The organism is Prevotella sp. HJM029 (assembly GCF_000599605.1).
In the GTDB taxonomy this organism is placed as follows: Bacteria; Bacteroidota; Bacteroidia; order Bacteroidales; family Bacteroidaceae; genus Prevotella.
Window position 1 is genome coordinate 1 of record NZ_AZHT01000177.1, and the last position, 57,153, is coordinate 57,153.

Consider the following 57,153-nt stretch of genomic DNA (forward strand, 5'->3'; position numbering starts at 1 on the left):
AAAAAGATTTATTCTTCTAAGAGTGTATGGGTGAGAATTGAGTGGATGGTAGGTTTTGCAGAGGTCTCAATTCTTTATTTATTCAATGAGTCGGTAGGAATCGGAACTGATAGTACAAGTACGATCTTCCTTTCCCACTTCTCTGCGACACAGAACTCAAACTCGTGCAGGAACTCGGCGTATATGGCGAGAAAAAAATGGCTGGACGCACATACATGGGCGTATACCGCACCACCTTTATTACGGATACCGAGGGTACAGTGACCCGCATCATTGGCCCGAAGGAAGTGAAAGTGAGGGCTCACGCCGAGCAAATATTATAGAAAGGCGACTCACATCAACTCTTTGCTTTCCTCATTTCGCAGGCTCAACGAACAGCAACTGCCGATTTTCCAAAGGAAGGAAAGAATTGATGTTGGCAGCAACAAGCAAGCGTGCGCTGGCTTTTCAGGTCGGCGCTGTTTGCTATACGCTCTGTTTCATGTCGCGTGTAATGCGGAAATTCTTATTTCCCGAGCGTGCTTCAACAATGTAAACAGCGCCCGGGAGAAACTCCATGGTGATGTCTTTCGTATAGACAATGTTCATGGCAGCACACCGATTGAATTTCTGATAGGTATAGAATTGAAATGTCACCTTGTGCTTTCCCGCAGCAATAAAACGGCCGTTAATCCATGAAAAGCTTACGCCATGCCCATTATTGATGTCATCAATGCTGAGAATTGACACGCCTTCTACTTGGAACATATGATTGACCGCCTGTAATATTAGCTTGCTACGTTTGGGATGGCAACGAAACCAAACATTCTTTTCATACTTGAAAATCAAGCATATCAGGCACGAAAGCGGAATCATTGCTATCAAAGGCACAACAGGAAATATTCCATACTCAAAAAAATTTGGAAAAAGTTGTTGTAATTCGCGGTCGTAACAAACTGACAAAACAATACTCACGGCGGTGAGCAATGTAGCTGCCAGAATGCCTAACCTAGACCTTACAGGAAGTGTTGTCATGCTGGGAAACGAGGGATAGGCGAATATTTAAAGATAAGGCTGTAGACCAATATCACCAATGCGAATGCTCCTAGTAGCACAAATATATGCTCAACGAATGACTCCATAGTCTAATTTTTAGGAAACGAAAATTGAAAATCCACTCCACCTCACAGCCGACAGGCAAAAGACAAAGCTTTTTTAATAATTCTCTTCTTAAATTCTGATTGCAAAGATACATATTTTCTTTCTTTTCCTGCAAGCTTGAAACCATTTTTTCTCCTACGAAACATCCCACTTTCATGTAAAGACCTTAATTCCGCAGCATTATTCCTTGTGAGGTACTTTTATATATTGAAGTGACATTTTTGGGATTTATCCATTGATATGGGGATTTTCCGGGGTTCTTGGGTCTTGCATAATCATGAAATCCCCCACCCAAACCAATGGGGAAGTATGAAAAGCCACAAAGAAACGATGTAAATTCCACCGAGAGAAGTGATATTCTCGTTTTTAATTGCTACCTTTGTCATGTCAGTTTTTTGCTTACTTGTTATGTTTGCAGCACCAAGATAGGTGAAATTTCTGACATATCAAAGTGTTTTGAGGATATTGTTTCTCAGGCACTTGGATTTCTTAAAAGATTTTATGCTGCGGAATTAAGGGAATTATCAACTCGAAAAAGGAATCTCGGAAGCATATGGATGAAAGGGGGATAAAAAATGAGAATTAATTTATTTCTTTTTATACAATTGTTTTTATCGTCAAGTATTATGACATTTGCTCAAGATCGAATTATACAATTAGATAGTACTATAATATCTTATGACATAGGTAATGAGTGTATATCAATAATTAAGTATACTTTGTATAATAATTCTACACATAATGTATGGGTGTGGCTTTCAAATGATAGTATAAATACATCAAATAAAAAAAAAGTAAGAAGACGTTTCTTTACAAAGGGAGAAGAGCATACTAATCTACTCCAAATAGGGCTTGATGTGAACGCCACTTTTGATAAAGACCTATTTCAGAATCTCATAAAAGTAATAAAAGTAGGTGAATGCTTCAATCTTTTCTTTATAACTAATAATCAAGATAATCTGAAATTATCTTATTCCGATATATTGCCACATATCGTTATATTAGACGAATACTTAGTTTTAAAAGAACTACATCTAAGTAAAAATATCTTTACACCAAGTTTCTTCTATAATAGCTGTTCAATAATAATTCCATTAGAGAAATTCTATCAGTATATAAAAAAGGACCTAACTGAGGAGTAATAAACATAGTAGGAAGAGCGTTATTGTAGCGAAAATGGTTTATAACAAAGACGGGTATACCGTTTACACCAAGCTCGGTAATGTCATGGGAAGCAATGGTTTTTTGATTTTAGACAAAGAACGCTTATGCCTGGAAATGATTATCGAAAATATAATCCCAATTATGTAATATTTAGATTTAACAGAAAAGATGATTAACCTTAACTCCGCAGCATAAATTCTTGTGAGAACTTTGTTTCTCAGGCACTTGGATTTCTTAAAAGATTTTATGCTGCGGAGTTAAGGTATTACTAAAACGCGAGAGGTTTTCGGCCTAATCCAATATCCATTACGTAAAAAAGCGAATTATTGGTAAGTTTTCAAGCACAATTGGTAACAATGGTATGGAAAAGAGGGGGTATTTTTGCAAAGGTAGTAGAAACAGAATTATAGATGGTTTATTTTTTCTGTAGATTTAATCTCAATAGGTATTAGCGACTATTTTTAAGAGTAAAAGGATTAGTAAATGAGGAAGGTGTCCACGTGAGTGGATGCCTTTTTTTGTTGTTGTCGCTGATGGGGCTATCGCTCGGCCACCTTTCTCACTAAGGTGAGTCCATCGCGCAACGGCAAAATCACCTGCTCGGCACGTGGATCGGCCAGCACATGGTCGTTGAACGCACGGATACCCACGGTCTGTGCGTCGTGATCATAGGCGCTATCGACGACATGACCATCCCACAACGTGTTGTCGACAGCCATGAAACCGCCTGTGCGCAGCACGCGCATCGCCATCTCATAGGTTTCGATATAGGTGCGCTTGTCGCCGTCGATGAAGGCAAAATCGAAGGTTATTCCCAACTGAGGTGCCAGCACGTTGGCATCGCCGATGGTGAAGACAACCTGCTGTGCCCAAGGCGATTGCGCTATCCATGGACGGGTGAAATCCTCCATCTCGTCGTTCACTTCAAACGTGTAGAGGCGTCCGTCGGGGGGTAAAGCGGCGGCCATGCAGAGCGCACTGTAACCGCTGAAGGTGCCCACCTCGAGCACCCGCTGTGGCCGAATCATTGCCACGAGCATCTTTAACAGCTGCCCTTGCACATGACCGCTGGCCATGCGCCCATGAATGGTGTGGATGTTGGTGGCGCGATAGAGCCGATAGAGGTAGTCGTTCTCGGGCGAAGTGTGTTGCGCCACATAGGCCTCAAGGGCATCTTCGGGCGGTTGCAGCCCGGGAATGTGGAGGTCGCCATGCCTGCTCATGGCCTATTTTGTCTGCCGTTTGCGGTTCACCAAGGCTTCGACGGCCAAGCCATAGCCCGGCAAACCGAGTCCCACGATGACGCCCTGACACACGCTGCTGAGCATCGACTGGTGGCGAAAGGCCTCGCGTTGATAGATGTTGCTGATGTGCACCTCAATCACCGGTGCCGCAATGGCACGGATGCAGTCGTGCAGGGCGATGCTCGTGTGGCTGTAGCCGCTTGCATTGAGCACCACACCATCGCAGTCAAAGCCCACCGCTTGCAACCGGTTGATGAGCTCGCCCTCGACATTGCTCTGGAAATAATCTATCTGCACGTCGGGGAATTGTGCACGCAGGGTCGACAGATAGCGCTCAAACGAGCTGTCGCCATAGATAGATGGCTCGCGCCGACCTAAGAGGTTGAGGTTGGGACCATTGATAATCTGAATTTTCATTGTTCCGTTTTTTTTCGTTATCTTTGTGCTGCCGCTGGGTAAAAGCCCATGCATTCGTTCAGCAAATATACAACATTAGATGGAAAAGAACAAAAAATCGTCGGCAAATCTATTGAAAGTTTATCAGCGCTACCTGCAGTTGGAGCGCAACTACTCGGGCAACACGCTCGAGGCCTATCTGCATGATGTGGGGCTGTTGTTGGACTATTGTGCGCAGAACGGTTTGGAGTTGCTGCACGTGACGCTGGAAGATTTGCAGCATTTCTCGGCCTCGCTACACGATTTGCAGGTGGGTCCGCGCTCGCAAGCCCGTGTGCTGAGCGGACTGCGGTCGTTCTATCGCTTCCTCATGTTGGACGGATATATTGAAAACGACCCCACCGAATTGTTGGAATCGCCTGTGCAGGCACATCATCTGCCCGAGGTGTTGTCGACACAAGAGGTGGACATGCTCGAGGCAGCCGTCGACCTTTCGAAGAGCGAGGGGCATCGCAACCGCGCCATCATCGAGGTGTTGTTCTCGTGTGGACTGCGTGTTTCAGAATTGGTGAACCTCAAACTCTCCAATCTCTACCTCGACGATGGTTTCATTCGTGTGACGGGAAAGGGTAACAAAGAGCGGTTGGTGCCCATCTCGCCACGTGCCATCCGCGAACTTCGGTTTTGGTTTGACGACCGCAACCGCTTGACCATCAAACCTGGGCAGGAGGATTTTGTGTTTCTCAATCGGCGTGGCCATCAGCTCACCCGCACGATGATTCTCATCATGCTCAAGCGATTGGCCGAGGAGGCGGGCATCCGAAAAACCATCTCGCCCCACACCTTGCGCCACAGTTTTGCCACAGCCTTGTTGCAAGGGGGTGCCGACTTGCGCGCCATTCAAGCCATGTTGGGTCACGAAAGCATTTCAACCACAGAGATTTACACGCATATCGACACGGCAGCCCTGCGCGAGGAGATTTTGAAACACCACCCCCGCAACATCAAATTTGCCGCCGAGCAGGGCGAGAGAGAGGCGTGAGCGGAGTGTGCTGTTTTATATATATAAGGTGTTGCTTGGGCGGTAAGGTTCAAAGCGAATCTTTCTTTTTGAGCGTGAACGAAGTGTATGAAGGTAAACAACAATAATGACAATAGGACAATGAAAATTTCAGTCATGGTGGAATGTGGAAATGATGGCAGCTATTCTTGCTACAGCACGGCGCCCATTGGGGATTATGGCTTGGTGGATGGCGATGGAAAGACGGTTGCACAGGCAAAAGAAGATTTTCTGAAGGCCATTGAAGAATGTCGGAAGGCTTATCCTGACGATGAACGCTATTGCAATCTGACGTTCGAATATCGTTACGATCTGCGCTCGTTTTTCAATGATTTCAGCCATCTCGATGTGTCGGATATTGCCAAGCGTGCGGGGATAAACCTCTCGCTGATGCGGCAATATATGAGTGGGGAAAAGACGGCTGACGAACAAACCTACGAGTGTTTGTTGGCCTGTATCGAACAAATCAAGGCCGAACGGTGTGCTGAATCGAGATAAGGTGCCGCCTTCCGGGTGTGTGGCGTAGCGCTGATGGGAGAGCGTACAAGCCCCAAGGGGGTAACCTCTCTCGTGCCTTTCCGCACGCATGCCCCTGCCATTGATGGGGCAACCCCATGCGGTTCAATGCCTATACATCATCTTGCCGTGCACCATCCCTATGCTGTGGTGTGATGATAAATGGCCATTGATGGGACAATCCCATTGTGATGGCGTTGCATCATCATGATTTACGCATTCACAAAAATGGGGATGATGGGGAAATGGCACGGGGAATTTAAAGAAGTACAACCCCCAAGGGGGTAGCATTCTGTGGTGAACGTCGTCAGACAGGGTAGATTTCGCTGCGCTCATCAACCCTGCCCTCTCGACCGTATAACCCCTTCGGGGTAACCTCTCCCACACCTTTTCGCGCATGTGCTCCTGCCATTGATGGGGCAATCCCACGCGATAGTATGGTCACACCCTATGTTGTGGCGTGGTGATAAATGGCCATGATGCGCACAACCTCTATGCTGTGGCTTGGCAATGAATAGCCATGCGGCACGCAACCCCATCGGAATGGTATGGTCACACTCCATATTGTGGCGTGATGATAAATGGCCATGTTGCACACTATCTTTATGCTGTCGCTTGGCGATGGATGGCCATGTGGCACGCAACCCCATCGGGGTTGTACATTCGATAGCCCGGGGTTGCCGACGATAGGAGGCTACCCCGGGGAGCAAGGTGGGCGGAATGCTACCCCCTTGGGGGTTGTACTTTCTTTCTGTATGCTATCGAATACATCACATGTAACCATCTGTGGCATCGCATCATCATGATTTACGCATCCACGGGAATGGGCATCAATGGGGAAATGGCGCGAGAAATTAAAAAAGTACAACCCCCAAGGGGGTAGCATTCTGTGGTGAACGTCGTCAGACAGGGTAGATTTCGCTGCGCTCATCAACCCTGCCCTGCCGAAAGTATAACCCCTTCGGGGTAACCTCTCCCGCGCCTTTTTGCGCGTGTGCCCCTGCTATTGATGGGGGAATGCCTTGTGATTCAATACCTATATATCATTTTGCCGCGCACCATCTCTATGTCGTGGCTTGGCAATAAATGGCCATTTGTGGGACAATCCCACGCGATGGTGTCGCATTGTAATGGTTACACGTCTGCGGAAACGAACATCAATGGGTAAATGGTGTAGGATAATAAAAAACCATAAAACTGTTAAATATATATAAGATGAGGTGTTTTAGGGGGCACTGTGAATACATCCCTCTCATAAAATATGTAACTTTGCACACCGATTGTTGAGAAAGCGCTTAGAATTCTCAGCAGTTCAGTGGTGTTAATAGCGTTCTCTCTGGCCTGATGACGCGGTTAGTGAATCTGCTGATCAGCAAAGCAAAAGCTGTGGATGGTCTCTTTTAGACTGGAGGCGCCGCGAGGTCTTTGTTATCGAAGGTAATTAACAATGTTTTTTAGTAGTAAAATTTTTATTCAGAAATGAACACTTTAAGTTACAAGACGATTTCCGCAAACAAGGAAACAGCGAAGAAAGAGTGGGTCGTAGTAGACGCTACCGATCAAGTTGTTGGTCGTTTTTGCTCTAAGGTAGCAAAGCTTCTTCGTGGAAAGTACAAACCCAACTTCACTCCAAACGTAGACTGTGGAGACAACGTGATTATTATTAATGCCGACAAGGTGGTATTCACGGGAAAGAAGGAAACCGACAAAGTCTACACCCGCTATACTGGTTACCCTGGTGGTCAGCGTTTCAATACGCCTGCAGAGCTCCGTACACGTGCCAATGGTATCGACAAAATCATTCGTCATGCCGTGAAAGGTATGTTGCCCAAGAACCGTCTTGGTCGGGCTTTAATGGACAATCTTTACGTGTTTGAGGGTGCTGAGCACAACAAAGAAGCTCAGAAGCCCAAAGCAATTGATATTAACCAGTATAAATAATAGAGGATAAGATGGAAGTTTTAAACGCAATTGGTCGCCGCAAGAGCGCTGTCGCTCGTGTTTATCTCACAGAAGGCACCGGTAAAATCACTATCAATAAGAAAGATTTAACAGAATTCTTCCCATCAGCAATTCTGCAATACGTGGTGAAACAGCCCCTGTTGTTGCTCGAAGCCGATGGCAAATATGATATCAAAGCCAACCTCGACGGAGGTGGTTTCACAGGTCAGAGCCAAGCCCTTCGCTTAGCGATTGCTCGTGCTTTGGTTAAGGTTAACGCTGAAGACAAGAAGGCATTGAAAGATGCTGGCTTCTTAACACGCGATAGCCGCGCCGTTGAACGTAAGAAACCTGGTCAGCCCAAGGCTCGCCGTCGCTTCCAGTTCAGCAAGCGTTAAAATGGACTTTTGTTGCCTGAGGCCTGTTGTTGGGCTGGCGCAAGCGGCCTGATGCGCGAAGAATGGGTGCCGAAAGGCAGTCTGCCTCGCGTGGCTTAAGGCAACAAAACGTTCTCGTTTAGTATCTAAACCCTACAGACTCTGTCACCGAAGCAGATTACTATGGGGCTGATTCTGAGCAAATTATGCCCGCAGGGACGCCTTTAAAAAGCGGCGTTGTGGCATTAAGAATTCAAAAGAAAGTAAACAATTAAATTAAAAGCAAGAAAATGTCAAGAACAAATTTTGACCAATTACTCCAAGCAGGTTGCCACTTTGGCCACCTCAAACGCAAGTGGAATCCCGCTATGGCTCCTTATATCTTCATGGAGCGCAACGGCATTCACATCATCGATTTGAACAAAACCGTAGCCAAGATTGACGAGGCTGCCGAGGCTTTGAAAGCCATTGCCAAGGCTGGTAAGAAGATTCTCTTTGTAGCTACTAAGAAACAAGCTAAGGAAATCGTTGCCGAGAAGGCTGCATCTGTCAATATGCCTTACGTGAATGAGCGTTGGGCTGGTGGTACACTGACCAACTTCCCCACCATTCGTAAGGCTGTGAAGAAGATGACCAACATCGATAAGCTCATGAACGATGGCACCTTTGCCAACCTCTCGAAGCGCGAATTGTTGCAAATCACTCGCCAGCGTGCGAAGTTAGAGAAGAACCTTGGTTCGATTTCCGACCTCACCCGTTTGCCAAATGCCCTCTTCGTTGTCGACGTGATGAAAGAGCATATCGCTGTGAAAGAGGCCAATCGCTTGGGCATCCCCGTGTTTGGAATTGTTGATACCAACTCCAATCCTAAGAACATCGACTTTGTTATCCCTGCCAACGACGATGCAAAAGATAGCGTTGAGACCATCTTGAATGCTGTTTGTGGCGCTATTGCCGAGGGTATTGCAGAGCGCAAGGTTGAGAAGGTAGACGAGAAAGCAGCTGCTGAGCAGGCTGAAGTTGCGGGCGAAGGTAAGAAACGCACACGCAGAGCACGCAAAGACGCTGCCGCTCCTGCTGAAGAAGCAAAGGCCGAAGAAGCAGAAAGCACAGAGGCTGCTGCTGAATAAAGGCAACCATAGGGTCTTATGGGAAGAGTAGGAACGCTGCAGATGCTATGCTATTCCAATAAGATCCTGTTATTTTTTTAACATTCATAAAACGAAAGACGATTCATTATGGCAATTTCAATTGACGATATTAAAAAGCTTCGCGCCATGACTGGTGCGGGCTTGGCTGATGTAAAGAAAGCTTTAACCGAGGCCGATGGCGATTTCGACAAAGCAAAAGACATCCTTCGCGAGCGTGGTTTGGCCATTGCTGCTAAGCGTTCCGACCGCGAAACCTCTAATGGTTGCGTGTTGGTGAAGGCTGTTGATGGCTTCGCTGCCATGTTGGCATTGAAGTGTGAAACCGACTTTGTGGCCAATGGTAAGGACTTTATCCAACTCACCGAGGACATCTTGGATGCTGCTATCGCTGCAAAATGCAAGACTTTAGACGAGGTGAAGACCCTGAAGTTGGCCAATGGCGACGACGCTGCAACAGCTGTTCAGCACCGTTCGGGCATCACTGGCGAGAAGATGGAACTTGATGGTTACGACTATCTCGAAGGCGCTAACATCTCTATCTACGACCACATGGGCAAGCACACCTTGGCAACCATGGTGCAGTTGAGTGGAGCCAACGAAGAGGCTGGTCACAAAGTAGCCATGCAAGTGGCTGCCATGAAGCCCGTAGCTTTGGACGAAAGCTCTGTACCTCAGTCGGTTAAAGACGAAGAATTCAAGGTGGCTGTCGAGAAAACCAAAGAAGAAATGGTTTCAAAGGCTGTCGATGCAGCACTGAAAAAGGCTGGCATCAACCCCGCACATGTTGACTCTGAAGATCACATCGAGAGCAACACCAAGAAGGGATGGCTCACCGAAGAGGACGCAGCTAAGGCGCGTGAAATCAAAAAAACCGTGGGCGAAGAGAAAGCAGCTTCACTCAACGAGCAGATGATTCAGAACATCGCGCAAGGCCGTCTGAACAAATTCTTCAAAGAAAGCTGCTTGGTTGACCAAGAATTCCAGTTTGGCGATGGCGACAAAGAGAGCGTTGCTGACTGGTTGAAGAAGCAGGGCGACCTGAAGATCTTGGCTTACAAGCGCTTCACCCTCGTAGCAGAATAATAAATGGTCTTTTTTGGCTTCCAAGGCCAAACATGAAACTAATTAGAAGGCACTGCATGTGAATGCGGTGCCTTTTTTGTGTCTCTGGCGCTCAACTTGCATCTGAGGCATCCGCCATCAGTAACCTCTGGCAGGCTCTTCCACCGCGCAATACGATATGAAATCACAGCACCATCATCCGTTTTGATGGGCGATGGTACAAGAGAATTACCCCCATCATCCGTCATTCCACCGCGCCATGCACCGCGAAATGGCTGCACCATCTTTCGTTTTGATGGGCGATGGTGCAGCAAAGAACCCTCCGTCATCCGTCATTCCACCGCGCCATGCAATACGAAATCACAGCACCATCATCCGTTTTGATGGGCGATGGTACAAGATAATTACTCCCATCATCTGTCATTCCACCGCGCAATACGACACAAAATTGCGGTGCCATCATCCGTTTTGATGGTTGATGGTGTGAGAAAATTACCCCCTTGGGGGTTATACTTTTGATAGGGCAGGGTTGATGAGCGCAGCGAAATCTACCCTGTCTGACGACGTTCGCCACAGAATGCTACCCCCTTGGGGGTTGTACTTTTTTTAATTCCCCGTGCTATTTTCCCATTGATACCCATTCCCGTAGATGCGTAAATTATGATGATGTGATGCCATGAATGGTTACATGTGGCGCATTCAATGGCACAAAGAAAGAAAGTACAACCCCCAAGGGGGTAGCATTCCGCCCACCTTGCTCCCCGGGGTAGCCTTCTATCGTCGGCAACCCCGGGCTATCGAATGTACAACCCCGATGGGGTTGCCGTATCACCAACCATTCATCACCACGCCATAACGCGGAGGGTGACCATACTACCACGTGGGGTTGCGTGCCGCATGGCTATTCATCACCACGCAACAGCATAGGGATGGCGCGCGGCAACATGTTCTATGACCATACCATCGCGTGGAGTTGCCACACAAATAGCAGGGGCAAACGCGCGAAAAGGTGCGGGAGAGGTTACCCCTTGGGGGGTTATACTTTCGATAGGGCAGGGTTGATGAGCGCAGCGAAATCTACCCTGACTGGATGAAACCCACACAAAATCCTACCCCCTTGTGGGTTGTACTTTCTTTAATTCCCCGCACCTTTTCTCTGCATTTGGCAATAGTGTTGCCAGGCGCGGCAGTCGGCTTCGTGTTGCGTTTGGGCATAGTGTTCAAAGGCTTGGCGCGTGTTTCTGCCCGGTTGCAGCAGGTGGTTGAGGTAGCTTTTGGCATCGTTGAGCGCGGCAATGGGTTTGGCCTGCGTCACACAATAGGTGAAAAACCAGCGCAGGACTAAGCGCTTCCAGCGTTCTTGGCTGTAGACTTCGAGCCCCACCAAGCGTTCGAGGCTTTGCCAATAGAGGCTGTCGGCATAGAGTTGGGCGAGGATTTCCCACGTGGTACGCAGTGGTTGCCGCTCGTCATTGGGCAGTTTGCAGGCAGCTTGTGCAAGGTCGGTGAACACTGTTTCCAACCGAAAGCTCGGCTGTTCTGTTCCGCTTGTCGTGGGATGGTCAACAACTTTCGCTTCTTCGGTGCCCAAGGCTGCAGGCTGTTTCTCACCTTTTTCAGCCTTCTTCACATCGGCTTCGGCGGCATCGGCGGCGGTGGTTTCTTTTTCTTCGTCGTTTTTCTTTTTCATCCTTTTATCCTTTATCCTATGAAGGTTAAGGGCTTGATTATCAGATGGCTCGTTTGTTAATTTTTCTAAAGCGCTGGATTTTTGATTTATTTTTACTTTTTCGCTGCCCAAACACTGACACAGGTAGGGGCTGTTGAACACCTTTCCGCCCGCTTCGATTTCGAACAGCGTGGGATAATCGGTGAGCAACGCCATCATCGTGCGCTTGTTTTTGTGGCACATGCGCGCCAAATCGGTCACGGCATGCAGTGGCGCACGTCCCCATTCGCCGTGTTCCAACAGGTAGTTGAGCACGAAAAGTGCCATGCCCCAGCCCTCCATGCCCATCGTTTCGCGCAGGCGAAAGAGATCGGTGCTGTTGAGCAAACGTGTGTCGAGCAACAGAAACTTGCCCGAAACTTTGGGTTGGTGCGGCCGTTTGTGGGCGCCGCGTGTGTGGATTTCCTTGTTTTGCATCGTCAAAATTATTAAGTTGCAACGCGCTGTGTGCCAGTTTGTTGCAGTGGTTTGTTGTTATAGAGAGGCTGCTTTTTAAGATTTGTTTCAGTCCTTCTCATCAGGTTGTTTGGGCACAAATATACGAAATCGTGCATCGGGGTTGCAAGTTTTTTGGCCAAAAAAAATGGCAAGGCCGTTTTCTTTTCTTTCCTCTTTTTCGTGATTTTCTGCATTTGTGTGGCCACTTTCCTTTGCCGATTGCGTCGTTTCCATTAACTTTGCAAAAATAAACACTGAGCAAGCAAACTCGATGTAAATGGCATGATGAAACAAGAAACATGGATGAAGTGGCTCGCGGTGGGCTGGAAACCGCTGAGAAGCAATGCACTTTTCTTCGTGATGATGTACCTGTTGGGGTGCGTCAGTGCCTGGGTGACGCTGGGTCCTTACAAGGATGCCAAGCTCTATGACCACCTCTACACCGAACTTTTCTTCGACCTTTATTTGCTGTTGGCTGCCTTGACGTTGGTGCCCGAGCGGTGGCGGCGTTGGCTTCGGTTGGCGCTCTATGTGGTGTTCTACAGCGTGGCGTTGGTGGATGTCTATTGCTATGTGACGTTCTCCTCGACCCTCAACCCCTCTATGCTCATGTTAGTGGCCGAGACCGACAGTCGCGAGGCTTGGGAATTTCTCACCACGCTGGTGTCGGTTGATGTTATTTTTAGCAACTTGGGGTGGATATTGCTGCTCATCGGCGTCAACCTTTTGCTGCATTTTGCGCCGCGATATCACCTGTTTCGCTGGCCAAAGTATGCCCTTTCGCTGCGCTATGAGGTAGCCCTTTCGCTGCTTGTAGCGGGGGTGTGGATAGGCTGTGGCTGTGCCTCGTGGGAGAACAAGGTGAAGGTGCACCAGTTGATGAGTGCCGACACCATCGGCGAGGTGGAGCATACGCTCACCGACAAGCACCATGGGGTGCTCTATAATCCCATGCTGCGCTTGGTTTTCAGCCTCTATGCCAACGACTTAGCCAGCCACCAGGTGGACAAATTGGTGGCAGCGGCCGACAAGGTGAGCGTCGACAGCTGCTCGTTTCGCTCGCCCACCATCGTGCTCATCATTGGCGAAAGCTATGGCAAGCACCACTCCCATCAATATGGTTACGCGCTGCCCACCACACCAAGGCAAGAGCGGCGCGCCCGGAGAGGGTTCTTAGTGCCGTTCACCGACGTGGTTGCGCCGTGGAACCTCACGAGCTATGTGTTTAAAAACGTGTTCTCCATGCATGTCGTGGGGCAGCCAGGCGAATGGTGCGACTATCCCCTTTTCCCCGAGATCTTCAAGAAAGCGGGCTACAAGGTGACGTTCCTCACCAACCAATTTCTGATGAAGCCTGCCGCAGCGGTGTTTGATTTCAGTGGCGGATTCTTTCTCAACAACCCCACGTTGGACCGCGCCCAGTTTGACTTGCGCAACACCGCGCTCCACCGTTACGATGCAGGTCTGTTGCAAGACTATGACGATTTCCTCAAAGCGGGCAAGATTGATTTGAAGCAACCCAACCTCATCCTCTTCCATCTCATTGGTCAGCATGTGAACTATCGTGACCGCTATCCGCAGGAACGCAAGAAGTTTGTGGCCGAACGCTATGAGCGGTTGCGCCCCGAACTCACGCAGAAGCAGCGCATGATTTTGGCCGATTATGACAACGCCGTGCGCTACAACGACTCGATTGTCGACCAGATTTGCCGACGCTTTGCCAACAAAGATGCCATCGTCATCTACATGCCCGACCACGGCGAGGAGTGCTATGAGGAGAGTCGCGGCTTCATCTGCCGCAACCATTCGGCACAGATTGACTGGCCGTTGGCGCATTATGAATTCGAGATTCCGTTCTGGGTGTATTGCTCTCCGCGCTATGCCCATCGTCGTCCCGAGCTATTTCGGGCCATCGTTCAAGCCCGGAAACGCCGGCTGATGACCGACGCCTTGCCCCACATGTTGCTCTATTTGGCGGGCATCTCGGCCAAGGATTATCATGCGAAATACAATGTGTTGAGCGACGAATATGACGAGGCGCGCCCCCGATTGCTCAAGGGAACGGCCGATTATGACGCCCTGCGCACCCAATTTTTCAAGCAAAAAAACAAAGCTAAACATGAGAGATGAACTGCTGACACGCAACGAGTGTGAGGCCATGCGGGGCATAGCCATCATTGGAATCTTCCTGCATAACTATTGCCATTGGCTGAACCCCGTGGTGAAAGAAAACGAATACCAGTTTTTCAATGCCAACGTGAGCGACTTTCTGCGCGCCATCGCCCACCCCGATGCGCTGCTGCCGCTGCATGTGTTGTCGTTCTTTGGCCATTATGGTGTGCCTATCTTCCTGTTTCTCAGCGCCTATGGGTTGGTGATGAAATATGAGAATGGTCCCGTGTTGCCACCCATCATAGCCTCAAAACCATGGCGTGGGCTGGGCACCTTCATGCTCTTTCACTATAAAAAGCTATTTAGGATGATGATTGTGGGCTTTGTGGCGTTCACCATGATCGACCTCATCACGCCCCATTCCCACCATTACCAGGCACTCGATGTGGTGGCTATGCTCGGCATGTTTAACAACATTTTACCCCATCCCGACGACATCATCTGGCCAGGTCCCTACTGGTTTTTCGGGCTCATGCTGCAATGCTATTTCGTTTTTCGCTTGCTGGTGTGTCGCCGTTCGTGGAAAGTGGTGGTGGGCTTGATGGTGGTTTGCGTGGCGGTGCAGCTGCTGTTGCCACCCGAGAGCGAGGCCATGAACCGCTATCGTTATAACTTTATGGGTGGCATGTTGCCCTTTGGCTTCGGCATTCTCTATGCCCGTTATGGCCAAATGTTGTCGAGTCGCACGGTGATTTGCCTGTTTGTGGTGTCCATTCTGAGCATTTTGATGGGCAGCATCACGATGGTGGGCTGGACCTTAGTGCCCCTCTTCGTGTGCATTGCTGCGGTGACCATGGTGAAACTCATCACCTATTTCCATGCCTACTGGTTGCAGTCGGGGCTCGTTTGGGTGGGCGGTGTGAGCGCAGCCCTCTTCGTTTGCCACCCCATCACGCGCAAAATCTTCATTCCTTTGAGCCGGCAAGGCGACTATTATGCGGGCTTGTTGCTCTATGTGGTGGCCAGTTTGGCCTTGGCTTGGTTCTTTCGTGAACTCATGAAGCGCATTCCTTCGTTATGAAAATCAACGACATCGAACTCTTCAATATCTCGAAATATCGGGGTGAGCTGATGGGAGCGGCCATGCTTTTCATCATCCTTTTCCACGTGAGTCTGCCCCGCAACGACCTCTTCTTTGGGCTTCGGCGCATGGGCAACATTGGGGTCGACATCTTTTTGTTTCTCAGTGGCGTGGGCTTGTGGTATGCGTGGATGAAAAATGCCTCGCTCAAACATTTCTTCCTGCGTCGCTATCTGCGCATCTATCCCGCGTGGCTCGTTGTCGCTAGCCTTTACTACATCCCGCGGTTTCATGGGGGCGATGTCTGGATGTGGCTCGACCTCGTGGGCGACATCACCCTCAACTGGGACTTTTGGCTGCACGACGAACTCACGTTTTGGTATATTCCGGCCACGATGATGCTCTATGCGCTGGCTCCATTCTACATGATGCTCATCCAAAAACACCCTGTCTATCGGTGGTTGCCCGTGGTGATGATCCTGTGGTGCGTGCTCGTGCAATATGTCACACCCATTCATCAGGCCGTCGGACACATCGAGATTTTCTGGAGTCGCATGCCCATTTTCTTCATCGGCATCAACATGGGCGAGGCCATTCGACGCAAGGAAACCATCGATGGCGCGGGCATTTGGATGATTATCCTCCTGTTTTTGATGACCTTGCTCTCGAGCATCTTCTTAGAACAGCAGCTCCATGGCCTGTTTCCTTTGTACGTTGAGCGCATGCTTTACATCCCCCTCACGGTGACGGCCGTGCTGTTGTTGAACCGCATCTTCCGCCGTTTGCCCGACTATGCGAACCGCATCTTCCGCTTTGTGGGCAGCCTGAGCTTGGAATGTTACTTGCTCCACATCCATTTTGTCTTGGCCTATCTGCCGCGTGACTGGGGCTATTGGCCCAAATTCTGGGTGTGCTTAGGCATCACTTTGCCTGCCGCTTGGCTGTTAAACACGGTGGTAGGCTGGTTCATCGCGCCCTTAGAACACAAGCTAAAGGTTGCCTCTTGACCGCAAACAGCAGGAGAAGGCGCAACACAGGGGCACCCCTCACGATGTAACAACCCCACAAGATGAAAAAATATGAAAGAAAAAGTTTACATTTTTGACTTCGATGGCACCCTCACCACGCACGACACGCTGCTGAAGTTCATCCCGTTTGCTGTGGGAAGGCTGCGTTTCTATGCCGCCTTGTTGCTGTTTTCGCCGCTCTTGGTGCTGATGAAACTCAAACTCTATAGCAACAGCCGCACCAAAGAACGGCTCTTTGCCCATTGCTTTCGCGGCATGCCTGTGGAGCAATTCAACGTGCATTGTCACAACTTCGCCCTGCAACATGCGGCGGTGTTACGTCCCGAAGGTGTGGCGTTTGTGCGCGAGGTGCAGCGCAAAGGCCATTTGGTGATGATCGTGAGTGCCAGCATCGACAACTGGGTGGCACCATTTTTTCAGAATGTTTTGGTGCTCGGCACGCAGATTGAAGTGCGCAACGGCCGCCTCACGGGCAAGTTTCTCACGCCCAACTGCTATGGCGAAGAGAAGGTAAACCGTGTGAAAGCTGTGCTCAAACAGCCCCGCGAACACTATTATATCGTGGCCTTTGGCGACAGTCGAGGCGACAAAGAACTCCTAACCTATGCCGATGAAGCCCATTTTAAACCCTTTCGCGCCTGAGCATCGCGTGCTCCTTGGCGAGGTGTTGCGCTTCGTTGTGGTGGGCATCATGGCCGTAGCGTTGCAATATGGCGTCTATGCGCTCATGCTTTTGGTGGTCAACGCATTCATAGCCAATACCATAGGCTATGGCGTGAGCTTCTTGTTCAACTTCTTGGCCAGTACGCGTTACACCTTCAAAGTGAAGGGATCGGTGCGCAAGGGTGTGGGCTTCGCCCTCTGCCATGTGGTCAACTATGGCCTGCAACAGCTCATCCTCCACACCGCTATCGCCCTCGGTATGGCTCCCACGCTGGCTCCTTTGCCGATGTTTGCCATCACCGTTCCCCTGAATTTCGTGCTTGTACGGCTCGTGTTAAAACGTTGAAACACCATCAGGGATTAATGAAAGGCGTGGGCAGCTAAGCACATGCTGCTCGCAAAACCCATGAACAGCACCACGATGGCTTGTGTGTCCCACCGCTTTAAGAAGCAATAGGCGCCGGCATAGCTGCTCGCTTGTATCAGCAAGGCTTGCACAATGGCGTAGGGGAGTGGCCCCATATTGACCAAATTTTCGAGACTTGGACGAAATTCAACACCGTTAACGATGGTGATGATTAATCCTATGCCCAAAGGGTAGAGTGCCAACAGTCGCTTCTTCAGGTCGACATGCCGAAACAGGATGAGATAAACCACGAGCAAGGCGAGGTGGACGATGGCGAAAATATAAGATGTTTCCATTTGAATCAAGTTAGTTTAAAAAGTGGAACTCATGTGCTTCAACCGCCGTTTTCCTTATTGCATGAGGAAGGCTGTGCCCATGAATAGGAAGAAGAAATTGCAGCAAATCAAGACCATCGCATTGCTCGTACACTGACGGCGATAGCAAAGGGCGGCCGAAAATGCACCTGAAAGGGTGATGGCATTGAGGAACAAATAGGGTATGAAAAGCCCGAAAGCAAAAGCTATCAGCAGAGATTCGCCAGCAAAAATGCCACAGACGAGCAACACGGCCAACTGAAGGAGCAACGGACTCAGCGCGGCAAGTTGTTCCTTTGGGGGAAGATGGCGGAAGAGCCACAAGAAAAGACCCAATGGAAGGAGGTCGACGACGAGAAAAAAGAATATCAATTCCATGTGAGCATACATAAAAGTTAGGGATACAAACCTACCCAAAATTCCATCACATGGTGCTCTTTACCATTTAAAAATAACTTTTTTTCACATGCATGTGCCCATCCATGTGCTTCCATAGGTATCATGGTGTTAGCCCTGAAACGGTGTTATTGCACGCATGAACTACGCCGTTCATCGCCCATGCAGGGCACATTGAGGAATCTTGTGACGGCAATGTAAAATAGTGGTGTGTACCCTTGTTTTAACATCGCGAGTGAAAGGGCATAGATAAGCAGTGGGTTAGATGATGAATAATAAGTAAAAAAGGATGAAAGGAAAAAGCAAAAACTTCAAGAAAAAGCACTATCTTTGTTGCCATGAATGAAAACAAACCGACAAAACAGGTCGAAAGTAAGATTATTGTTATTCGAGATACGCAGGTTATCCTGGATAGAGACGTTGCGGAACTGTATGGTGTGGAGACAAGAGTCGTCAATCAAGCCGTAAAACGTAATGGCGAACGATTTCCGGAAGGGTATATATTACAGCTCACACCGGATGAATATGCAAACTTGAAATCACAATTTGTGACATCAAACTGGGGTGGTGTTCGTAAGATGCCAAACGCTTTTACGGAAAAAGGATTGTATATGTTGGCGACAGTTCTGCGCTCTCCCGTTGCAATAGAAACCACCATTGCCATCATTGAGACATTTACCAAGCTCAGGCAATTAGCAAGAGCCATGCAACAGACAAACGAAGACATCGCAAACGGCGGTGAACTGCCGACGGCTAAAGAGCAAAAGGCCTTTAAAAGCCTCATGAATGAAGTCTTTACCGACCCCATGCCGATTAAAGTTCAGCGGATGACCTTTGGGGTAAACCTTGGGTTCTTTAAATGGGAGTTGGAGACCACGCGCGAGCAAAAGGGATAAACGACTCTCCACTTCCTTGCTCCTGTCCGTTCGCTTTGGTCGCATACACCCCCTCATCTGCTGCGAAGGCTGTGGTTTTGGCTGAATGATGTCCAGCCGTGTTGCGCAGCTCAAACCCTTTCTATCCCTTTTCCATTCTCTTGAATCACCACAGAAATCAACGCTACTTTCACCTAACTATAAAATAGGTGTAGTGCGTGTGAGACGAAATAGGCACCACTTTGCACGCATTATCCATTGCGATGAATGGATCATCTGCGTTGATTTCTGTAGCGATTCAACGCCCTATGCGCCTTGTTTCGCGGCTTGTACCTGGCGCATCACGCGCAACCAGTTCTCGCCCCAAATCTTTTTGATGTCGGCTTTTGAGAACCGTTGCCGCAAAAGAGCGGTGGTGAAGTTGATGAGTTCCGACGCATCGGCCAGCCCTTTGATGCCGCCATCGCCGTCGAAATCGGTGCCAAGGCCTACGTGGTCGATGCCCATCACGTCGATAGCATGGTTCAAATGGGCCATGGCATCGCGGATGTCGGCCTCACCTTCCTTGCGCAAAAAGCCGTGGTAGAGCGTGATTTGCGCCACACCTCCCGCCTGAGCGAGCGCCTTTAACTGTGTGTCGGTGAGGTTACGTGGCACATCGCACAGCGCTTTGCTGTTGCTGTGGCTGCACACAATGGGCGTTTGGCTGATGGAAAGGGCATCGAAGAAGCTCGTTTCGGCACCGTGACTGAGGTCGACCATCACGCCCAATCGGTTCATCTCGTGTATCACCTGCTCGCCAAAAGCACTCACACCGCCATGCGTTTGCGTGCCTCTTGCACTGTCGCAAATCGCGTTGTCGCCGTTGTGACACAGCGTGATATAGACGATTCCGCGCTGCGCAAAGTGGGCGATGTTGTGAATATCGTCTTCAATAGCCAGCCCATTTTCAATGCCAAGCATGATGCTTTTTTTGCCCATCGCCTTGTTTTCGTAGAGCTGTTGGGGCGTTCTGGCCAAGGCAACATAGTCACTCTCGTGCGCCACGATGGCCTCTATTTGGTCGAAGATGCTATCGGCATATTGGCGAGGCGACATGCCTTCGGGCAGTTCTCCGGGCTTAGGATGCTGCGGGAGATAGGCCACCATGGTCACGGCATCTTGCTTTCCGTCGGTCATCTTGTGCAGATCGTAGAGCACCTTGGGGTCTCTTTGCTCGAAATGCACACCCTGCGGGAAGAACATCGGCGTGTCACAATGGCTGTCGAGCGTGAGGATTTCGCGGTGAAGTGCCTTGGCTGCCTTGAACTCCTGGCTGCGTTGCATGAGCCATTCAAACAGCTTCAGTCCTTCGTCGCCCATCCATTCGGGATGCCATTGCACGCCCATGAGCGCCTTTTGTTCGGTGCTTTCCACCGCTTCAATCACACCATCGGGTGCTGTGGCTACGACATAGAGATGCGGTCCGCAGTCTTTTACCGCTTGATGGTGAAAACTATTGACAAAAGTTTCCTGCCCATAAAGGCCATATAGGGTGCTGCCTTCAGTGATGGTTATGCTGTGTGTAGCCTCCGAACGGGGTGCATCCTGACTGTGTTTGAGGGGCGTCTTGAGGTCTTGCACCAAGCTTCCACCCAAGGCAATGGCCATGGTTTGCAGGCCACGGCAGGTGCCCAAGATGGGAATCTGGCGGTTGAAAGCCAGACGCGTGAGCAACAATTCGGGTAAATCGCGTGTGGGATTGATGGTATGTAGCTCTTTTTCAGGCTGTTCGCCATACCATAAAGGGTTGTAGTCGGCACCGCCCGTGAGCACCAACCCATCGATTCCTTCGAGCATGTTAATCAACACTTCGGCATCATCGACTGGTGGAAGCACCACCGGAACACCGCCTGCACGCACAATCTGATCGCAATAGACGCGTCGAAGTGTGAGGTCGATGTCGGCTGTGTTGGCCGAAATACCAATCAAAGGGCGCGACTGTGCCTCGGGAAAATGAGCATAGATGTTGTCGAGGTGCGCCTGGAGGTGGAAGGGATTATTCATGTCTCGAATGTTTATGAAAAAATATTACTTCTCGTCTGCTATCTGAATAGGAAGCTCGCGCCGTATGCTTTCGTCTAAACAAACTAACGTTTCGGTTGAAACAACGCCCGCAATGGTCTGCACTTGCGTATTGAGCAGAGACATGAGGTGGGCATTGTCGTGGGCATAAAGCTTCAGTAAGATGTCGTAAGAGCCTGTAACACAGTGACATTCCACGACCTCTGGAATGGCTTTCAAGTCTTCAACCACATGAGGATAGCACTTGCTATGCTCCAAATGCACGCCTACATAGGTGAGAAGGGCGTAGCCTAAGTACACCGGATTGACATCAAAACTGCTGCCAAGTATGATGTGATTGTCGATAAGGCGTTGTACACGTTGATGCACTGCCGCACGAGAAACCTTGCATAATGCTGCGACTTCTTTGAAAGGAACGCGCGCATTGTCTGATAGAATGCGCAAAATCTTACGGTCGAGCTGGTCTATCTTTTCCATTTTTTTTCTTTTTCTTTTGTTAAACCTTAATGGATGAATCCTATTCTTTGAGGCACATTCGTCAGTGAAAACTCCTTGTTTGGGAGCAAGACTGCGACCTATGCTGGGCTGTCCAACGCTCTTTCAAAGTGGCATCTCTCCCTGTTTTGAAAGCCTTACAGGCCTTATCGTGCTTTCAAAAAGAAAGAAAAGGTTGCGCAATGAAAAAGTAATGCTGTCCAAAGCGAGGTTATAAAATGCACCTTATTTAGAAGCAAATGTAAGGATTATAATTGAATTGCGCAATAAAAAACACCGCTTATGCACTTTTTAAGCATTTTTTTCCACGAAAAAGGAAATAACAAGCCTTTAAAAAAGGTTAAGAATAGGAGAAAACCCCTCCTGCTTTCGTTTTCGAAATGTGCGCAATGGTTTCTCTGTTGCTCTGCCACTCCCTCGAAAAATGTGTAAATTTGCAGGAAAGAATAGGTTGGAATGGAACGAAAAGCCTTTCAGTTATTAGCGCAATAGAAAGCGAATGAGCAGTGCAAACCCTTGATTTTGTGGTGCAAACGCCTCTGCGAACGATACCTATAGAGGTGAAAGCTGAAGAGAATGTGCGTGCAAAATCGTTGAAAACCTATGTTGAGAGGCATCCCGAATACGGGCTTAAAGGCCTGCGTATCAGCATGCTTGGCTATGAAAATCAAACGTGGATGGAGAATATTCCGCTCTATGGCATTCAGAAATATTTTGCGTCGTGCGCACCCCAAGCACCCTTTTCACTCCGCAAAGCGTGTGAGTAGCGTTGCCATGCCGGCGGTGATCGGAGGGTAGAGATGTGGGGATGGGGCTATGCGGCGGTGCAGAGATAGTGGGTGTAGAGTGCAAAGTTCCAGCAAAAGAGGAAGAGGGTGAGGATGAGAAGGAGCGTGCGGAGCAGACGATGCCAGCGACGTTGCGTGGCCGTTTGGCGCAACAGGTAGGCGTAGGCGATGGGAATGACGAAGAGCCAATGGGCACCCATGATGTAAACCTCGTTCAGCCCAAAGCCCAAGCCCATGTGGATAGCCATGTCGAACGCCCAAAACGAGAGGGCAAGCCACAACAGACGGTGGCGCCGACCCGCCCAGATGCCCCACAGAAACAGCAGTGCCACGAGCCCTTCGACCACGTAGTTGAGGGCGTAACGATAGGGCACAAAGAGCGGACGGGCGCGCAACGTGTCTTGCAAGAGGTGGTCTTCGTGCAGCTGAATCGACTCACCCATGAGATTGTCCACCGTCGACTGCCAACGCGAAGTGGTGCCGTCGGTCCACTGGGTGAACTCACCTTTGCCCATGGGTTGCCCCTTGTGGCGGTTCCAAGGCTGTTTGTGGTCGGCCATATATTGCTGGTGTGCCTGCCGTTTGATGGCCTGTTGAATGGCGCGTTTGATGGCCGTGGTATCGGTGAGATGCGTGGTATCGCGCACGGCCTGTGCGATTTTGGCATGTGCAGCAGCCACCTCGGCCTTGCGTTTTTGGTTTTTGATGTATTGCGAGGGGCGTTCATAATGGTTCCATTCTATGCGTGCCGCGCCCCACATCAGCAGCGATGGCAGCGCAATGGCCAAGCAGAGGTTGGCCGGATGCCAGAATTTTCGTCCGTTGACCCACGCATTGGCCATGAAAATCTTGATGCCGTTGTTGAGCGAGATGCCCGCCGTGACGATGAAAAACAAGATGGTTTGCCACTTGGTGAACGGCTGTCCCTGCTGCATTTTTCGCCCCGCCACCCACAACGTGAGCAGCAACATGAACATCGAAAAGCAGAAATGGTCGGGCACACTCACCGAAACCATGACATAGGCCATGCTCATGAAAAAAGCCGACAGCAGTGAAGCGTCGAGGCGTTGCACCCCAATGACTTGCACCATGAGGCGATAGAGGAACAGGATGCTGTAGAAAGCGCAGAACACCAGCATGCAGCCCACGATGAAAGGAGCCATGTTGAGCCCCGTGATGGCCATGAGTGCTTGGTTGAGTTGTGCGGCAGGAAGCATGAAAAATGCCAACAACGGATGACGATAAATGTTGTAAGCCTGTTCCCATTGCGACACCACGGCGTAGCTCAGTGGGTCGAATCCCGAGATGTGGAACGTGCGAACGAACAGCTGATGATAGGCTTCGCCCACCTTAGTATATTGGGAAGCGTAGTGAAGGATGACCAAAAGGTTGAGCACCACAGCATAGAATGCCGCAGCGAGCGCCATCCCTCGTTCGTCTTTTTTGATGCGGAAAATGCCAAAAATATGTTTCATCTTGCCTTTGTTGGCCTGCAAAATTAAGAAAAAGAACCGAGAAACGGCTTTATTTCTCGATGAGACATACGGCATAGGCCGACATACCTTCCTCGCGCCCCGTGAACCCTAAGTGCTCGGTGGTGGTGGCTTTGATGGAGATTTGGTCTTCGTCGATGCCCATCACCTGCGCCAAACACGCACGCATGGCCGGCACATGGGGATTGATTTTGGGTCGTTCGGCGCAGAGGGTTGCGTCGATGTTGCCAATGTGGTAGCCCTTTTCGGCCAGCAGGTCGACGACACCTTTAAGGATGATTTTACTGTCCATGTTGAGCGTTTTGTCGCTCGTGTCGGGAAAATGATAGCCGATGTCGCGCAGATTGGCTGCGCCAAGGAGGGCGTCGCTGATGGCATGCACGAGCACATCGGCGTCGCTATGACCCTGCAACCCCATGCTATGCGGAATTTTGATGCCGCCCAACCACAGGTCGCGGCCTTCAACTAACTGGTGGACATCGAAGCCCATTCCTACTCTTATCATATTGGTTGTTTTTGAATGTCAATGTGTTTGTGTGCCCATCTGCACGAGATTGCTCAGCAAAGTGGCGTGGTTTGCAGGGCTATAGCCTTGCTTTCTCAGGTCGAGCGAGGCGCAAAGGTTGCTGTGCATGCTGCTTTTGCAGGGTGCATCAACCCCATGTGTGGCGCGCATAGCCCTTGTTGTCGTCGCGCAATGAGCGTGACTACCGCCGGAAAAGGTCCTTGATGCCGTCGAAATCGAAGGCCAGCGAGAGGCGCAACGTCTGGTCCAAGGGGTTGCTTTTGGCCGTGGCGATGAGATAGGCCGCGTCTAAAGTGATGCCATGAGTTTTGAAACCGGCGCCGAGGGTGAGATATTTTCGGTTGCCTTTGTTGGCACTCTCGTGGTGATAGCCCGCACGAACGGCAAACTGGTCGTGGTAAACATACTCGCCACCAAGACTCCATGAAACCTCTTGCAGTTCCTCTTTCAGTCCGCCGGGCGCATCGCCAAAGCTCTTGAAGATGCCGTTGATGCTCGACACATCGTAGTAGTCGCGTTGCAAGCGGTTGTCGAAATCGGTGGGAAGTTCGTTGTCGCGCTGAATGGGGCGTGTGGGAACGAGCAGTTTGTTGGCATCCACGGCCACCGAAAAGCGGTTGTATTCGTCGATGGGCACCATCAAAGCGCCGCCCAAACGCAGGTTGGTGGGGATGAATTCGCTGTTGTCATCGCTGCTGAAATTAATCTTACTGCCGATGTTAGAGATGTTCATGCCCAAGCCTAATTGGCACTCGCGCTGCCCCATCGTGATGTAGTTTTGATAGTAAAGGGCGAGGTCGGCGGCAAAAGCACTGCCGGGCTGGGTGGCATCGCTATAATCATAGGTGAGGTCGGAGTGGATATAACGCACGGCAGCCGCGATAGAAAAGCGCTCGCTGAGCATCAAAGCGTAGCCCACATCGAACGACATCTCGTGGGGATGGATGGTGGGAATGGCGCCCGTCGAGCCGCTATGGGGCAGTTCCACCTCGCCCATGTTGAAATAACGCAGTGAGGTTGACACGGCACTGTAGTTGCCGATGCGATAAAATCCCGTGAGGTTGGCCAAATACATGTCGTTGACCAAGCGGCGCAACCATGGTGTATAGTTGAGCGAAACGCCCGCCCGACTGATGTTGAACGGATATTTTGCGGGGTTCCAATATTGCGCATTCACGTCGGGATCGGTGGCTACACCCACGTCACCCATGCCGGCTGCTCGGGCATCGGGGGCGATGGTCTGCGACGTTACGGCCGTGTAGACAGGGTTGAAAATCGTTTCTTTGATGGATTGCGCCGCTATCTGTGGGCTGAAACCAGCCAGCATGAGGGCGACGAGCATCGTTGTTTTTACTTTCATTGTGTTGCAAATGTGTAATGACATAACGTGTTGGACGTTTATTTATTGCCCGCAACGAGCAATTTCAGGGTTTTCGTTTCGTGGGTGTTGCCGCCATTGACGAGGCGCACGCGGCAGAGATAGAGCCCCGGTGGCAAGCGACTTCCGCCTTGCATCGTGAGGGAATAGTCGATGGTGTAGACGGCGTGGGCGGGCGTGGCCTGCTCGATGTGGTGCCACAGGGGGCGGCCTACGAGGTCGAAGACGCTGATTTCTATCGACAGGGGGGTGCCTATCTGGTCGTGTTCGATGCGGAACTGCGTGTGGTTTCGGGCTGGATTTTCGGATAGCTGCACGCTGATGAGGTGGGGTTCCATGTGGCTGTCGACGACGAAGTCGAGCGTGGTGACCGACGAATTGTTTTGCACATCCCACGCGCGGAACTGCAATCGGTGGCGGCCTTCGCTGAGTTGGGGCAGCTGGAAAGTCACCGTTCCCGAGGTATAGCTGCCGATGTCGAACTGGAAATGGTCGTTGAGGTTGTAGGTTTGCTGCGGTTCGCCGTCGACAATGAGTGCCAAGTTGTGGCCAATGCCACTGCCCGTGACGTTGATGCCGTCGCTATCGTGGAGCGATGCCACAAACATTGGCGTGGCATTCACACGGTCGCCCGACCGGAAGCCGGGGTGGTTGAGGTAGCAAGTGATAGTGGGTCCCGTGCCATCGGTAGCATTGGGCACCGAACCGCCTACGGTGAACTGCTGCGATTGCCCATTCACCGTGAGCTGTTGGCTGTCGTCGGTGGCGAAAAGGGTGATGAGACCTTGCCCGTTGCTGTAGCGAATGTCGCGCGGAACAGCAAAGGTGAAGGCAAATTTTCCGGCGCGAACGCTGTCCGTTCCCGTGAAAATCACTGTCTGGCGGTCGGTATATTGGAAGGCAGTATCGGCCTCTGTGGGGTCGTTTAAACGGCAAGTCACGCGTTCGGGTGCATCGCGTACCACGAGCGTAGATAGGCCTTTGAACTGCGGTTGGCCGTCGATGTGGCCCACGATGCGCACCACACTGCCTGCCTTGAGCATGGGCATTGTGCCGCTGTGGGTCGCTATGCCGGCAATCGAATCGACCACCATTTGCTGCCGGGGCAGGTTTAAACGCAGGGCAGGGTCGCCCAAAAGGGCATATTGCAGCTTGTTGGTTGTGCGGTCTTTGCCCGTGGTAATCATCTCGGCGAGTGCCAACTGGTGGGCTTCTCCGAGGGTGTTGAGGCGGCCGTTGGTGGTGTTCAGCACGTGTTTGAGATAGGCCATATTGAGCATTTTGTTGTAACGGGCATAGACGGTGCGTGTGGTTCCGAAGAAAGCCACTGCGCCTCCGTGGGCGTTTCGCACGGCCGTTTCGCCCACGGTGGGTGCCAAACCGTCGAAAGGAGCAATGTCACACGAGGCCGTTATCCACAGCGGCAGATGGCGATGGTTGAAGGTTGCGAAGTCGTTGCGGTTGAGAACGCCCTCATGGGAGAGCTGCACCTCGGAGCCATGACCGGCATAATCCATGATGAGGGCACCGCGTTGTTGCTGCTCGATGATGGCTTTTCGCACGTCGGGATAGCTATTTCCCGTGGTCGAGGTCTGGCGTTTGTAGGCGTCCCACATCACCTTTTTCACATAGAGTGCGGGGTGTTGCTGGGCAACGGCATCGGCAACGTCGTTGGCATCGTCCATATGTAGGTTCTGATTGCCGTCATCGCCCATGAAAAGCAAGGTGTTTTGCCATGCGCCGGCATCAGCGTTTTCGGCATAGCGAATGGTTTTATCGACCATCGTTCGGGCCTCTTCGGGGGTGGAAACAGGGAAACGTCCCACGCCAATATCGGGGATATCGTGGGTCTGAAGCGCACCACCTTCGCCGTCATCCAACAGCCCTAAGAAGGTATCGCTCACGTAACATTCGATGGCATTGAACGAGTTTTCGCTCTCGTAGCACAACAGGTAGTCGTCGGCCTGCAGCTGCTTCGCGGCCGTTGTGCGCAGCCGATTGTCCCAAAGACAGTCGCCAAAGAGCAGCAAATAGCGGGGGGCGTCGGCGGGATTGGTGGCGCGATCGTAGAGCATCTTGAGGTAACGGCGGTAGGCATTCACGTCGGGTGTGCCGCTGGAGAACTCGTTATAGAGCGCATCGGCCGCCACAATCTTGACGCGAAGGCCATCGTGTTGGGCATGAAAGGCTTTTAAACGCTCGGCTTCGGCCGTGAGTTTGCCCGACGAAGGCACGATGATGACCATGTCAGCAGGACCATCGCCGTGGAGATTTTGCGGTGAGATGGTGCCGGCGATGGTGGGAATGGGGAAGGCATCGGTGGCTAATTGTGGCGCAGGGAAGGGGGCATTCCAGGTCATCGACACATAGTCCATCCGGCAAGGGCCGCCCGAAAGGGTGGTGATGCGCACGCGATCGGTGGGCTGGAGCGTGGGCAACGCATAGACACCTTGCGCCTCGTTGCCCGCGTCATAGGCGTGCAGTTGAATGGAAAGTTGGCCGACGGGCTGGTCGTTCACAGCCACTTCGACCACAGATGGAGCACCCGCGCTGACATTTACCGATAGCGTTGCGGTAGTAGCAGCAGGGGGATGGGCAAACGAGAACGTGGCCGTTTGCCCGGCAGGGATGGGCGTTTTGTCGTAGAGGTTGCGCCCACCGTGGTACAAAGCATAGCTGTCGTCCTCGATAAGCGTGTGGTAATCGTTGGGCGAGGGGTAGAATTGTTGCAGAAAATCGGTTTCGTTCATGGTGCGTAGTGGCGCAGATGACTCGGTAAGGAAGTAGTAACCATAATCGGAATAGGGGTTGCGTGTGCGGCGAAGTGCCGTGGCATCATCCCACGAAACCGTCCCTTTGGCATAGAAAAGATGGCGACCACCCACCACACATTGCGCCACTTCGTGCAGGTCATCGCCCGCAATGAGGTCGGCTTCGCGCAACACTTCGTTTTGCAACCAACCGCCATAACCATAGATATGCACCTTATTTATATCGGTGAACCCAGCCTGACGGATGAGCGATTCGCTGAGTTGATGCACGCCCGTCTCGGCCACTTTGATCTTCACCCAACGCCCTTGTGCCAGCACAGATTGATGGGTATAGCGGTCGGCAGCAGCCACACGGGTAGACAAAGGGTTGCGCTGTGCATGGGCAAGCGCACGAGGTTGCGACGTGATGCGCAACATGAAACGCGTCAAAGCGCAATAATGCCCGTCGCGATAAGCATAGGGAGGGAACGAAACCACCAACATCGGCTGCTTGCGTTGCACCACAATCGTCTGCTCAACCGTGGGCCATGTGGGCGGCAACGCCGTGGTTATCGCCCGATAAGCCTGCTGCTGTGGGGGCGAAAGGGGGGCGAACTCGGGGTAAACCACCTCCACCTGGTAGGTGGAATCGTGGTAGTTGGCTGGCAAAGGCATGGCATACGTGAAGCGCGCCAATGCCGAATCGATGTGTAATTGGGTGGACGAGAGGTGGAAAAAGCGTGAGGAAGCGGGCACAGGGAGGATGAAAAGGCAGCAAAAAACCGTGCATAGCAAGTACTTGACGCACTTACTATGGAGATTTTTTGGTAGATATTGATGGGTCATGCTACTTCACTCTTTGGTTCATTGTCCCATCCACAAACGCTGTAAGTTTGGGGTAGAACGCCTTAAAACAGCCATCCTCATGCGTTTTTGCGATGTGGAACAGGCTATTTTTCCTTTCGTTTGCAAAGATAAAAGATAATCTCCATTTATCTTTGTTTTTTCGGTATAAAGTGACCATTTCAGTTCTTTTCTCACGTTAGTGTAAGAACCATTTATCTTTGCTTTTTCGTTATAGTGTGACCATGCAACGGATTCGTTCCTTCATGGGTCGTACCATGGGCAGCCATCAATAAGATTTTTGCTGTGAGTTGGTGCGCACCCATCCCCCATCCCCCCTTTTATCAAATAGTAATGTCCTCCCTTTGTTTGTGCCATGTGCGATGCTCTCATCGTTCTTTTCCGTGTGGTGGTGGGGCGGTGGCGGATAATTTCGCCATCAACGCCCATGTTATTGCGTTTGGATGAGTGGTGCTGTTATGCTCATCCCTATCCATTGATTTGTGCCATGTGCCATGCCCTCATCGTCCTTTTCTGTGTGATGGTGGGACGGTGGCGGATGGTGGTACGGCAACCCTATCGGGGTTGTACTTTTGATAGCCCAGGGTTGCCGACGATAGGAGGCTACCCTGGGGAGTGAAGTGTGTGGAATGCTACCCCCTTGGGGGTTGTACTTTCTTTTTGTGTACAATCCAATGCATCGCATATAACCATCCCATGCATCGCATCCCCACGATTTACATGGTCACAAAAATGGGGATGAATGGGGAAATGGCGTGGGGGAATTAAAGAAAGTACAACTCCCAAGGGGGTAGGGTTTCGTTTGGGTTTCATCGAGACAGGGTAGATTTCGCTGCGCTCATCAACCCTGCCCTGTCGAAAGTATAACCCCTTCGGGGTACTATTGCCCTGCTTTCACGGGTGAATACTACCACCCTCTGCTTTGTATGCACCTTTTTCTCTCAGCAATATTTCTGTTATGCAGTTTGATTTCTTCTAAAGAAAAAGAAACATGCTCATCATCAAGCTATTATGATTTTTATTTCCCGTCCCTTTTTAAAAATCAATCGTTTACTACCAGCATTTGAAAAAAGCAAAAAGGCAGGGCGTAACGCCTGATTTTTCGTATCGGATATTTTCTTCCACCGTAGGGGTTGACATTAAAGCCGTGAGAGAATGATTTTAAAAGGATGATTAAAAAGAGCAGAATCCCCCTTATTTACAGTTAAACGACAGCACTTCTCGTTCGCCAATGAAGCCTTCGAGGTGGTCGTTGATGTTGACGATGTTGGGTGAAACGGGGGCTCCGGTGAAGAGGAGATCGCCTGTTTTGAGGGTGAAAAACTGGCTGATGTAGGCAATGAGGTCGTCGATGTTGTGGCGCATGTCGCCCGAATAGCCCGCTTGCAAGGGCGTGTTGTTGCACGAAAGTGTGAAGGGGAGGTTGTGAACGGGTTTGAGTTCGTCCAGCGGAACCCATGTGCCTATGGCGGCGCTACCATCAAAGCTCTTGCTCAAGTCCCAGGGGTGGCCGGCCTTTTGTAAGTTTTTTTGCAAGTCTGTAGCGGTGAAATCTACACCAAGGGTGACGGCATCATAATAGCGTGGGGCAAAGCGTGGGGCGATAGTCTTGCCCAATCGGCAGATTCTCACCACGAGATGCACGGCAGCAGTGATGGTGCCTAAGTGGTCGGGAATGAAAAAAGGTTTACTATCTTTGAGCAAAGCCGTGTCGCATTTGGTGAAAAGCACGGGGACATCTGCCCCTGTTTCATCCCCTTGTCGCGTGCATGCCGCAGTGTTATAATTGCCTTCTATGCCAAAAATTTTCATTCCTAATTTCCTTTTTGCGTATTGTTGCTGTGCCCTTTTCATCTATGGACTGCGCACAGACCAGCCGTTTTGCAAATTTCGGTATATTTTTTTATTCCGCCAAAAAAATGCCTTCTTTTCATTGTGGCTGGCGGAAGAGAGGGCGATGGGAGGAGGTGTGGAAAGGGAAAATGTTGCGTTTTTGGGAAGATGGAGTGCACACTGTACGCGTTAGCAAACTCATCTTCTAAGACATTGGTGAACTATGGGTTTGCAAAAGCAATGAAAAAGGTGGCAAATATGGGCCACCTTTTCTTGTTTTTTCGTATGAACTGCCGACTAAAGTCGTAGAGATTGCAAGACTTACTCGCCGAAAGCGGCAGCTTCGGCGGCTTCGACAATCTCCTCACGGCTTTGCTTTCGAGCGCTGATGTCGCTCAAATCGAAGTCGTCATCGGCGGTTTCGTTGGCCGATGGAGTTGTGCTGTCGGCGCGTTGATCAGCCATCTTGTTGACGTTTTCGGTCGTATCTTCTGCCGTTTTGGCTGTTTTACGAGTCCTTTTGCTAACTGGTTCGTTGGCTTTTTCGGCATCGTTGACAGGCTGTTCAGTCATGGAGACTTGCCCTTCTTCCGGCGTTTCTGTTGCCTTGTACATGGGCGAACGGCGGCGCCTCTTGCCCTTTGCAGCCGGCTTTTCGGCCGTTTGGGTGTCGTTTGCAGCAGTCTGTGCGTCATCAGCCGATGCTTCTTGCGTTGCAGGAGCCGTTGTTTCGGGTGCAGACATCATGAAACTCTCGTCAGGTTCGGTAGTGGGCACGTTCTCAACCGGTTCCTCTTCCATTTTCGTGCGGTTGGTTTTGGCTGCGAAGACGGCATCGATGAATTGAGGTTCTTTGCGCAGTTTCTCTAAGGTCAGCTTGCAAGCCATTTGCTGACTCTCCTTTTTGCTGTAGCCTTTTCCGGCACATCCCTCGAGACCTTCGATGACAATCTTATATTGGAACACAGGACTTCCACCCTGATCGGTGGTTTCTGCGATGTTCTCAAAGTTGAGGTTGACGCGGTTTTTCTGGCTCCATTCGATGAGTTTGCTTTTGAAATTCACCTCCTTATAGGCCACCTTATCGATGTTTACCAACTGTCCGAGGATGCGTTTCTGCATGAAGCGCATGCAGGCTTCATAGCCTTTGTCGAGGTAGATGGCGCCCACCAAAGCCTCGAAAGCGTTGCCTCCCATGTAGCTGTTGTGCGAAGAGCTGCGTCCATTGCTAAGCACCAAGCGGGTGATGCCCATCTCTTTGGCCAAGCGGTTGAGCGTTTCGCGCTGCACAAGTTTCGAGCGTGTGTTGGTCAGGAAGCCTTCACGCTTGCCCGGAAAGTGCCGATAGACGATGTCACCCACGATGGCATCGAGGATAGCATCGCCGAGAAATTCCAACCGTTCGTTGTTCACCGGACGCCCTTTTGCGTTGCGCCGCATGACACTTTTGTGCATCAGTGCCAGCTTGTAGTAGCTAATATCGTGGGGATAGAAGCCCAAGATGGCGTGTAAAGACGAATAAAGCTCCTTTTCCTTGCGGAAAGGAAGCTTTATTCTATCGATGAGATTACTCAGCATATTTCTTGAAAATCACGCAGCAGTTGTGCCCACCAAAGCCAAAGGTGTTGCTCAAAGCAGCACGCACTTCGCGTTTTTGTGCCTTGTTAAAGGTGAAGTTCATGTTGTAATCCAATGCTTCATCGTTGTCACCCTCTTCGTGATTGATGGTTGGTGGCACGATATCATGCTTCACACTGAGCACGCAAGCCATAGCTTCTACCGCACCTGCTGCACCGAGAAGGTGGCCGGTCATGCTCTTGGTTGAGCTGATATTGAGCTTGTAGGCATGGTCGCCAAAGACGTCTTTGATGGCCTTTGCCTCAGAAACATCGCCCACAGGCGTTGATGTTCCGTGCACGTTGATGTAGTCGATATCGGTGGGTTGCAAGCCAGCATCCTCTAAAGCGCGCTGCATCACGAGCTTAGCTCCGAGCCCTTCTGGGTGAGAAGCGGTGATGTGATGGGCATCAGCACTGGCACCTTCGCCTACCATTTCGGCATAAATCTTAGCACCACGAGCCTTCGCATGCTCTAACTCTTCGAGGATAAGACAGCCAGCTCCTTCGCCCATCACGAAGCCATCGCGACTCGCACTGAATGGACGGCTCGCATGTTGGGGATCATCATTGCGGGTAGAGAGGGCGTGCATGGCGTTGAATCCGCCTACACCACACTCGCAGATGGCAGCTTCTGCACCGCCACTAACAATGATATTGGCCTTGCCTAAGCGGATGAGATTAAACGCATCGGCTAAGGCATTGCTCGACGAAGCGCATGCACTTGTCGTGGTATAGTTGGGGCCATGGAAGCCATATTGAATGCTAATCTGCCCTGCAGCAATATCGGCAATCATCTTAGGAATGAAGAAAGGGTTGAACTTAGGCCCTTGATCTTCGTGCTGTCCATAATAGGTTACCTCGTCTTGGAACGTCTTGATGCCTCCAATTCCGACACCGAAAATCACACCAACACGGTCTAAGTCTTCGGTTTCTACGTCGATATTGGCATCTTTGATGCCTTGCATCGCGCTGATGATGGCCAGCTGACAATAGCGATCCATCTTGCGCACTTCCTTACGGTCAATATAATCGGTGATGTTCAAATCCTTCACTTCGCAAGCGAATTTGGTTTTGAACTTTTCTGTATTAAACAGGGTGATGGGTGCAGCACCGCTTTTTCCGGCTACCAAATTAGCCCACATCTCTTCAGGATTGTTGCCCACAGGGGTCACAGCTCCTAAGCCTGTTACAACGACTCTTTTTAATTCCATGTGCAGTATAAAATATGATTAGGGATTAGGGATCAGTAATTGGAGATCCACTTGCGCGGCTACCAATCCTTAATCACTAACCCCTAATCGTATGGTTTGCAAAATAAAGCTTTTGCTATGCGATTACTTTGCGTTTTCTTCGATGTACTTAATAGCGTCACCAACGGTCTGGATGGTTTCTGCTTTGTCATCGGGAATAGAGATACCAAACTCTTTTTCGAACTCCATAATCAATTCTACAGTGTCCAAAGAATCAGCACCTAAATCGTTAGTGAAACTTGCTTCGGGCTTTACTTCAGCCTCGTCAACACCAAGTTTGTCTACGATAATCGCCTTTACCTTGCTTTCAATTTCTGACATAATTGTTACTTTTAAAATGTTTAATAAATAATTCCCTAATAAAAAACTGGGTGCAAAGGAACACATTAATTTTTGAATTCGCAAATATTTCTATCAAAAAAGCACCCTCTTTTGCACAAACACCCCTATGTTGTGCAGGTTTTTTGTCGCCTTTTCACGATTTTTCGTCAAAAAAGTAACTGACTTTTTATTTGGAAATGCAAAATCTTGCTGACAAATTATATTATTCTAAGTTTTTTAGTAAATTTGCAAAAGCGTTGACTTTGAAACCAATGTTGGCGATAAAAGACATTATTATATATAACGACATAACACGAAAGCAGAATGAAAAAATTATGTGCAATGGGTTTGATGCTCCTTGTTAGCATCTTGGTTCAAGCCCAAATACAGACCCCAGTGAAGTTCTCTGTGCAGTTAAAAGCCGGGAAAACCGCCGAAGCAGAGTTGGTGTTTACGGGAAAGATTGCTGCCGGTTGGCACGTCTATTCAACCAATTTGCCCAGCGATGGCCCCATTTCGGCTACCTTTCATGCCGATAAGCTCGACGGCGTAGAGCTTGTTGGCAAGCTCACACCACGTGGAAAGGAAATTAAAAATTTCGACAAGGTGTTTGAAATGCAGCTGCGTTATTTCGAAAATAGCGTGCAGTTTGTGCAGAAAATACGCTTCACCAAACCGCAATATGTGTTGAAAGCCTATTTAGAATATGGTGCTTGCAACGACCAAAGCTGCTTGCCACCCACGCAAGTTGAAGTGCATGAGCAAGGCAAAAGTCCGGCTTTCGTAGCAAAAAAAAACGCTGAGCCCGACCAAACGGCTGCTGTAGCTGCGGCGAAGGTGGGCGAAAAAGGAGGCGATGGCGCGCAGATGGGCATAGATGCAGCTGCATTAACGTCTGCCACGGAGGCTAATCCAGCCCAGCAAACCGCAACCGATAGTTTGGCAAATGTGGCTGTTGATGAGGCAAAGGCACTTTCGGCGGGCGACAAAGCCACGCTGTGGAAGCCTGTTGTTGACGTGCTTCAGCAGCAAAACGGCACCGATGCGAGCGACAGTCAGAGCTGGGGTTACATCTTTTTGATGGGGTTCTTGGGTGGCCTGTTGGCGCTTTTTACGCCCTGTGTGTGGCCCATCATCCCCATGACGGTGAGCTTTTTCCTGAAACGGGCGAAGGATAACCGGCGCAAAGGCATTCAAGATGCCCTCACCTATGGTGCCTCTATCGTGGTTATCTATTTGGCTTTGGGGCTCATCGTCACGCGTCTTTTCGGTGCTTCGGCCTTGAATGCCCTCTCTACGAGTGCCCTCTTCAACGTCTTTTTCTTCTTGATGCTCGTGGTGTTTGCCGTGAGTTTCTTCGGTTGGTTTGAGATTCGTCTTCCCGATAAATGGGGTAATGCGGTCGATACGAAAGCCTCTTCCACCACAGGCCTGCTTTCAATCTTCCTCATGGCCTTCACATTGGCCTTGGTAAGTTTCTCGTGTACGGGTCCCATCATCGGCTTTTTGTTGGTCGCTTCGGCCACTTCGGGCTCGCTGATTGGCCCTGCTGTGGGCATGTTTGGCTTTGCATTGGCGTTGGCTTTGCCGTTTACGCTCTTTGCAATGTTCCCCAGTTGGCTCAAGAGCGCACCCAAATCGGGGTCGTGGATGAACACCATCAAGATTGTTCTTGGCTTCATCGAATTGGCGTTCTCGCTGAAGTTCCTCAGCGTTGCCGACTTAGCTTATGGCTGGCACATCTTAGATCGTGAGGTGTTCCTGTCGCTTTGGATTGTGATTTTCGCCGCTTTGGGGCTCTATCTCATTGGCAAACTGAAGTTTCAGAGCGATGCCATCGGGGGCGAAATCGATAAACCCATGCCCGTGCCCTGCATCATGTTGGGATTGTGTTCGTTGGCCTTTGCCATCTATTTGGTGCCCGGTTTGTGGGGCGCACCCAACAAAGCCGTGAGCGCTTTCGCACCACCTATGAGCACACAGGATTTTAATTTGAACACCAAAGAGGTGCGTGCCACCTATCATGACTATGAGGCGGGTATGGCAGCTGCTGCAAAAGCTGGCAAACCGGCATTGCTTGACTTCACCGGTTTCGGCTGTGTGAACTGTCGAAAGATGGAAGCTGCCGTGTGGACCGACCCCACTGTGGCCAAGACTTTGCAAGAGGATTACGTGCTCATCTCGCTCTTTGTCGACGATAAGACCCCGCTCCCGCAGACCATGACAGTGCAAGAAAACGGGCAGACGCACACGCTGCGCACCGTGGGTGATAAGTGGAGCTATCTGCAACGCAGCAAGTTTGGCGCCAATGCCCAACCGTTCTATGTGCCCGTCAACAATGAAGGGCGTCCATTGGTGGGCAGCTATGCTTATAAAGAAGATGTGAAAGCCTATTTAGACTTCTTGCAACGCGGTCTTGAGGCCTATCGCAAACAGCCATAAAACGTACGAAAATGCTTGACAAAACCATACGCCAGCAACTGCTTTCGCTCATCCAACGCGAGGTAGTGCCTGCGGTTGGGTGCACCGAACCCATGGCTGTTGCGCTCTGTACGGCGCGCGCTACCGAACTTTTGGGCTGTCGTCCCGAGAAGATTGAGGTGCTTTTGAGTGCCAACATCCTCAAAAACGCCATGGGAGTGGGCATTCCCGGCACGGGCATGATAGGTCTTCCCATTGCCATTGCCTTAGGGGCTACCATCGGAAAGAGCGCCTATCAGTTAGAAGTGCTGAAGGATTTGACGCCCGAAAGCCTGTCTGAAGGTAAACAATATTTGGAGGAAGTGTGTCTCAACATCAAGCTCAAGGAGGATTGTTGCGACAAACTTTATGTGGAAGTGGCGTGCCAAAAGGGCGACAAGCAGGCCACAGCCATCATTCAACGCGCCCACACCAACTTTGTTTATGAGGCCGTTGGTGGCAAGGTGATGCTCGATAAGCGCATGAAAGGCGGTGAGGAAGAAGGAAATGACGATATAGAACTGAATATGAAGTTGGTGTGGGATTTTGCCACAACAACCCCCATCGACGAGCTGTCGTTCATTCTTCAAACCAAGGAATACAACCTGAAGGCGGCGCGCGAGAGCCGAAAAGGCAACTATGGTCATTGTTTAGGCAAGACGATGGACCGTCCGTTGAGCCACGGCATCTTTGGCAACAGCATCTTTTCGCACATCATTTCGGCCACCGCTTCGGCCTGTGATGCGCGCATGGGCGGTGCTTTAATCCCTGTGATGAGCAATTCGGGCTCGGGCAACCAAGGCATCTGCGCCACCAATCCCGTGGCTGTTTATGCCGAAGAGAACGAGAACACCGAGGAAGAACTCACGCGAGCGCTCATCTTGAGCCACCTCACGGCCATCTATATCAAGCAAAGTCTCGGCAAGCTCAGTGCCCTTTGTGGGTGCGTGGTGGCCAGCATCGGCAGCAGTTGTGGCATCACCTATCTCATGGGCGGCGATTATTCGGACGTGTGTCATGCGGTAAAAAATATGATAGCCAACCTCACTGGCATGATTTGTGATGGGGCAAAGCCCAGTTGTTCGCTGAAGATTTGTTCGGGAGTGAGCACTGCTTTGCTCAGCGCTTTGCTGGCACGCGAGGGACGATGTGTCACGTCGGCCGAAGGAATCATTGACGATTGTGTGGATCAGAGCATCCACAACCTCACGAGCATCGGCAAAGAAGCCATGTGTGCCACCGACGATATGGTGCTGAAAATCATGACGCAAAAGCAATCGTGCTAACGACATTGCTCTCGTTTTGCAACACTATCTGCGCCGTTTGTCCATGCCCTTTGCAGCGAGTGTCTTTGAAGGTAACGCAGCCAGACAGTTTCTTTTGCAGCGAGTGTCTTTGAAAGTAACGCCACGGGGCGATGCCCTTAGTGAACCATCGCTATGCATTCCTGCCCCAATCTCTTTCCCTTTGCGTGCTAAAATGGTGCAGATTGCGGGGTAAAAGCATGCAGTTATCCTCTATTCTTTGCACAGGAAAATCAAAATAAGAGCACTTTCTATTTTGATATATCGCAGAAAACGTTTATATTTGTAGCGTGTTTATCACAATCACATAATTTTTCTGTATGAAAGATTTACGGCAAACAAGTCACAAACGCACATCTACATCGGTGCTATTTTCGCAGCGGCCGACGTTGAAGACAGGCATTCTTTCGGCATTAGGCCTGATGCCGAGACAGCGTTTTGCAGATTATTTAAAGGGCAATGATATAGACGATTTTCGGCGAGATGCAAGTATGATTGCCGAAGATATGAATAAGGTCATCAACGATTTAACTCATGGACGAAAAAGAACGCGATGAAATGAACAGCCTCCTTGCTGTTGCCGACGATGAGGAAGAGGCCGAAGAGGTAATAGATGTGAATGAAGTGCTCGCCAAGCTTGCCCCTGAACAGCGCACTATCATCATCAAAGCGTTCATGGCAATGAAGTCTGAACGATCATTTCGCGGGCCACTTCCTGCGCCAGAAGACTTTAAAGCCTATGGCGAAGTGATAGAAAATGCGCCGGAACGCATTCTGTCGATGACTGAACAGCAGGTGAAACACCGTATCAATACCGAAGATAGCATTGTGAAAAGTGGACTGGCTGAAAGCCGAAGAGGGCAGTGGATGGGCTATTCTATTGTATTGGTGTTGATTCTCCTTGCTGCACTTTTGGCTATGAAGGGGCACGATTGGGTGGCCGGAGCTATGATGACCGCAGCGATAGGCTTAGCTGTAATCTTTGTGTTGCGGCAAAACCCACATAAAGAAGAGCGAGAAAGGGATTCTTGATGCTCATGAAATCGATGATTGGAGTAGATGCTTTCAGCGCTTTCTTTTATTGTCTTACATTGCCCTATTGTGGCGTTCTGTTTAGCCTTTTCGGTCTTTCTAAACATCTCCTGCACCCTTTTGCGCAAAGAAAACGGCAGTTTTGTCTTTCTCCCCAAGCATTTTTATCTCCATTCTCCACAAAATATTGTACCTTTGCAGGGCGTAGTTGCAGCGGCACGCCTCAGCGATTACCGGCCAGTGGGTGGTGGTGTGCGCGCTGTTTCACTGCGATGGTTATAAAGGTCTCATAGTTCAATGGATAGAACAAGTCTCTCCTAAAGATTAGATCCGAGTTCGATTCTCGGTGAGACCACATCCTTTTTCTTTTATTTCTTGACGCTACAGCTCTCGCTTATGGTTTATTTCATTTTGGCTTTTCGCGCCATTTCAAATAAACTTTGGGGCAGATGGCAGTAGCCGGTGGGGTTTTTGTCGAGATAATCTTGATGGTAGTCTTCGGCGGGATAGAAGTTTTTTAGGGGTGAAACCTCCACTTCCAAGGGCTTGTTGAAGTGTTTTTGCTGTTCGTGCATCATCGCTTCGATGAGGGGTAAATCGGCTTTGTCGGTGTAATAAATGCCTGTGCGGTATTGTGTGCCGCGGTCATTGCCTTGCCGATTGAGCGAGGTGGGGTCGATGGCCTTGAAATAAAGGTCGAGCAGGAAGGGCAGACTGACCATCGAAGGGTCGTATTCCACCTCAACGGTCTCGGCAAATCCGGTTTTGTCGGTGCACACTTCTTCGTAGTTAGGATGCGCTTTGTGTCCGTTGGCATAGCCCACTTGCGTGGCTTTTACGCCTTGAATCTGTTTGAAGAAATGCTCTGTCCCCCAGAAACATCCGCCTGCAAGATAGATGGTTCGCAAGGGATGGAGCAGCTTGAGATAGGCACCATAGCCCGCTTTTGCCATCTCTTGCTCGGGGATGAAGCGCAAAGCGCCGCTGTTGATGCAATAACGTTGTCCGCCTTTTTCGCGTGGTCCATCGTTGAAAACATGTCCCAAATGGGCGTCACCCAACTTGCTTCTCACCTCGGTGCGCGTCATGCCATGCGACAAATCAGTGTGCTCGGCAATCAGATCGTTGCTGATGGGACGCGAAAAGGCGGGCCAACCGCAGCCCGAATCATATTTGTCGGACGAGAGAAACAGCGGCTGTCCGGTGGTGATGTCGACATAGATGCCCGGCCGAAACTCGTGGTCGTAGGCATTGGTAAAGGGATGTTCGGTGGCCGCCTGCTGCGTAATGGCATATTGTTCGGCGGTGAGCATCTTGCGCAACGTGGCATCGTCGCGCTTGATGTATTGGTTGGTATCGTTGATTTCCATACGTTTGATATTGTTTACTACGTTGTTTTGCCCGTTGCTGTTGCAGGCAGAAAGGAGCAGGATGCCCCATAGAAGGAGGTGAAATGTTGTCCTCGCCGCGCAAAAGTTAGCGTGATGACACTTGTTCTTCTTCCCTTGTTGCAGAGAGATAAAAGCGTTTTGTCTCATATTCAAATGCTTCTCTTGTTTTTGTTCCTCTATATTCATATTCAACATTCAGCAGTTCATCAAAAGAAGTTCACTGCATGATGCGTTTTTTCTTTTCTTTATCCATGATGACCTTTCTGACAAATGAGAACGAATCGTGCTGCGAAGATAACGAATGAAGCAACAAGTTCCAAATATAATCTTATCTTTTTATGCTCAAAGCAGCAGCCGGCGGGCAAATTCCCACATCACAATGCCGGCCGTAGTGCTCACGTTGAGGCTGTGTTTGGTGCCCAACTGCGGAATTTCCAAGCAGCCATCGCATAGGTCGACCACACTTTGTTGCACGCCTTTCACCTCGTTTCCCAACACCACGGCATAGCCTTTGGCCGGTGTTTCGGTGTGTAAATTCAACTTTTGCAGCTTGCAACTGCCTTCCACTTGCTCCACCGCGTAGACGAAATAGCCGTTGCGTTGCAGCGTTTCTACCGCCGTTTCGGCCGACGAAAAATATTGCCATGCCACGCTATCCTCGCCACCTAAGGCCGTTTTATGGATTTCGGTGTGGGGCGGAGTGGCCGTGATGCCGCAGAGATAGAGTGCCTCAATGCGGAAAGCATCGCCCGAACGGAACACACTTCCCACGTTGTACAGGCTGCGAACATTGTCTAACACCACCACGAGGGGTAGCTTCTGCGCCGCCTTAAATGCCTCAATCGAGAGGCGTTTCATCTCAATGGTTTTGAGCTTTCTCATGCTTCTTGTGCATAGACCAGCGCGTAGGCCTTGATTCTTTTCACCATAGCCAAGAGCCCATTGCTGCGCGTTGGACTGAGATGTTCGCGCAATCCGATGCGATCGATGAAGTAAAGGTCGGCCTCGAGAATTTCTTTTGCCGTGTGATGGCTCAGCACCTGAATGAGCAAGGCGATGATTCCTTTCACTATCAGCGCATCGCTGTCGGCGCGGAACACCAATTCTCTGCCCTCGTTGTCGCATTGAATCCACACGCGACTCTGACAGCCGTCGATGAGATTTTCCTCTGTTTTATACTGTTCGGGCAGGGCTTCGAGCTCATTACCCAAATCGATGAGCAGCTGATAGCGATCCATCCAGTCTGAAAAGCCCTCGAACTCCTCAATCACTTCGTCTTGTATTTCGTTGATAGTCCTCATAAATGAATGTCATTTCTCCAAAAGCCTTGCTTCCAAAACCTCTCCAAAGAGGGAGGGGAGTGGTGGGCTGTGGAGATGAAGTTTCTATGTTTTGTTGATTATGATTTATTATTCTTGCTTTGTATTGTTGCTCAAGTTCACCTGACTCTCTCAAACCATTTTAGCTTTTTACGTTCCTTCCTTTTCTGAAAGTGTTTGGGGATTGGGCACCAGCTTATAGAGTTTGTCGCTCGGTCGCACCTTGTCGGGCACGGGAATTGACACGCGTGTGCCCTGTTCGGCAGTGGGAACGGGTTGCAGGTCGTAGCGAATTTCGTCGGCATGCAGATACATCACGCCGGTGGTGGGTCCCGTAATGAGCAGCTTTTCGCCCTGGTTGAAGGAGGAAGCCTCTACGGAAATCTCGGCAACGCCTAATTTAGAGAAGTATTTGATGACCTTACCGATGAGCACTTTCTTCTCGGTTGCCACACTACCATAGTGCTTATTCCACTCGCCGAGCGTCTGTCCTTGGTAGTAACCATCCCAAAAACCGCGGTTAAAGACGGTGGCGAGTCGCTCGTCCCACGCATCTTTCTTGGCCTCGGTGAACGTGCCTTCGAGCACACTCCGGATGGCTTCCTTGTAGCTTTTCACCACCGTGTAGACATATTCGGGGCCACGTGCACGACCTTCTATTTTGAAAACGCGCACGCCGGCATCCATCATTTTGTCGATGAAACGCACGGTTTTCAGGTCTTTCGGACTCATAATATATTGGTTGTCCACCTCTAATTCGTTGCCGGTCTCCTTATCTCGCACCTCATACGAGCGCCGACAAATCTGAATACACTCGCCTCTGTTGGCCGAACGGTTGCTGTTGGCGAGGCTGAGGTAGCATTTTCCGCTCACTGCCATGCACAAAGCGCCGTGGCAAAACATTTCGATGCGGATGGGATTTCCCATGGGACCGCAGATGTGTTGCTGCTCAATGTCCTCGTGAATGGCTTTCACCTGCTCCATATTGAGTTCGCGCGCCAGCACCACAACATCGGCAAAACGGCTGTAGAACTTCAGCGATTCGATGTTCGAGATATTGAGTTGGGTCGACAGGTGCACCTCTTGTCCCACTTCGTTGCAATAGCTCATCACGGCCACATCGCTGGCAATGACGGCCGAGATACCTGCTGCCTTGGCGGCATCGACAATGGTTTTCATCGTCGTCAGGTCGTTATCATAGATGATGGTGTTCACCGTCAGGTAGCTCTTCATGCCATGTTGGGCACACGTGGCTGCGATTTCGTGCAAGTCATCGATGTCAAAATGGTTGGCCGAATGTGACCGCATGTTGAGCTTTCCAATGCCGAAATAAACCGAGTCGGCGCCCGCTTGGATGGCAGCTGCGAGGCTTTCGCGCGAGCCTACGGGTGCCATTACTTCGTAATCCGTGATTTTTCCTTTCATGGCTGCAAAATTACTGATTTTCTTTGTAACTTTGTTGGGCATGAAGAAAATTCTTTTTTGCCTCATCATGGGGCTTCTGTGGCTCAGTTCTTGCACACGACCGGTGCAGCGAAAGGCCGAAAGATCGCCGTTTGTCATTGATGTGTTGCTCAAAACAACGCCGGTGAAAGACCAGGGGCGCAGCACGCTTTGCTGGGTTTATGCTATGCTGGCCACCATCGAAACCAACCACCTGATGCAGGGCGACTCGGTGAATCTCAGTCCAAATTACATCGCACGCAGGCTGATGATGGACGAGATGCGCCGCTGCTATCTTGCTCATGGGGCCGCGCCGTTGCGCCTTCGGGGCATGGGGCCACGCTTGTTACATCTCCTTTCGGCCTATGGGGTGGTGCCCTATGATAGCTATTCCACCCTCAAGCCCGTCAATCTCAACGTGCTTGCCCATCGTTTGCAGCGCGCCACGCAGGCCGTTCACGACTTTGCTTCGCTCAATGCACAGGGCAATCGGTTGCTCGATGAGGCCTTGGGCTATCTGCCTGGTGCCACGGTTCACATGCTCGGCGCCGACTATACGCCGCAGGAGTTTGCCCGAAGTGTGTGTCGCGACGATGAATACCAGGCGCTAACGAGCTTCACCCATCATCCCTTTGGCCAACGTTTTGTCCTCGAAGTGCCCGACAATGTGGCGGGCGACAGTGCACTCAACGTGCCTCTCGACAAGCTGATGGCGTTCATCGTGCAGCGTTTGCAAAGCGGCAGAGCGGTGTTTTGGGAAGGCGATGTGTCGTCAGAAGGTTTCGATTTCGTTGGCGGAGTGGCCGTCCTCACCACGCAACACATCACGCAACAACAGCGCCAACAGGCTTTCGAGCGCCTCCAAACCACCGACGATCACGCCATGGCACTCGTGGGATTGGCCCACGACCACCGCGGCAACCGCTATTTCATTGCTAAAAATTCGTGGGGCGCCCACAACCGTTTCCATGGTTTTGTCTACCTCAGTGAGGCCTATGTGCGGCTCAACACCACACTGATTGTGGGGTGATGGGCTGCCCATCAAGTCGTTTTTATAAGGAACAATCATCCCATTCAGAGCCCTACAAAGGCTTTTGCGCGCAGCAATAACCCATTCGGCGCATCATCAAGTTTTCTACATCATGTTATCGTCCGTTCGGCTTGGCCAATGGTCTTTTGCAAGGATGCGGCGGCCTGTTCGGTAAACGGAAGTACCTTTTGTAAGGTTGTAAAGCCCCATTCGACTTACCGAATGGAGCTTTTTATAGCAAATGGCGTACTTTATACATCCATTTTATGCAAGGTTTTGCATGCAATTGTTGGGCAAAACATACGTTACTATCAGATGCATTGTACCTACAGGTTTGTTTATCGCTCACCCCAATCGCCCCGATCGAGCTGGCGATAGCTGATGGCTTCGGAGAGATGGTGGGGCAACACCTGCGCACTGACGTCGAGATCGGCGATGGTGCGCGCCACTTTGAGGATGCGACTATAGGCACGAGCACTCAAACTGAGGCGCTGCATGGCCGTCTTGAGCAGTTCGATTCCCGCGGCATCGGGCTCGGCATACTGATGAATCATGCGCTCGGTCATCTGTGCATTGCAGTGAATGGCCTTGTGGGTGCTGAAGCGTTGGGTCTGAATTTCGCGCGCCTTCATCACCCGCTCGCGGATGGTGGCACTGGGTTCGCCAGGCGTTGCGCGACTGATATCGGCAAAAGGCACGGGCGTTATCTCGCATTGGATGTCGATGCGGTCGAGCAATGGCCCCGAGATTTTATTCATGTAGTGCTGAATTTGCCCTGGCGAGCACACGCAATGGTGGGTTGGATCGCCGTAATAGCCGCACGGACAGGGGTTCATGCTGGCCACAAACATAAACGAACAAGGGAACGTGATGTTGTATTTTGCGCGGCTGATGGTAATCATTCTGTCCTCCAATGGCTGCCGCAACACCTCTAAAGTGTGTTTGTTAAACTCGGGCAACTCGTCGCAAAAGAGCACGCCATGATGGGCTAATGAGATTTCACCCGGCATGGGATTGGCGCCACCGCCCACCAAAGCTACCTCGGAAATGGTGTGATGGGGTGCGCGGAAGGGGCGCTGACTGATGAGCGATGTGCCCGAACCTAAACGCCCGGCGATGCTGTGTATTTGCGTCGTTTCAAGGCTTTCGGCCAAGGTTAGCGGCGGAAGAATGGACGGAAGTCGCTTGGCCATCATCGATTTTCCGCTGCCCGGAGGCCCCAACATGATGAGGTTGTGTCCGCCAGCCGCCGCCACTTCGAGTGCACGTTTCACGCTTTCTTGCCCTTTCACATCGCTGAAATCGAAGTCGAAGTGGCTTTGTTGCTCATAAAACTCCTTGCGGGTGTCGATGATGGTGGGCTGGAAAGCGTCGGGCTGGGTGAGGAATTGCAGCACGTCGGCCATTGTTTCCATGCCATAAACATCGAGGTTGTTCACCACAGCGGCCTCTCTTACGTTGGCTTTGGGCACGATGAGGCCTTTAAATTTCTCGGCTCTCGCCCGGATAGCGATCGGCAATGCGCCTTTGATGGGTTGCAGATGGCCGTCTAAACTCAGCTCACCCACGAGCATATAGTGGTCTAACACGTCGGAATGGAGGTTGCCGTTGGCCGCCAAAAGGGCGATGGCTAAAGGCAAATCAAAGCCACTACCTTCCTTTTTCAGGTCGGCAGGCGCAAGATTTATGGTGATGTCGGCACGCGGAAACTTATAGCCACAGAACAACATTGCTGCGGCAATGCGGTCGCGTCCCTCCTGAACAGCCTTGTCACCCAAGCCGGTCAGGTGGTACATCACGCCGGGATGGAGACTCACTTCCACCGTGACGGTGGTCACTTCGAGCCCATTAACGGCCGCACTATAGGTTTTTACTAACATGGAGTGGTGGGGAATAGGGGGGAGTTGGGTGGGGGAATGAATGGTTAGGTGTAGAAGATGAGGGGCGTGGGGCGTAGCAAATGCGCGATGAAGTGTGACATCTGCTGACTGCTTTTGCCGTTTAAGGTGCCGTCTTGGGCAGCAGTTCGTCCACCTTCTTCATCAGTTGTTCGATAGAAAGGCCATGCGCTACGATGCGCCCCCGTTGCAAAACGAGGTTGTCGGGCACGGTGGTTAGGCCGAGCAGTTGCAGCGTTGGACTGTTGAACAGTTGCTGATCGTTCACCGTGGGCCAAGCCATCGACTGACTTTCAAGGCTCCGTCGGCAGTCACTTCGGCTGGCATCGAGGTTAAATCCAACGACTTTCAGCTGGCCATTAGCGCGCTGATAGCTGTCGTTGAGTCGGCTATTGAGCGCATTGTAATCGTAATTCCACGTGGCCCATGTATAGAGAACGGCCACCGGAGCCGTGCGCAATGCCTTCACATCAATGGCTTTTCCGTTGATGTCGCGTGCCGAGAAGTTGGGCAAGGTGCCCTTCTCTAAAGTGGCAAGCGATTTGAGTTGCCCCTGCAGCAGGCGCAGATAGCCATATTCGGGTTGCGCCTTGAGCAGCATGTTGATGAGTGAAAGTGCCTTGTTGTAGTTGGCACGAGGCGTCTTAATGAAATATTTCGTCACTAAATAAGCCCCAACAGGCGACTCGGGATGGTCGGCAATGAACTGCGCGGCATAGCGTTCCATCTCGGGAGGTGAAGCATTTGCAATCTGTTGGCGAAACTTATTCATCAGCTCATTGGTCTTGCTTCCCGTCACTTCCAACTCTTTTAAGTGCGAAGCGTCACCCTTTACATCAACCGATTTGCCGGGTTCGGCGAAGATAGGCTGCTCAGAAAAGTTGGGAAATACCAACATCAAGATACTGGGTTTGGTACAAGGCATCTCATAAGAGAAGCGTCCTGCCTCCACCTTTATTGTATCTAAGCCCGCTGAAGCACCATCTAAGGCATACACATAAAACTCACCTTGGTTGATGTTCGTTAAGCGACCGTCGAAGGAGAAATGCTTCTTGTCGGTGCTACACGATACAAAACCCAAGATGAGCAGTATCAGGATGTAAACTTGTTTCATTAACGAATGTTCGCCAATTCTAAGTCGTTTTCGGCATAAGTGCGCAAGGTAGCGTCTTGTTGCAATGCCTTTTGTAGCGCTTGTTGAGCAGCATCGCGCTTCCCTTGACGTGCATAGAGGATGGCTTTCAGATAGCTTGTCATAGCATCGCCCTGCTGAATGGCGTTCAAAGTTTGCTCAGCTGCCATGTAGTTCTTGTTGAGCAGCTGTGCCAAAGCTGCGCTGTTGTTGTTGTTAAACAGCTCTTCGGTGGCGTTAGCATAATTGCCTCGTGCGATGTTCAATGCGCCTAAAATTTCGTTAAAGCCATTCGCTTCGGTGGCATTGGCAAGATTTTGCTCTGCTTGTGCCACGCGTCCGTGCGTCAAGTCAATATAAGCTTTGTTGGCAAAGGCCTCGGGTGCTTTGCTATTGTAGCGCAAAGCCTGGTTCAAATAGCGCTCAGCAGTAGCTTCATCGCCTTTGTTTAAGGCTAAAGCGGCTAAGTTATTATAGGCGCGGAAGTCGTTGCTATACAGTTGAGTTGTCTTCTTATAAATCGCTTCTTTGGTTGAAACCTGATCCTCTAAAGCTGCCAAGTAGAGCAATTCTTCCAAACTTAGCTTCGTGGGGTCGGCTGCATATTGCTGCTTAATCTGCTCATCGCTGCGACCAATCACCTGATAATTGATGATTAAACGGCTTCGACGCAACTCAGGGAGAATGCCATCAGCCAACTCTCTGAACCCTTCGCTCATGTTTCTGATTTGCTGTTCGCGCTCTTGTGGGTCTTTATACATCGACAACACGCGCAAAATCACGTCCTTATCCTGGATGTTGCTGGCCTGAACGAGCTTCATAAAGCCTTCCCAGTCTTGCGCAGTGTAGTGTGCATCGATGTCTGCTTGCATCTTGTTGCCCTTGAGTTGCTGCTTCACATAGCCCTCACTTACGTTCTGACGCTTGTTGGCTAACTTGTCGTTGAAGTTGTAACCACCATCAGGAGAAGCATAAGCTTTCACCTCAACATTCTTGATAGCCAAGCCTTCGCGGTCGGCATTGATGCGTTTCAGCATTGCAACAAACTCTTTGACGCTGTTGTTTTTCAACTCGTTACTGCGCAAATTGGCTTGGTTGATGAGAAACTTCACATTGGCTTCCTGCTGCTTGTTGATGACACGTTGGAACGAATCGAGTGCCAAGCAAGCACCACCTTGACGAATGGTACGACGATAAAGCTCGGCGGTAGCAATCACACCATAGTTTACTTTCAATGCAGGTATCTCCACTTTCTTGTTGCCAATGGTAGCATTGAAAGCCAAATACATGTCGCTCTTCTGCATCTCGGGCACATAGTTGAAGTTAGCTTTCATGGTGTAACGACCGCCTAAACGATAAGAAATCGTACGATCATTGCCCATTACCTTCTCGCCCTGGAAAGTTGTGCCTTCGCCTCTTGCCACTTGTCCATTGCCATAATGCAGCTCAGGAATAACGGTTACCGTGGCTTTTTTGTTCATAAACTTCTCAGGAAACTGCCCTTCTATCGTTGCAGAAACCTTTCCTCCAACCACTTCTAATGGTTTAGGACTAACTGAAAAATTATCAGCCGTCAACTTACCTAATTTCGAACAAGAAGTTAGTGATAGAAAGGCGCATGCAGATAGCGTAAGAATAAGGTTTCTGTTCATAATGTATACATCTTTAAAGTGATGTGCCGCGAGCGGGACTCGAACCCGCACAGCCATTTCTGGCCAAGGGATTTTAAGTCCCTCGTGTCTACCAATTCCACCATTGCGGCATCGGATTTCTCCTTAAACATTAACAAATTGAGCGGAAAACGGGACTCGAACCCGCGACCCCGACCTTGGCAAGGTCGTGCTCTACCAACTGAGCTATTTCCGCAAATGGTGGTGCAAAGATAAGTCTTATTCATGAAATATCCAAATTTTTTTGCTGTAATTGTGTATGATGGCTACTGAGATGGCGCATAAAATCGGCTCCATCGTGTCGCAAAAGAATATCTTGCAGTATGGCTATATATAATAAGGTGTAACAACATGCACCGTTTTCTCCTGGTTATATGGGTGAGTTGAGGGGTGCGTGGGTTTCTTAAAATTGCTAAATCATGCCCTTTTCTCAGAAGATTACACTAAATTTGCAACTCATTTGAGATGGAAAAAAGATGAGTTTAACCCATATTGTGCGTAAGGTTTTCGTGCCGCGCCAGAAGCAATTAGAACGTTATAATGATGCCGCAATCGCTTTGCAGCACGATGTTTTAATGCGTTTGGTAGAGAGAGGCGCTCACACAGAATATGGCCGAAAGATGCAAATGAACCGCTTGGCAACGTATGATGACTTTGCCAAGCAGGTGCCTGTGAACAGCTATGAGGAATTGAAAGCCGACATCGACCGCATGCGCCATGGCGAAAGCAATGTGCTTTGGCCGGGACGGGTGCGTTTCTTTGCTAAATCGTCGGGTACCACCAACGACAAAAGCAAGTTCATTCCTGTGTCACGCGAGGGTTTACATCGTATTCATTATGCGGGTGGTTTCGACACCGTGGCGCTCTATCTGCGCAACAATCCCACAAGCAAACTTTTCGATGGGCGTGGCCTTATCCTCGGCGGTAGTCACGCTTCCAACTACAATCGGGTAGGTTCTTTGGTGGGAGATCTCAGTGCTATCTTGATAGAAAATATCAACCCCTTAGCCAATCTCGTGCGGGTGCCAAAGAAGCAAACGGCACTGTTGAGCGATTTCGAATTGAAACGCGACCGCATAGCCCACGAGTGTCTGCACAAAAATGTCACGAACCTCTCGGGTGTGCCGAGTTGGATGCTCAGTGTTTTGGTGCGCGTGATGGAACTTTCGGGCAAGCAACATTTGGAAGAAGTGTGGCCCAATTTGGAAGTATTTTTTCACGGCGGCATCGCTTTCACACCCTATCGTTCGCAATACGAGCAACTCATCACTAACCCCAACATGCGCTATATGGAGACCTATAACGCCAGTGAAGGTTTCTTTGGCATACAGAGCGACCCCACGGATAAGAGCCTTTTGTTGATGGTCGACTACGATGTGTTCTACGAATTTATCCCCATGAGCGAGTTTGGAAGCGAGCATCCCACCATCATCCCCTTGGAAGGTGTGCAGACAGGCATCAACTATGCCATGCTCATCACCACGAGTTGTGGCCTGTGGCGTTATGTCATTGGTGACACCGTGAGCTTCACAAGCACCCAACCCTATAAATTTATCATCACCGGGCGCACCAAATATTTCATCAATGCCTTTGGTGAAGAACTCATTATGGACAATGCCGAGCAGGGATTAGCCTATGCTTGTGCGCAAACAGGTGCCGAGGTACTCGAATATACTGCTGCTCCTGTCTTCATGGATGAACAGGCAAAATGTCGCCATCAGTGGCTCATCGAGTTTGCTACGCCCCCCAACTCCATCGCCCATTTTGCCGAACTATTGGACCAGCAGTTGCAAACCCTCAACAGCGACTACGAGGCTAAGCGCTTTCATGACATCACCTTGCAACCATTAGAGGTGATTGTGGCGCGCAAAGGGCTGTTTAACGACTGGATGAAAGCCAACGGAAAATTGGGTGGACAGCATAAAGTGCCACGCTTGAGCAACAGCCGAAAGAACATCGAAGCACTCCTCTCGTTTGACCATTCCAACCTCATGGGGGAGTAGTTCTATAAAATAAGGTATGAAAAAAGCAAACAATTGTTCGATATATAGCAAGTCGTGGCGCTGTCTCACAGCAGCCTTTGCGGTGCTACTCGTGGCCTGTTTGGCCGCATGTGCACGCATGGGAAGTCCCGATGGTGGCTGGTATGATGAGACACCACCACACGTTGTGGGCGCAGAACCCGCCGACCAGGGCACCAATGTGAAGCAGCGCAAGATTAAAATCAACTTCAACGAGTTTGTTAAAATCGACAATGCCACCGAGAAAGTGATTGTCTCTCCACCCCAATTGCAGATGCCCGAAATCAAAGCCACGGGTAAAAGCATTGAAGTGAAGCTGCTGGACTCACTCCAACGCAACACCACCTACACCATTGATTTCAGCGATGCCATCAGCGATAACAATGAAGGAAACCCCTTGGGCAACTACACTTACAGCTTCTCTACGGGCGAAACCATCGACACAATGGAAGTGTCGGGTTATGTCGTAGCGGCTGAAAATCTCGAACCGGTGAAGGGCATTTTGGTGGGCTTGTATGCCAATCTATCCGACTCAGCCTTTCAAACGCTGCCCATGTTGCGTGTCAGTCGCACCGACAGTCGCGGCCATTTCGTCATCAAAGGGGTGAAATCGGGCAGCTATCGCATTTATGCCTTGCAGGATATGGATGGCAACTATCAGTTCAACCAAAAGAGTGAGAAGATTGCTTTTACGCCTGAAGTGCTCAAAACCACGTGCAAAGCAGATGTGCGACAAGACACCGTGTGGCGCGACTCGCTCCACATCGCCGACATCAAGCGTGTGGGCTACACCCATTTCCTGCCCGATGACATTGCACTTGCAGCCTTTCAAGAGCTGCAAACCAATCGCTATCTGCTCAGTGTCAACCGCAAAGACCCCAACCATTTCACGGTGAATTTCAGCTATGGCGACAAACAGTTGCCCACCATCAAGGGGCTGAATTTCAACGCCCACAACGCCTTCATCCCCATAGCCCACGCTCAAAACGACACCATCGACTATTGGTTGCGCGACACGGCCTTGGTGAATCAAGACACGTTGCACATGGAGATGACCTATATGCGCACCGACTCGCTCGGTAAACTCGTGGCACAGACCGACACGTTGGAGGTGCTGTCAAAGGTGAGTTATGCGCAACGGATGAAACAAAAGCAAAAGGCTTTTGAACAATGGCAAAAACAACAAGAGAAAAAGAAAAAGCGCGAAGAACCCTATGAAACGGCCTATCCACCCGAAACGGTGACGATGCAGGCTGACATCTCGAGCGATTTCGCTCCCGATAAAAATGTGTTGTTACATTTCAACACGCCATTGGCTACCATCGACACGAGCAAGGTGCATCTCTATACCAAGGTCGATACGCTGTGGTATCGAGCGCGTTATGAACTGAAACCCATCGCGCGGCGCAATGCTCAGGGACAGTTGGTGCGTCCCGACTCGTTGAAGTATGGTACCGACTATGAGCTATTGGGCGAGTGGAAGCCCGGACAGGAATATAGTCTTGAAACCGATAGCTTGGCTTTCGTCGATATCTATGGTGCCGTTTCGAAAAAGTTTAAACAGGGCTTTAAGGTGAAAACCCTCGACGAATACAGCACACTGTTCATCACACTCGCTGGCATGGAGGGAAAAGATTGCATGGTGTCGCTGCTCGACAAGAACGACAAGGTGGTGAAAACGGTACGGGCTGACAACAGCCGAGCAGAGTTTTTCTATGTGGTTCCCGATACCTATTACCTGCGTTTGTTTGTCGATGCCAACCATAATGGCATGTGGGACACGGGCGATTATGCTACTCAGCGACAGCCCGAGACGGTGTATTATTATCCAGGGAAGATTGAATGCAAGGCGAAATGGGATGTAAACGAGACGTGGAACCCCACGGCCGTGCCACTTTATGAACAGAAACCTGTTGCCATTACGCAGCAGAAGGCCGACAAGCAGAAGAAAATTCAGCATCGCAATGCTGAGCGGGCACGCAGTCTGGGTATTGAATATAAACCCTAAGCAGTAGAGTAGCTGTCTGTTGGGGCAATCGTTTCCGTGCACGATATGGTCCATTGCAATGCACCGAACCTAACTTAGGCGGAGTAAGAGCATGCGGATGGGGGCGCAATAGACATCACTTTAGCAGCTTATCAATGCCACTTTGTGGGGCAAAAGCATTGCTTTTAAGGTGACGACGAATAGAAATAGAGGGATATTGAAGAAAAAAGATTAAAATAAAAGGATATGATACAGCAGAAAAAAAAGAATAAATCGTGTAGCAAACCCCGCTATGCAGCATGGTTGATGGGCTTTGCTTTAAGCCTCATGGTTATCACGTTGTCAAGTTTTATGCTGCACACAGTGGCATCTTCCTCTACACACGACACGGGCGACTCCCCCTGCAAATTTCGAAATACAGCCTTTAAATCGGGTGAGTTCTTGTCCTACAACCTCTATTACAACTGGAAATTTGTGTGGGTAAAGGCGGGAACGGCCAGCATGTCGATTGTGCAGAGCCGTTATAAAGGTAAGGATGCCTATCGCGCCAGCTTGGTAACACGCGGCAGTGATCGTGTGGATAATGTCTTTGTGTTGCGCGATACGTTGCTTTGTTACAACTCGATCGACCTCGAACCCCTGTATTTTCGTAAAGGTGCCCGTGAAGGAAAACGCTACACAGTGGATGAAGTGTTTTACACGTATGGCAACGGAAAATGCAATGTGCAGCAGCACATGTTGCACAACGATGGCACAAATTCGTGGGCAAAGCATAGTTATGATGACTGCGTCTACGATATGTTGAGCATCTTTTTGCGTGCACGTTCGTTCAATCCGGCCAATTGGAAGGCGGGATATGTGGTGAATTTCCCTATTGTTGACGGCGATGATCGCAAGCCAGCCCAGCTGCGTTTCGAGGGAAAAACCACGGTGACGGGCGATAACGACGTGAAATATGACTGCTTGCGGCTGTCGTATTTAGAGCTGCAAGATGGCAAATACAAACGCATTGTCGACTTCTATGTCACCGATGATGCCAACCATGTGCCCGTGCGCTTAGACCTTTTCTTGCGCTTTGGTTCGGCAAAGGCGTTCTTGGTGGGCATGAAAGGTTTAAGAAACTAACGCAACAAAGCCTCTAAATGCTGCGCCATCAAGGTGCGCATGCCCTCACTTGCCCCCATCTTTAGCGTGGTGATGGGGCGGTCATGGGTCGCGTTTACGGGGTTAGGATCGATGAGTACGATGGGCGTTTGAGGCGAACAGTAGTGCAAAAGACCTGCTGCCGGGTAGACATTGAGGCTCGTTCCTATGACAATGAAGAGGTCGGCGCGCTGCGTTTCGGCAATGGCGGGCTCAATCATCGGCACACTTTCACCGAAAAACACGATGAAGGGGCGCAGCAAACTGCCGTCCTTGGCACGCGAACCCGGCACCACATCGCTGTTCTCAGGCGTCAGTTCCTCAATACATTGGGCGTTGTAAGGGTCGCGACTCGAGCACACTTTGGCCAATTCGCCATGCAGATGAATCACCTTTTTGCTGCCCGCGCGCTCGTGAAGATTGTCTACATTCTGCGTGATAACCGTCACTTCGTAGTCGTTTTGCAGCGACGCAATGAGCCGATGTCCCTCGTTGGGCACGGCTGTCCATAATTTTTTGCGCAGCATGTTGTAGAAATTCGTCACCAACTCGGGGTCGCGTTCCCATCCTTCATGGGTGGCAATCTGCTCCACTGGATAGTTCTCCCACAGGCCACCACTGCCGCGAAAAGTCTTAAAACCACTCTCTACCGACATGCCTGCACCCGTTAAAAACACAAGATGTTTCATCTACTCCATATGAGGTTGTTTTGCTTTGCTGTGGAATAGCAAAGAAGCGTATTCCAACAGGGCGACCACAAATATAACGAAAAAACGCGGATGGTGTGCCTTTTTTAATAAAATTAAGGTGTTGTTTCTTTTGAATTCTGTTTTATTCTGCTATCTTTGCAGCTGAAATTTAAACGGAAAGTATTAATCATCAAAGCTATATTACGCAGATGGATAAATTAAGTTACGCCCTGGGTTTAGGCATTGGGCATCAATTGTTGCAAATGAATGCCGAGGGCTTGAACATAGATGACTTCGCACAAGCTATCAAAGATGTGATGACTGGCGGCGAGTTGAAAATGAAAGATGCTGAAGCACAGCAGATTGTGCAGCAGTTCTTTGCCGAACAAGAAGCTATACAGCAGGCTGCAAATGCTGAAAAAGGTAAGGCAGCAAAGACCGAAGGCGAGCAGTTCTTGGCCGAGAATGCGAAGAAAGAGGGGGTGAAAACCACCGCTTCGGGCTTGCAATACCAGGTGCTTCGCGAAGGAAATGGCAAGCAACCTAAGGCTACCGACCAGGTAGAGTGCCATTATGAAGGCACGTTAATCGATGGAACAAAGTTCGATTCGTCTTACGATCGTGGGCAAACAGCTACCTTCCCACTCAATCAAGTGATTGCTGGTTGGACCGAAGGGCTGCAACTCATGCACGAAGGAGCAAAGTATCGTTTCTTTATTCCCTATCAGTTGGCTTACGGAGAGCGTGGTGCTGGTGCCTCAATTCCTCCTTATGCCGCCTTGATTTTCGACGTAGAATTAGTAGCAGTAAAATAAAAATAATCATCAAAATGAAAAAAATTGCTTTCGCAGCTGCCATGTTTGGCATGGCTTTAACATTCGCTTCATGCGGAAATTCAACTCCTAAAGCCGACTTAAAGAGTGATGTTGACTCCATGAGTTACGCAATGGGAATGGCTCAAACACAAGGTTTGAAGAACTTCTTAGTTGAGAGAATGCAAATCGACACCACTTATATGGACGATTTTATCAAAGGTTTAAACGATGGTGCTAATGCAGGTGACGACAAGAAGCGTGCCGCTTATTATGCAGGTATACAGATTGGTCAGCAGATTTCTAACCAAATGATTAAGGGGATCAATACCGAAGTCTATGGCCAAGACTCTACAAAGAGCATCTCTTTGAAGAACTTTATGGCTGGTTTCATTGCTGGAACAACAGGTAAGACAGGTGCTGTGAAGATGACTGTTGAGCAAGCTCAGGCTTTAGCGCAGGCTAAGATGATGGCCATTAAGAGCAAGAATATGATGCAACAATATGGCGCTAACAAGACAGCTGGTGAGAAATGGTTGGCTGCTAACGCTAAGAAAGCTGGCGTAAAGACACTTCCTTCTGGTGTACAATATAAGGTCATCAAAGAGGGTAGCGGCGCAATGCCTAAGGATACCTCTACGGTTGTGGTGAACTATGAAGGGAAAACCATCGACGGAAAGGTGTTCGATAGCAGTTATGCACGCAAAGAACCCATTACTTTGAAGGCCAATCAGGTAATCAAAGGATGGACAGAAGCTCTCGTACACATGCCTGCTGGCTCGGTATGGGAAGTGTATATCCCTCAACAATTGGCTTATGGTGAGCGCGAACAAGGTCAGATTAAGCCTTTCTCTGCCCTCATCTTTAAGATTGAATTGGTGAAAGTGAATGGAAAATAAGCATCAATAATGAAAAAAATATTTATGCTGACGCTCGTCTTTTTGGCGAGCGTTTCCTTTGCAACCCTACAGGCAAAGGAGGGAAAGAAGAAGAAAGGGGTGGTTGAACAGAAAGAGGCTGTGCAGCTTTTAACACCCAACGACACCCTAAGTTATGTGGCAGGAATGACTGCTACCGAGGGTCTTTTGCCCTATTTGCAACAGCAATTTGGCGTAGACAGCACCGGTATGGCCGATTTTCTGCGTGGTTTCAACGAGGCACAACAGCATGTTAACGACGCGGCTTTCAAGGCTTATGCGGCCGGAATGCAGATTGCCGAGATGGTGAATAGCCGCATTTTGCCCAACATGCGCCAAGGACTTGAGGGTACAAACGATTCGATTCAGCGCGCCACTTTCATCAAAGGATTTGTCGATGCGTTGCACAACGACACGCTGCTCTTCACACT

The 57,153-nt window shown here is 50.1% G+C and carries 52 protein-coding genes, 3 tRNA genes and 2 pseudogenes (1 of these 57 only partly in view); 29 read left to right on the forward strand and 28 right to left on the reverse strand.

Annotation, left to right across the window (positions count from 1 at the left end):
• Positions 1-116: 116 nt before the first annotated feature.
• A pseudogene (locus tag X919_RS16030) lies at positions 117-323 on the forward strand (redoxin domain-containing protein); the annotation flags it as partial.
• Between the two features lie 142 nt (positions 324-465).
• Here X919_RS16030 and X919_RS15025 read toward each other — a convergent pair.
• Complete coding sequence (locus tag X919_RS15025; RefSeq protein WP_253270098.1) at positions 466-1,014, reverse strand: hypothetical protein; 549 nt, start codon at positions 1,012-1,014, stop codon at positions 466-468.
• Positions 1,015-1,715: 701 nt separating this feature from the next.
• Between X919_RS15025 and X919_RS0106330 the strand changes: the two genes are divergently transcribed.
• Positions 1,716-2,282, forward strand: coding sequence for a hypothetical protein (locus X919_RS0106330; protein WP_155949684.1), 567 nt, complete (start codon positions 1,716-1,718; stop codon positions 2,280-2,282).
• Positions 2,283-2,843: 561 nt separating this feature from the next.
• Here the strand turns inward: X919_RS0106330 and X919_RS0106340 are convergent.
• Together X919_RS0106340 and aroQ are read right to left on the reverse strand one after the other, a co-directional pair.
• Positions 2,844-3,527, reverse strand: a complete 684-nt coding sequence (locus X919_RS0106340) for an O-methyltransferase (RefSeq protein WP_028899441.1) — start codon at positions 3,525-3,527, stop codon at positions 2,844-2,846.
• A gap of 3 nt (positions 3,528-3,530) precedes the next feature.
• Positions 3,531-3,965, reverse strand: coding sequence for a type II 3-dehydroquinate dehydratase (gene aroQ / locus X919_RS0106345; protein ID WP_028899442.1), 435 nt, complete (start codon positions 3,963-3,965; stop codon positions 3,531-3,533).
• A gap of 79 nt (positions 3,966-4,044) precedes the next feature.
• On the opposite strand from aroQ, the gene X919_RS0106350 reads away from it, so the two are divergent.
• The 7 genes from X919_RS0106350 to X919_RS16550 all read left to right on the forward strand — a co-directional run bounded on the left by X919_RS0106350 (position 4,045) and on the right by X919_RS16550 (position 10,523).
• A complete protein-coding gene (locus X919_RS0106350) occupies positions 4,045-4,986 on the forward strand; it encodes a site-specific tyrosine recombinase (protein ID WP_028899443.1) in 942 nt (313 codons plus the stop codon).
• Between the two features lie 120 nt (positions 4,987-5,106).
• A complete protein-coding gene (locus X919_RS0106355) occupies positions 5,107-5,502 on the forward strand; it encodes a hypothetical protein (protein ID WP_028899444.1) in 396 nt (131 codons plus the stop codon).
• Between the two features lie 1,497 nt (positions 5,503-6,999).
• Positions 7,000-7,461 carry a 50S ribosomal protein L13 gene (gene rplM / locus X919_RS0106360; protein ID WP_004381126.1) on the forward strand — a complete coding sequence of 154 codons (462 nt, stop codon included), beginning with the start codon at positions 7,000-7,002 and terminating at the stop codon, positions 7,459-7,461.
• Between the two features lie 11 nt (positions 7,462-7,472).
• On the forward strand, positions 7,473-7,859 hold the full coding sequence (rpsI, locus tag X919_RS0106365; protein WP_025071320.1) for a 30S ribosomal protein S9: 387 nt from the start codon (positions 7,473-7,475) through the stop codon (positions 7,857-7,859).
• A 269-nt stretch (positions 7,860-8,128) separates the two neighbouring features.
• The gene (gene rpsB, locus X919_RS0106370; RefSeq protein WP_028899445.1) at positions 8,129-8,968 is read left to right on the forward strand and encodes a 30S ribosomal protein S2; all 840 of its coding nucleotides are present in this window, start codon (positions 8,129-8,131) and stop codon (positions 8,966-8,968) included.
• Between the two features lie 108 nt (positions 8,969-9,076).
• Complete coding sequence (tsf, locus tag X919_RS0106375) at positions 9,077-10,072, forward strand: translation elongation factor Ts (protein ID WP_028899446.1); 996 nt, start codon at positions 9,077-9,079, stop codon at positions 10,070-10,072.
• Positions 10,073-10,265: 193 nt separating this feature from the next.
• A complete protein-coding gene (locus X919_RS16550) occupies positions 10,266-10,523 on the forward strand; it encodes a hypothetical protein (protein ID WP_155949685.1) in 258 nt (85 codons plus the stop codon).
• A gap of 186 nt (positions 10,524-10,709) precedes the next feature.
• Here the strand turns inward: X919_RS16550 and X919_RS16555 are convergent, their stop codons facing one another.
• From X919_RS16555 to X919_RS16560, 3 genes are all read right to left on the reverse strand, one after another.
• Positions 10,710-10,931, reverse strand: a complete 222-nt coding sequence (locus tag X919_RS16555) for a hypothetical protein (RefSeq protein WP_155949686.1) — start codon at positions 10,929-10,931, stop codon at positions 10,710-10,712.
• Positions 10,932-11,186: 255 nt separating this feature from the next.
• Positions 11,187-12,197, reverse strand: a complete 1,011-nt coding sequence (locus X919_RS15660; RefSeq protein ID WP_051502449.1) for a DUF7833 domain-containing protein — start codon at positions 12,195-12,197, stop codon at positions 11,187-11,189.
• 11 nt (positions 12,198-12,208) lie between these two features.
• Positions 12,209-12,412, reverse strand: a complete 204-nt coding sequence (locus X919_RS16560; protein ID WP_155949687.1) for a hypothetical protein — start codon at positions 12,410-12,412, stop codon at positions 12,209-12,211.
• 91 nt (positions 12,413-12,503) lie between these two features.
• Here X919_RS16560 and X919_RS0106400 point away from each other — a divergent pair, with 91 nt between their 5' ends.
• The 5 genes from X919_RS0106400 to X919_RS0106420 all read left to right on the forward strand — a co-directional run bounded on the left by X919_RS0106400 (position 12,504) and on the right by X919_RS0106420 (position 17,448).
• Entirely contained in the window at positions 12,504-14,348 is a 1,845-nt protein-coding gene (locus X919_RS0106400; protein WP_155949691.1) for a phosphoethanolamine transferase, read from the forward strand.
• Positions 14,338-15,411, forward strand: coding sequence for an acyltransferase family protein (locus tag X919_RS0106405; protein ID WP_028899449.1), 1,074 nt, complete (start codon positions 14,338-14,340; stop codon positions 15,409-15,411). Before X919_RS0106400 ends, X919_RS0106405 begins: the two co-directional genes overlap by 11 nt.
• Positions 15,408-16,418 (forward strand): acyltransferase family protein, encoded by a 1,011-nt coding sequence (locus X919_RS0106410; protein ID WP_028899450.1) that lies wholly within the window; start codon positions 15,408-15,410, stop codon positions 16,416-16,418. Before X919_RS0106405 ends, X919_RS0106410 begins: the two co-directional genes overlap by 4 nt.
• 72 nt (positions 16,419-16,490) lie before the next feature.
• Positions 16,491-17,081 (forward strand): HAD family hydrolase, encoded by a 591-nt coding sequence (locus X919_RS0106415; protein WP_028899451.1) that lies wholly within the window; start codon positions 16,491-16,493, stop codon positions 17,079-17,081.
• Positions 17,050-17,448, forward strand: coding sequence for a GtrA family protein (locus X919_RS0106420; protein ID WP_028899452.1), 399 nt, complete (start codon positions 17,050-17,052; stop codon positions 17,446-17,448). The genes X919_RS0106415 and X919_RS0106420 overlap by 32 nt, the downstream gene beginning before the upstream one ends.
• 14 nt (positions 17,449-17,462) lie before the next feature.
• Here the strand turns inward: X919_RS0106420 and X919_RS0106425 are convergent, their stop codons facing one another.
• Positions 17,463-17,804, reverse strand: coding sequence for a hypothetical protein (locus X919_RS0106425; RefSeq protein WP_028899453.1), 342 nt, complete (start codon positions 17,802-17,804; stop codon positions 17,463-17,465).
• A 54-nt stretch (positions 17,805-17,858) separates the two neighbouring features.
• Entirely contained in the window at positions 17,859-18,200 is a 342-nt protein-coding gene (locus X919_RS0106430) for a hypothetical protein (protein ID WP_028899454.1), read from the reverse strand.
• A gap of 356 nt (positions 18,201-18,556) precedes the next feature.
• On the opposite strand from X919_RS0106430, the gene X919_RS15040 reads away from it, so the two are divergent.
• A complete protein-coding gene (locus X919_RS15040) occupies positions 18,557-19,114 on the forward strand; it encodes an ORF6N domain-containing protein (protein WP_051502450.1) in 558 nt (185 codons plus the stop codon).
• A 285-nt stretch (positions 19,115-19,399) separates the two neighbouring features.
• Here the strand turns inward: X919_RS15040 and X919_RS0106445 are convergent, their stop codons facing one another.
• Positions 19,400-21,139 (reverse strand): membrane dipeptidase, encoded by a 1,740-nt coding sequence (locus tag X919_RS0106445; protein ID WP_028899455.1) that lies wholly within the window; start codon positions 21,137-21,139, stop codon positions 19,400-19,402.
• Positions 21,140-21,163: 24 nt separating this feature from the next.
• Complete coding sequence (locus tag X919_RS0106450) at positions 21,164-21,634, reverse strand: Lrp/AsnC family transcriptional regulator (RefSeq protein ID WP_028899456.1); 471 nt, start codon at positions 21,632-21,634, stop codon at positions 21,164-21,166.
• Between the two features lie 533 nt (positions 21,635-22,167).
• On the opposite strand from X919_RS0106450, the pseudogene X919_RS0106455 reads away from it, so the two are divergent.
• A pseudogene (locus X919_RS0106455) lies at positions 22,168-22,419 on the forward strand (ATPase); the annotation flags it as partial.
• A 47-nt stretch (positions 22,420-22,466) separates the two neighbouring features.
• Here the strand turns inward: X919_RS0106455 and X919_RS0106460 are convergent.
• The 4 genes from X919_RS0106460 to porU all read right to left on the reverse strand — a co-directional run bounded on the left by X919_RS0106460 (position 22,467) and on the right by porU (position 29,433).
• Positions 22,467-23,915 carry a DUF6080 domain-containing protein gene (locus tag X919_RS0106460; protein WP_028899458.1) on the reverse strand — a complete coding sequence of 483 codons (1,449 nt, stop codon included), beginning with the start codon at positions 23,913-23,915 and terminating at the stop codon, positions 22,467-22,469.
• 49 nt (positions 23,916-23,964) lie between these two features.
• Positions 23,965-24,438, reverse strand: coding sequence for a 2-C-methyl-D-erythritol 2,4-cyclodiphosphate synthase (gene ispF / locus X919_RS0106465; protein WP_028899459.1), 474 nt, complete (start codon positions 24,436-24,438; stop codon positions 23,965-23,967).
• 202 nt (positions 24,439-24,640) lie between these two features.
• On the reverse strand, positions 24,641-25,786 hold the full coding sequence (gene porV / locus X919_RS0106475) for a type IX secretion system outer membrane channel protein PorV (protein WP_253270101.1): 1,146 nt from the start codon (positions 25,784-25,786) through the stop codon (positions 24,641-24,643).
• A gap of 71 nt (positions 25,787-25,857) precedes the next feature.
• On the reverse strand, positions 25,858-29,433 hold the full coding sequence (gene porU / locus X919_RS0106480) for a type IX secretion system sortase PorU (RefSeq protein ID WP_051502451.1): 3,576 nt from the start codon (positions 29,431-29,433) through the stop codon (positions 25,858-25,860).
• 373 nt (positions 29,434-29,806) lie between these two features.
• On the opposite strand from porU, the gene X919_RS16565 reads away from it, so the two are divergent.
• On the forward strand, positions 29,807-30,070 hold the full coding sequence (locus X919_RS16565; RefSeq protein ID WP_155949688.1) for a hypothetical protein: 264 nt from the start codon (positions 29,807-29,809) through the stop codon (positions 30,068-30,070).
• Positions 30,071-30,645: 575 nt separating this feature from the next.
• Here the strand turns inward: X919_RS16565 and X919_RS0106490 are convergent.
• The 4 genes from X919_RS0106490 to X919_RS0106510 form a co-directional block, all read right to left on the reverse strand.
• A complete protein-coding gene (locus X919_RS0106490; RefSeq protein ID WP_028899462.1) occupies positions 30,646-31,263 on the reverse strand; it encodes a fumarylacetoacetate hydrolase family protein in 618 nt (205 codons plus the stop codon).
• 342 nt (positions 31,264-31,605) lie between these two features.
• A complete protein-coding gene (gene rnc / locus X919_RS0106500) occupies positions 31,606-32,862 on the reverse strand; it encodes a ribonuclease III (protein ID WP_028899464.1) in 1,257 nt (418 codons plus the stop codon).
• Positions 32,852-34,114 carry a beta-ketoacyl-ACP synthase II gene (gene fabF, locus X919_RS0106505; RefSeq protein ID WP_028899465.1) on the reverse strand — a complete coding sequence of 421 codons (1,263 nt, stop codon included), beginning with the start codon at positions 34,112-34,114 and terminating at the stop codon, positions 32,852-32,854. The genes rnc and fabF overlap by 11 nt, the downstream gene beginning before the upstream one ends.
• A 123-nt stretch (positions 34,115-34,237) precedes the next feature.
• Positions 34,238-34,474, reverse strand: coding sequence for an acyl carrier protein (locus X919_RS0106510; RefSeq protein WP_004373076.1), 237 nt, complete (start codon positions 34,472-34,474; stop codon positions 34,238-34,240).
• Positions 34,475-34,798: 324 nt separating this feature from the next.
• Between X919_RS0106510 and X919_RS0106515 the strand changes: the two genes are divergently transcribed.
• The 5 genes from X919_RS0106515 to X919_RS0106545 all read left to right on the forward strand — a co-directional run bounded on the left by X919_RS0106515 (position 34,799) and on the right by X919_RS0106545 (position 39,625).
• Positions 34,799-36,916, forward strand: a complete 2,118-nt coding sequence (locus tag X919_RS0106515) for a protein-disulfide reductase DsbD family protein (RefSeq protein WP_028899466.1) — start codon at positions 34,799-34,801, stop codon at positions 36,914-36,916.
• Positions 36,917-36,927: 11 nt separating this feature from the next.
• Positions 36,928-38,220 carry an L-cysteine desulfidase family protein gene (locus X919_RS0106520; protein ID WP_028899467.1) on the forward strand — a complete coding sequence of 431 codons (1,293 nt, stop codon included), beginning with the start codon at positions 36,928-36,930 and terminating at the stop codon, positions 38,218-38,220.
• A gap of 338 nt (positions 38,221-38,558) precedes the next feature.
• On the forward strand, positions 38,559-38,795 hold the full coding sequence (locus X919_RS0106530) for a hypothetical protein (protein ID WP_028899468.1): 237 nt from the start codon (positions 38,559-38,561) through the stop codon (positions 38,793-38,795).
• Positions 38,773-39,270 carry a DUF2335 domain-containing protein gene (locus X919_RS0106535; protein ID WP_051502452.1) on the forward strand — a complete coding sequence of 166 codons (498 nt, stop codon included), beginning with the start codon at positions 38,773-38,775 and terminating at the stop codon, positions 39,268-39,270. Before X919_RS0106530 ends, X919_RS0106535 begins: the two co-directional genes overlap by 23 nt.
• Positions 39,271-39,553: 283 nt before the next feature.
• Positions 39,554-39,625, forward strand: a tRNA-Arg gene (locus X919_RS0106545).
• A 46-nt stretch (positions 39,626-39,671) separates the two neighbouring features.
• Here X919_RS0106545 and X919_RS0106550 read toward each other — a convergent pair.
• From X919_RS0106550 to X919_RS0106565, 4 genes are all read right to left on the reverse strand, one after another.
• A complete protein-coding gene (locus X919_RS0106550) occupies positions 39,672-40,640 on the reverse strand; it encodes a bifunctional methionine sulfoxide reductase B/A protein (protein WP_253270099.1) in 969 nt (322 codons plus the stop codon).
• Between the two features lie 363 nt (positions 40,641-41,003).
• Entirely contained in the window at positions 41,004-41,543 is a 540-nt protein-coding gene (locus tag X919_RS0106555) for an RNA methyltransferase (RefSeq protein WP_028899471.1), read from the reverse strand.
• Positions 41,540-41,962, reverse strand: a complete 423-nt coding sequence (locus tag X919_RS0106560) for a SufE family protein (RefSeq protein WP_028899472.1) — start codon at positions 41,960-41,962, stop codon at positions 41,540-41,542. Before X919_RS0106560 ends, X919_RS0106555 begins: the two co-directional genes overlap by 4 nt.
• Positions 41,963-42,130: 168 nt before the next feature.
• On the reverse strand, positions 42,131-43,405 hold the full coding sequence (locus tag X919_RS0106565; protein WP_028899473.1) for a peptidase U32 family protein: 1,275 nt from the start codon (positions 43,403-43,405) through the stop codon (positions 42,131-42,133).
• Between the two features lie 40 nt (positions 43,406-43,445).
• Here X919_RS0106565 and X919_RS0106570 point away from each other — a divergent pair, with 40 nt between their 5' ends.
• Positions 43,446-44,453: a C1 family peptidase gene (locus X919_RS0106570; RefSeq protein ID WP_028899474.1), complete on the forward strand. Its 1,008-nt coding sequence runs from the start codon at positions 43,446-43,448 to the stop codon at positions 44,451-44,453.
• Positions 44,454-44,791: 338 nt separating this feature from the next.
• Here the strand turns inward: X919_RS0106570 and X919_RS0106575 are convergent, their stop codons facing one another.
• The 5 genes from X919_RS0106575 to X919_RS0106595 form a co-directional block, all read right to left on the reverse strand.
• The gene (locus tag X919_RS0106575; protein ID WP_028899475.1) at positions 44,792-46,333 is read right to left on the reverse strand and encodes a YifB family Mg chelatase-like AAA ATPase; all 1,542 of its coding nucleotides are present in this window, start codon (positions 46,331-46,333) and stop codon (positions 44,792-44,794) included.
• A 121-nt stretch (positions 46,334-46,454) separates the two neighbouring features.
• Entirely contained in the window at positions 46,455-47,465 is a 1,011-nt protein-coding gene (locus X919_RS0106580) for a DUF4369 domain-containing protein (RefSeq protein WP_028899476.1), read from the reverse strand.
• A complete protein-coding gene (locus tag X919_RS0106585) occupies positions 47,465-49,135 on the reverse strand; it encodes a tetratricopeptide repeat protein (protein ID WP_028899477.1) in 1,671 nt (556 codons plus the stop codon). Before X919_RS0106585 ends, X919_RS0106580 begins: the two co-directional genes overlap by 1 nt.
• Before the next feature lie 24 nt (positions 49,136-49,159).
• Positions 49,160-49,245, reverse strand: a tRNA-Leu gene (locus X919_RS0106590).
• Between the two features lie 31 nt (positions 49,246-49,276).
• Positions 49,277-49,349: transfer RNA gene (locus X919_RS0106595), tRNA-Gly, on the reverse strand.
• A 280-nt stretch (positions 49,350-49,629) separates the two neighbouring features.
• On the opposite strand from X919_RS0106595, the gene X919_RS0106600 reads away from it, so the two are divergent.
• The 3 genes from X919_RS0106600 (at position 49,630) to X919_RS0106610 (ending at position 54,286) form a co-directional block, all read left to right on the forward strand.
• Complete coding sequence (locus X919_RS0106600; RefSeq protein ID WP_028899478.1) at positions 49,630-51,156, forward strand: GH3 auxin-responsive promoter family protein; 1,527 nt, start codon at positions 49,630-49,632, stop codon at positions 51,154-51,156.
• 16 nt (positions 51,157-51,172) lie between these two features.
• Complete coding sequence (locus tag X919_RS0106605; protein ID WP_028899479.1) at positions 51,173-53,182, forward strand: Ig-like domain-containing protein; 2,010 nt, start codon at positions 51,173-51,175, stop codon at positions 53,180-53,182.
• 330 nt (positions 53,183-53,512) lie between these two features.
• Positions 53,513-54,286, forward strand: coding sequence for a DUF3108 domain-containing protein (locus tag X919_RS0106610; protein WP_253270103.1), 774 nt, complete (start codon positions 53,513-53,515; stop codon positions 54,284-54,286).
• Here the strand turns inward: X919_RS0106610 and X919_RS0106615 are convergent.
• Positions 54,283-54,993, reverse strand: coding sequence for an SIR2 family NAD-dependent protein deacylase (locus X919_RS0106615; RefSeq protein ID WP_028899481.1), 711 nt, complete (start codon positions 54,991-54,993; stop codon positions 54,283-54,285). The two genes, X919_RS0106610 and X919_RS0106615, sit on opposite strands and share 4 nt — an antisense overlap.
• A gap of 209 nt (positions 54,994-55,202) precedes the next feature.
• On the opposite strand from X919_RS0106615, the gene X919_RS0106620 reads away from it, so the two are divergent.
• The 3 genes in view from X919_RS0106620 to X919_RS0106630 are tightly spaced (at most 14 nt apart) and all read left to right on the forward strand, a layout consistent with a single transcriptional unit that may run on beyond the window.
• Positions 55,203-55,808, forward strand: coding sequence for an FKBP-type peptidyl-prolyl cis-trans isomerase (locus X919_RS0106620; protein ID WP_028899482.1), 606 nt, complete (start codon positions 55,203-55,205; stop codon positions 55,806-55,808).
• 14 nt (positions 55,809-55,822) lie between these two features.
• The gene (locus tag X919_RS0106625) at positions 55,823-56,704 is read left to right on the forward strand and encodes an FKBP-type peptidyl-prolyl cis-trans isomerase (protein WP_028899483.1); all 882 of its coding nucleotides are present in this window, start codon (positions 55,823-55,825) and stop codon (positions 56,702-56,704) included.
• Between the two features lie 9 nt (positions 56,705-56,713).
• Positions 56,714-57,153: the beginning of an FKBP-type peptidyl-prolyl cis-trans isomerase gene (locus X919_RS0106630; protein ID WP_028899484.1), read on the forward strand. The gene runs 457 nt beyond the window's last position; 440 of the gene's 897 nt are visible here — the first part of the coding sequence; it begins with the start codon at positions 56,714-56,716; the stop codon falls past the right edge of the window.

Excerpts from the sequence above, each read along its gene's own strand:
- X919_RS16565 (WP_155949688.1), top strand. The coding sequence starts at position 29,807 with ATGTGCGATGCTCTCATCGTTCTTTTCCGTGTGGTGGTGGGGCGGTGG.
- X919_RS0106460 (WP_028899458.1), bottom strand. The coding sequence starts at position 23,915 with ATGAAACATATTTTTGGCATTTTCCGCATCAAAAAAGACGAACGAGGG.
- X919_RS0106510 (WP_004373076.1), bottom strand. The coding sequence starts at position 34,474 with ATGTCAGAAATTGAAAGCAAGGTAAAGGCGATTATCGTAGACAAACTT.
- X919_RS0106585 (WP_028899477.1), bottom strand. The coding sequence starts at position 49,135 with ATGAACAGAAACCTTATTCTTACGCTATCTGCATGCGCCTTTCTATCA.
- X919_RS0106600 (WP_028899478.1), top strand. The coding sequence starts at position 49,630 with ATGAGTTTAACCCATATTGTGCGTAAGGTTTTCGTGCCGCGCCAGAAG.
- X919_RS0106560 (WP_028899472.1), bottom strand. The coding sequence starts at position 41,962 with ATGAGGACTATCAACGAAATACAAGACGAAGTGATTGAGGAGTTCGAG.
- X919_RS0106350 (WP_028899443.1), top strand. The coding sequence starts at position 4,045 with ATGGAAAAGAACAAAAAATCGTCGGCAAATCTATTGAAAGTTTATCAG.
- X919_RS15040 (WP_051502450.1), top strand. The coding sequence starts at position 18,557 with ATGAATGAAAACAAACCGACAAAACAGGTCGAAAGTAAGATTATTGTT.
- X919_RS0106520 (WP_028899467.1), top strand. The coding sequence starts at position 36,928 with ATGCTTGACAAAACCATACGCCAGCAACTGCTTTCGCTCATCCAACGC.
- porV (WP_253270101.1), bottom strand. The coding sequence starts at position 25,786 with ATGCTGGCTGGTTTCAGCCCACAGATAGCGGCGCAATCCATCAAAGAA.
- X919_RS0106340 (WP_028899441.1), bottom strand. The coding sequence starts at position 3,527 with ATGAGCAGGCATGGCGACCTCCACATTCCCGGGCTGCAACCGCCCGAA.
- X919_RS0106355 (WP_028899444.1), top strand. The coding sequence starts at position 5,107 with ATGAAAATTTCAGTCATGGTGGAATGTGGAAATGATGGCAGCTATTCT.
- X919_RS0106555 (WP_028899471.1), bottom strand. The coding sequence starts at position 41,543 with ATGAGAAAGCTCAAAACCATTGAGATGAAACGCCTCTCGATTGAGGCA.
- ispF (WP_028899459.1), bottom strand. The coding sequence starts at position 24,438 with ATGATAAGAGTAGGAATGGGCTTCGATGTCCACCAGTTAGTTGAAGGC.
- X919_RS0106565 (WP_028899473.1), bottom strand. The coding sequence starts at position 43,405 with ATGAAAGGAAAAATCACGGATTACGAAGTAATGGCACCCGTAGGCTCG.
- rpsB (WP_028899445.1), top strand. The coding sequence starts at position 8,129 with ATGTCAAGAACAAATTTTGACCAATTACTCCAAGCAGGTTGCCACTTT.
- aroQ (WP_028899442.1), bottom strand. The coding sequence starts at position 3,965 with ATGAAAATTCAGATTATCAATGGTCCCAACCTCAACCTCTTAGGTCGG.
- porU (WP_051502451.1), bottom strand. The coding sequence starts at position 29,433 with ATGACCCATCAATATCTACCAAAAAATCTCCATAGTAAGTGCGTCAAG.
- fabF (WP_028899465.1), bottom strand. The coding sequence starts at position 34,114 with ATGGAATTAAAAAGAGTCGTTGTAACAGGCTTAGGAGCTGTGACCCCT.
- X919_RS0106430 (WP_028899454.1), bottom strand. The coding sequence starts at position 18,200 with ATGGAATTGATATTCTTTTTTCTCGTCGTCGACCTCCTTCCATTGGGT.
- X919_RS0106570 (WP_028899474.1), top strand. The coding sequence starts at position 43,446 with ATGAAGAAAATTCTTTTTTGCCTCATCATGGGGCTTCTGTGGCTCAGT.
- X919_RS0106330 (WP_155949684.1), top strand. The coding sequence starts at position 1,716 with ATGAGAATTAATTTATTTCTTTTTATACAATTGTTTTTATCGTCAAGT.
- X919_RS0106615 (WP_028899481.1), bottom strand. The coding sequence starts at position 54,993 with ATGAAACATCTTGTGTTTTTAACGGGTGCAGGCATGTCGGTAGAGAGT.
- X919_RS0106450 (WP_028899456.1), bottom strand. The coding sequence starts at position 21,634 with ATGGAAAAGATAGACCAGCTCGACCGTAAGATTTTGCGCATTCTATCA.
- X919_RS0106420 (WP_028899452.1), top strand. The coding sequence starts at position 17,050 with ATGAAGCCCATTTTAAACCCTTTCGCGCCTGAGCATCGCGTGCTCCTT.
- X919_RS0106405 (WP_028899449.1), top strand. The coding sequence starts at position 14,338 with ATGAGAGATGAACTGCTGACACGCAACGAGTGTGAGGCCATGCGGGGC.
- X919_RS0106400 (WP_155949691.1), top strand. The coding sequence starts at position 12,504 with ATGAAACAAGAAACATGGATGAAGTGGCTCGCGGTGGGCTGGAAACCG.
- X919_RS16550 (WP_155949685.1), top strand. The coding sequence starts at position 10,266 with ATGGTACAAGAGAATTACCCCCATCATCCGTCATTCCACCGCGCCATG.
- X919_RS0106425 (WP_028899453.1), bottom strand. The coding sequence starts at position 17,804 with ATGGAAACATCTTATATTTTCGCCATCGTCCACCTCGCCTTGCTCGTG.
- X919_RS0106415 (WP_028899451.1), top strand. The coding sequence starts at position 16,491 with ATGAAAGAAAAAGTTTACATTTTTGACTTCGATGGCACCCTCACCACG.
- X919_RS15660 (WP_051502449.1), bottom strand. The coding sequence starts at position 12,197 with ATGCAAAACAAGGAAATCCACACACGCGGCGCCCACAAACGGCCGCAC.
- tsf (WP_028899446.1), top strand. The coding sequence starts at position 9,077 with ATGGCAATTTCAATTGACGATATTAAAAAGCTTCGCGCCATGACTGGT.
- X919_RS0106535 (WP_051502452.1), top strand. The coding sequence starts at position 38,773 with ATGGACGAAAAAGAACGCGATGAAATGAACAGCCTCCTTGCTGTTGCC.
- X919_RS0106575 (WP_028899475.1), bottom strand. The coding sequence starts at position 46,333 with ATGTTAGTAAAAACCTATAGTGCGGCCGTTAATGGGCTCGAAGTGACC.
- X919_RS15025 (WP_253270098.1), bottom strand. The coding sequence starts at position 1,014 with ATGACAACACTTCCTGTAAGGTCTAGGTTAGGCATTCTGGCAGCTACA.
- X919_RS0106410 (WP_028899450.1), top strand. The coding sequence starts at position 15,408 with ATGAAAATCAACGACATCGAACTCTTCAATATCTCGAAATATCGGGGT.
- rpsI (WP_025071320.1), top strand. The coding sequence starts at position 7,473 with ATGGAAGTTTTAAACGCAATTGGTCGCCGCAAGAGCGCTGTCGCTCGT.
- X919_RS0106625 (WP_028899483.1), top strand. The coding sequence starts at position 55,823 with ATGAAAAAAATTGCTTTCGCAGCTGCCATGTTTGGCATGGCTTTAACA.
- X919_RS0106515 (WP_028899466.1), top strand. The coding sequence starts at position 34,799 with ATGAAAAAATTATGTGCAATGGGTTTGATGCTCCTTGTTAGCATCTTG.
- X919_RS16560 (WP_155949687.1), bottom strand. The coding sequence starts at position 12,412 with ATGCAGAAAATCACGAAAAAGAGGAAAGAAAAGAAAACGGCCTTGCCA.
- X919_RS0106620 (WP_028899482.1), top strand. The coding sequence starts at position 55,203 with ATGGATAAATTAAGTTACGCCCTGGGTTTAGGCATTGGGCATCAATTG.
- rnc (WP_028899464.1), bottom strand. The coding sequence starts at position 32,862 with ATGCTGAGTAATCTCATCGATAGAATAAAGCTTCCTTTCCGCAAGGAA.
- X919_RS0106530 (WP_028899468.1), top strand. The coding sequence starts at position 38,559 with ATGAAAGATTTACGGCAAACAAGTCACAAACGCACATCTACATCGGTG.
- X919_RS0106490 (WP_028899462.1), bottom strand. The coding sequence starts at position 31,263 with ATGAAAATTTTTGGCATAGAAGGCAATTATAACACTGCGGCATGCACG.
- X919_RS0106610 (WP_253270103.1), top strand. The coding sequence starts at position 53,513 with ATGCTGCACACAGTGGCATCTTCCTCTACACACGACACGGGCGACTCC.
- X919_RS0106445 (WP_028899455.1), bottom strand. The coding sequence starts at position 21,139 with ATGAATAATCCCTTCCACCTCCAGGCGCACCTCGACAACATCTATGCT.
- X919_RS0106580 (WP_028899476.1), bottom strand. The coding sequence starts at position 47,465 with ATGAAACAAGTTTACATCCTGATACTGCTCATCTTGGGTTTTGTATCG.
- rplM (WP_004381126.1), top strand. The coding sequence starts at position 7,000 with ATGAACACTTTAAGTTACAAGACGATTTCCGCAAACAAGGAAACAGCG.
- X919_RS0106605 (WP_028899479.1), top strand. The coding sequence starts at position 51,173 with ATGAAAAAAGCAAACAATTGTTCGATATATAGCAAGTCGTGGCGCTGT.
- X919_RS0106550 (WP_253270099.1), bottom strand. The coding sequence starts at position 40,640 with ATGGAAATCAACGATACCAACCAATACATCAAGCGCGACGATGCCACG.